The organism is Enterobacter sp. 01-M-02-SI-ECC (assembly GCF_047530595.1).
Lineage (GTDB): Bacteria > Pseudomonadota > Gammaproteobacteria > Enterobacterales > Enterobacteriaceae > Enterobacter > Enterobacter cloacae_M.
This window is the reverse complement of record NZ_JBLKCZ010000007.1, coordinates 112,631-170,301: the sequence shown is the minus strand read 5'-3', so window position 1 is coordinate 170,301 and position 57,671 is coordinate 112,631. Positions and strand designations below refer to the sequence as shown.

The following is a 57,671-nucleotide window of genomic DNA, read 5'->3' as shown; positions in this document are numbered from 1 at the left end:
GATGGTCAGCATCGGATGCATCGGTCTCTCTCACTGGATGTTAAAGAACAGGAAAATCGGCGCAGAGTATAGCAGTGGGATCGGATTATGTCTCCCGTTTATGATAATATGCCGGAATATTCTTCAGACGCTGAATTCAGACATTAAAAATTATGCTGCAAAACATTCGAATCGTGCTGGTCGAAACATCGCACACCGGCAACATGGGCTCCGTTGCCCGCGCTATGAAAACCATGGGCTTAACGAACCTGTGGCTGGTTAATCCGCTGGTGAAACCTGACTCGCAGGCTATCGCCCTGGCGGCCGGTGCCAGCGACGTGATCGGCAACGCCCAGATCGTCGATACCCTTGACGAAGCGCTGGCCGGCTGCAGCCTTGTTGTTGGCACCAGCGCACGTTCACGCACGCTGCCGTGGCCGATGCTGGATCCGCGCGAATGCGGCCTGAAAAGCGTCTCAGAAGCGGAGCAGGCACCGGTTGCGCTGGTGTTTGGCCGCGAGCGCGTTGGCCTGACCAACGACGAGCTGCAGAAATGCCACTATCACGTCGCCATCGCGGCGAACCCGGAATACAGCTCGCTGAACCTGGCGATGGCGGTACAGGTTATCGCCTATGAAGTGCGTATGGCGTGGCTGGCGACGCAGGAGAAACAGGTAGAGCCTAAAGAAGAGACGGCCTACCCGCTGGTGGACGACCTTGAGCGCTTCTACGGTCACCTGGAGCAGACGCTGCTCTCAACCGGCTTTATTCGTGAAGGCCACCCGGGCCAGGTGATGAACAAGCTGCGCCGTATGTTTACCCGCGCTCGCCCGGAAAGCCAGGAGCTGAACATCCTGCGCGGGATTCTGGCGTCGATTGAGCAGAAGAATAAAGAGTAGTGTCGATTTCCCCCCTCTCCTCGTGGGAGAGGGCTGGGGTGAGGGCATCAGGCCGCACCTGGGTTATGAAGGCACGGAACGTTAAATACCTGACTAAAACAGTCAAGTAAATAGTTGACCATTTTAGTCAGGAATGTCAGACTTGGCCCTGCTATGCAATACCCCCATTTTACAATAAAAAACCCCGGGCAGGGGCGAGTTTGAGGTTAAGTAAGACATGAGACTGACATCTAAAGGGCGTTATGCCGTGACCGCGATGCTGGACGTTGCGCTCAACTCCGAAGCGGGCCCGGTTCCGTTGGCTGATATTTCTGAACGACAAGGGATCTCCCTCTCTTACCTGGAACAGCTGTTCTCCAGACTGCGTAAAAATGGACTGGTTTCCAGCGTTCGTGGCCCAGGCGGCGGTTATCTGCTGGGTAAAGACGCGGGCAGTATTGCAGTTGGCGAAGTGATCAGCGCAGTTGACGAATCCGTTGACGCGACCCGTTGCCAGGGTAAAGGTGGCTGCCAGGGCGGCGATAAGTGCCTGACCCACGCGCTGTGGCGCGATCTGAGCGACCGTTTGACCGGCTTCCTCAACAACATCACCCTCGGTGAGCTGGTGAATAACCAGGAAGTTCTGGACGTATCGGGCCGTCAGCACGGCCATGATTCCCAACGCAGCACCCGCGCGCAGGACGCTATCGACGTCAAACTGCGCGCGTAATAAAACGATAAAGATTTCAGAATCAGGCCGGGGCGGTCACGCCCCGCGTACTCGGTCGTACATCCAGCCGGTTGCCTGATTCCTTGCATTGAAGCGATGTACGGAGTTTAAAGAGCAATGAAATTACCGATTTATCTCGATTACTCCGCAACCACGCCGGTGGACCCGCGTGTTGCCGAGAAAATGATGCAGTGTCTGACCCTGGACGGAAACTTTGGTAACCCAGCTTCCCGTTCACACCGTTTTGGCTGGCATGCTGAAGAGGCGGTTGATATCGCCCGTAATCAGATTGCCGACCTGGTGGGTGCCGACCCGCGTGAGATTGTTTTCACCTCCGGTGCGACCGAATCCGACAACCTGGCGATCAAAGGTGCAGCCAACTTTTATCAGAAAAAAGGCAAGCACATCATCACCAGCAAAACCGAACACAAAGCCGTGCTGGATACCTGCCGCCAGCTGGAGCGTGAAGGGTACGAAGTGACTTACCTGGCGCCACAGAGCAACGGGATCATCGACCTGAAAGAGCTCGAAGCGGCCATGCGTGATGACACCATTCTGGTTTCCATCATGCACGTTAACAACGAAATCGGCGTCGTTCAGGACATTGCAACCATCGGCGAAATGTGCCGCGCGCGCGGTATCATCTATCACGTTGACGCGACTCAGAGCGTGGGCAAACTGCCTATCGATCTGAGCCAGCTGAAAGTGGACCTGATGTCCTTCTCCGGCCACAAAATTTATGGCCCGAAAGGGATCGGCGCGCTGTACGTTCGTCGTAAACCGCGTATCCGCATCGAAGCACAGATGCACGGCGGCGGTCACGAGCGCGGCATGCGTTCCGGCACTCTGCCTGTTCACCAGATCGTGGGCATGGGCGAAGCGTACCGCATTGCAAAAGAAGAGATGGAAACCGAGATGGCGCGCCTGCGCACGCTGCGTAACCGTCTGTGGGACGGCGTGAAAGATATGGAAGAAGTGTATCTGAACGGCGATCTCGAGCAGGGCGCACCGAACATCCTCAACGTCAGCTTCAACTATGTTGAAGGCGAATCGCTGATCATGGCGCTGAAAGACCTGGCGGTTTCTTCCGGTTCTGCCTGTACCTCTGCAAGCCTTGAGCCATCCTACGTGCTGCGTGCGCTGGGTATGACTGACGAGCTGGCACACAGTTCTATCCGTTTCTCTTTAGGTCGTTTCACTACCGAAGAAGAGATTGACTACACCATCAAGCTGGTTCGCAACTCCATTGGCCGTCTGCGCGACCTTTCTCCACTGTGGGAAATGTTCAAGCAGGGCGTGGATCTGAACAGCATTGAATGGTCACATCACTAATCGGTACATAAGGAGAATTCAATCATGGCATACAGCGAAAAAGTCATCGATCATTACGAAAACCCACGCAACGTTGGCTCTTTTGACAACAGCGACGAATCTGTCGGTAGCGGCATGGTTGGCGCACCGGCGTGTGGCGACGTGATGAAGTTGCAGATTAAAGTCAACAATGAAGGTATCATTGAAGACGCGCGCTTCAAGACCTACGGCTGCGGTTCTGCAATTGCGTCCAGCTCCCTGGTTACCGAATGGGTTAAGGGCAAGTCTCTGGACGAAGCACAGGCAATTAAGAACACCGATATTGCTGAAGAACTCGAACTGCCACCGGTGAAAATTCACTGTTCAATTCTGGCAGAAGACGCGATCAAAGCCGCCATTGCGGATTACAAAAGCAAACGTGAAGCAAAATAATTGAGGTTTGAGTATGTCGATTACCCTTAGCGACAGCGCTGCCGCGCGAGTAAGCTCTTTTCTGGCGAACCGTGGTAAAGGCTTTGGCCTGCGACTGGGCGTACGTACCTCCGGCTGTTCTGGTATGGCTTACGTACTGGAGTTTGTTGACGAACCGGCGTCTGACGACACCGTGTTTGAAGACAAGGGCGTGAAGGTGGTGGTCGATGGCAAAAGCCTGCAATTCCTCAACGGCACTCAGCTGGACTTCGTTAAAGAAGGCCTGAACGAAGGGTTCAAGTTCACGAACCCGAACGTCAAAGACGAGTGTGGTTGCGGCGAAAGCTTCCACGTTTAACCGCGCGTCATCCGAAACCCCACCGTGGCGTACCCGCTGCGCGTGGGGTTTGTTCTAACAGGCTACCCCTGAGATTGTTATGGATTACTTCACTCTCTTCGGACTACCCGCTCAATACCCGATCGATCTCCAGGCGTTGACGATCCGTTTTCAGGATCTGCAGCGTCAGTACCATCCGGACAAATTCGCGAGCGGTACTCAGGCAGAGCAGCTGGCTGCGGTTTCCCACTCTGCCACCATCAACCAGGCCTGGCAGACGCTGCGCCACCCGCTGGCGCGCGCTGAATATCTGCTCTCGCTCCACGGTTTTGATCTGGCGAGCGAACAGCACACCGTGCGCGACACGGCGTTTCTGATGGAGCAGCTAGAGCTTCGCGAAGAGCTCGATGAGATTGAACAGGCCAAAGACGAAGCGCGTCTGGAAAGCTTTATCACGCGCGTGAAGGGCATGTTCGATACCCGCCATCAGCAGATGGTGGAGCAACTGAACAACGAGACCTGGGACGTGGCGGCAGACACTGTGCGCAAACTCCGTTTTCTCGATAAACTGCGAAGCAGTGCTGAACAACTCGAAGAAAAGCTGCTCGATTTTTAATTTCGGAAGCAATTATGGCCTTATTACAAATTAGTGAGCCTGGCTTAAGTGCCGCACCGCACCAGCGTCGTCTGGCGGTGGGTATCGATCTGGGCACCACCAATTCCCTCGTGGCGACCGTGCGCAGCGGCCAGGCGGAAACGCTGGCCGACGAGCAGGGGCGCCATCTGCTGCCTTCCGTGGTCCACTACCAGCAGCAGGGTCGCGCGGTAGGCTATGACGCCCGCGCTAACGCCGCGCGCGATCCGGCCAACACCATCAGCTCCGTCAAGCGCATGATGGGACGCTCGCTGGCCGATATTCAGACCCGCTACCCGCATCTGCCGTATCAGCTGCAGGCCAGTGAAAACGGCCTGCCGATGATTGCGACCGCGGCCGGTCTGCTGAACCCGATTCGCGTTTCCTCCGACATCCTCAAAGCGCTGGCTGAGCGCGCTACTGCGACGCTCGGCGGCGATCTGGACGGCGTAGTCATTACCGTTCCGGCCTATTTTGACGATGCACAGCGCCAGGGCACCAAAGACGCCGCGCGTCTGGCGGGCCTGCACGTGCTGCGTTTGCTGAACGAACCGACGGCGGCTGCGATTGCCTACGGCCTCGATTCCGGTCAGGAAGGGGTGATCGCGGTTTACGATCTCGGCGGCGGGACGTTTGATATCTCTATCCTGCGCCTGAGCCGCGGGGTGTTTGAAGTACTGGCTACCGGCGGGGATTCCGCACTGGGCGGCGATGACTTCGACCATCTGCTGGCGGATTACATTCGCGAGCAGGCGGGCATCAGCGATCGCAGCGATGCGCGCGTGCAGCGTGAACTGCTGGATGCGGCCATCGACGCTAAAATCGCCCTTAGCGATGCGCAGACGGTTACCGTAAATGTTGCGGGCTGGCAGGGTGAGATCGCCCGCGACCAGTTCAGCGATCTGATTGCCCCGCTGGTGAAACGCACCCTGCTGGCCTGCCGTCGCGCACTGAAAGATGCGGGCGTTGAGGCGAACGAGGTGCTGGAAGTGGTCATGGTGGGCGGTTCGACCCGCGTGCCGCTGGTGCGCGAGCGCGTGGGCGAATTCTTTGGCCGCACGCCGCTGACCTCCATCGATCCGGACAAAGTGGTTGCCGTGGGCGCCGCTATCCAGGCCGATATTCTGGTCGGCAACAAGCCGGACAGCGAAATGCTGCTGCTGGACGTCATCCCGCTGTCGCTCGGGTTAGAAACCATGGGCGGCCTGGTAGAGAAAGTGATCCCGCGTAACACCACTATTCCGGTGGCGCGCGCGCAGGAGTTCACCACCTTCAAAGACGGTCAGACCGCGATGTCCATCCACGTAATGCAGGGCGAGCGCGAGCTGGTGCAGGACTGCCGCTCTCTGGCGCGCTTTGCGCTGCGCGGCATCCCGGCGCTGCCTGCGGGTGGGGCGCACATTCGCGTCACCTTCCAGGTGGATGCCGACGGCCTGCTGAGCGTCACGGCGATGGAAAAATCCACCGGCATGGAATCGTCCATTCAGGTGAAGCCGTCCTACGGCCTGACCGATGGCGAAATCGCCTCCATGATTCAGGACTCAATGAGCTACGCCGAGCAGGATGTGAAGGCGCGTATGCTGGCTGAACAGAAAGTTGAAGCCGCCCGCGTGCTGGAGAGCCTGAACGGCGCGCTCGCTGCCGACGCCGCGCTGTTAAGCGCCGCTGAGCGCCAGGTGATTGACGACGCTGCCGCGCGCTTAAGCGCCGTGGCCGAAGGCAATGACGCTGACGCAATAGAAGAAGCCATTAAAAACGTTGATAAACAAACCCAGGACTTCGCTGCTCGCCGCATGGACAAATCTGTCCGCGTCGCGCTGAAAGGCCAGTCCGTGGACGAGGTTTAATATGCCAAAGATTGTTATTTTGCCTCATGCGGACCTCTGTCCGGATGGCGCTGTTCTGGAAGCGAAGACCGGTGAAACCATTCTCGATGTAGCCCTGCGTGCAGGTATCGAAGTGGAACACGCCTGTGAAAAATCCTGTGCCTGCACCACCTGCCACTGCATCGTGCGTGAAGGTTTTGACTCTCTTGCCGAGAGCACCGAAGACGAAGACGACATGCTGGATAAAGCATGGGGTCTGGAGCCAGACAGCCGCTTAAGCTGCCAGGCTGCGGTGACCGATGAAGATCTGGTCGTGGAATTCCCACGCTACACCATCAACCACGCACGCGAGCATTAATATGGGACTGAAGTGGACAGACAGCCGTGAAATCGGCGAAGCGCTCTACGACGCGAACCCGGATCTCGATCCGAAGACCGTACGATTCACCGATATGCATCAGTGGATCTGCGATTTAGAGGATTTCGACGACGATCCAAACGCATCCAATGAAAAAATTCTGGAGGCGATTCTGTTAGTCTGGTTAGATGAAGCAGAATAAATAACAAAACGGGCTGCCTTCAGGCGGCCCGTTTGCTAGTTGCTAATAAGGAAAAATAAAATGACCGAAGCGATGAAGATTACGCTCTCTACGCAGCCCGCCGACGCGCGCTGGGGCGAAAAAGCCAGCTACAGCATCAACAACGACGGTTTTACCCTGCACCTGACGGGCAACGATGATTTGGGCCTGATCCAGCGCGCCGCGCGTAAAATTGACGGTCTGGGCATTAAGCATGTCTCGCTGGAAGGCGAAGGGTGGGACACCGACCGCAGCTGGGCATTCTGGGCAGGTTACAAAGGGCCGAAAGGCAGCCGCAAAATTGAGTGGGCGAACCTCGACGAAGCCGGTCAAAAAGAGCTGGAAAGCCGCCTGCAAATCATCGACTGGGTGCGCGACACCATTAACGCTCCGGCGGAAGAGTTAGGCCCTGAGCAGCTGGCGCAGCGCGCGGTTGACCTGCTGTGCGGCGTGGCGGGCGACAAAATGTCCTACCGTATCACCAAGGGTGAAGACCTGCGCGAGCAGAACTACATGGGTATCCACACCGTGGGCCGCGGCTCCGAGCGTCCTCCGGTCCTGCTGGCGCTGGATTACAACCCAACCGGCGATAAAGCAGCGCCAGTCTTTGCCTGCCTGGTAGGTAAAGGCATCACCTTCGACACCGGCGGCTACAGCCTGAAGCAGAGCGCGTTCATGGACTCCATGAAGTCCGACATGGGCGGTGCGGCAACCATCACCGGCGCGCTGGCGTTTGCCATCACCCGCGGTCTGAAAAAGCGCGTGAAGCTGTATCTGTGCTGCGCGGACAACATGGTGAGCGGTAACGCCTTCAAGCTGGGCGACATCATTCGCTACCGCAACGGTAAAAACGTTGAGGTGATGAACACCGACGCCGAAGGCCGCCTGGTGCTGGCCGATGGCCTGATCGACGCGTCTGCCCAGAAGCCTGAGCTGATCATCGACATGGCGACCCTGACCGGCGCGGCGAAAACCGCCCTGGGCAACGATTACCATGCGCTGTTCAGCTTTGACGACAAGCTGGCTGCTCGCCTGCTGGCAAGCGCCGCTGCGGAAAACGAACCGTTCTGGCGTCTGCCGCTGGCCGAGTTCCACCGCAGCCAGCTGCCGTCCAACTTTGCCGAGCTGAACAACACCGCGAGCGCGGCGTACCCGGCGGGTGCAAGTACGGCGGCAGGGTTCCTGTCCCACTTCGTTGAGAATTATCACGAAGGCTGGCTTCACATTGACTGCTCCGCGACGTATCGTAAAGCGGCGGTAGAGCAGTGGTCCGCGGGCGCGACCGGTCTGGGCGTGCGTACCGTGGCGAACCTGCTGACGGCTGAGTAATCTTCATTGCCCTCACCCCAACCCTCTCCCACGGGGAGAGGGTAGGGTGGGGAAATGCATCATCTGGAATTGCTATGTCCGAAACCAAAAACGAATTAGAAACCCTGCTGGAGCAGGCGGCGACCGAGCCCGCCCACCGTCCGGCATTTTTCCGTACCCTGCTGGAATCCACCGTCTGGGTGCCGGGTACCGCCGCGGAAGGTGAGCAGGTCGTAGAAGACAGCGCGCTGGATCTGCTGCACTGGGAGAAAGATGACGGCACGTCGGTGATCCCGTTCTTCACCTCGCTGGAAGCGCTTCAGAAAGCGGTAGAAGATGAACAGGCGTTCGTGGTGATGCCGGTGCGTACTCTGTTTGAAATGACGCTCGGCCAGACGCTATTCCTCAACGCGAAGCTGCCGACCGGGAAAGAGTTTACGCCGCGTGAAATCAGCCACCTGATTGGCGAAGAGGGCAACCCGCTCAGCACGCAGGAAGTGCTGGAAGGGGGCGAAACGCTGCTGCTCTCTGAGGTGGCCGAGCCACCCGCGCAGATGATTGATTCCCTGACGACGCTGTTCAAAACGCTCAAGCCCGTCCGGCGCGCGTTTCTCTGCTCCATTAAAGAGCGTGCGGACGAGCAGCCGGTGCTGCTGATTGGTATTGAGGCGGACGGCGATATCGACGACATCATTCAGGCGGCGGGAAGCGTGGCGACCGACACGCTGCCGGGCGACGAGCCGATTGATATCTGCCAGGTGAAGAACGGTGAAAAGGGCATCAGCCACTTTATTACCGAGCACATCACCCCGTTCTACGAGCGTCGCTGGGGCGGCTTCCTGCGCGATCTCAAAACCAACCGCATCATCTGATTACGGCGGGGTGAATATCACCCCGTTGCTTCCAGCAGCAGTAAATCCATCAGCAGCACCAGATTCGACTCAAACGACGTCACCCCCGCGGCTTCGGCGGCGAAGTGTACCGCTTCGTCATAGAGGGCAAAATGCACGTCCGCCATCCCCGCCAGCGTATTGGCCGAGGCGCGGGTAAACGCGACAATAGTCATACCGACGTTTTTGGCAATCCGCGCTTTATCCAGCACCTGCTCCGTTTCGCCGCTGCGCGAGACGGCAATAAACACCTGATAGCGTGAGGCGTTGCTGAGGAAAATATTCCGGCTGTCTCCCGGCCCGGAGATAAACGCCGTTTTGCCCAGCACCTGCAGCTTCTTGGTCAGGTACTCCGCAAACAGATAGGAAAAACCGGCCCCGTAGAGAAAGAAGCTCTCTTTCTGGCGCAGCAGGTCGGCAAACTGCTGGCGCTTCTCCTGCGTGACCCACTGGAAGGTGTGCTGATAGTTGGCGATAAACTGATTAAACAGCACCGGGAGTTCTGGAAGGGAGGGCTCCTGGGCGGCAATATGCGGCGTGTCGGAGAGCAATTGCTTGCAGTGCCAGATAAACTCGCTAAAGCCGCTAAACCCCAGCTTCTGGCACAGCCGCATGATGGTGGCGGTGGAAACAAATGTCGCCTGCGCCAGCTCTCGCACCGTGATGTTGCCCACCAGCATCGGGTGCTCCGTGAGGTGGGCGAGGACGCGATACTCCGCGCGGGTCAGCGACGCACCGCGCGTTAACAGCGTGGCCAGGCGGTTATCCATTATTTCGCGGGTGCGACAGGAAGATCGTCCCGCGCACCCCATTCGCTCCAGGCGCCGTCGTAAAGCGTGACGTCGCGCGCGCCGAGCGTGGCGAGCGCCAGGATCACCACGCAGGCCGTTACGCCGGAGCCGCAGCTGGCAATAATCGGACGATGTAAATCAACGCCAGCACGGTCAAAAATAGCCCGCAGCTCGTCGGTGGTTTTCAGCTCGCCCTCAAACACCAGATCGCCCCACGGCACGTTCAGCGCCCCCAGAATATGTCCGCGCTTCAGCCCTGGACGCGGTTCATCCGCTTCGGCATTGAAGCGCGGAGCAGGACGGGCATCGACGATTTGCGCCGTTTTTTCATGGCTCACGACCAGCACGTCGGTCAGACGTTTTACCACGTGCGCGTCGAACGTGGCGTCGAATTCGCCTTCCGGCAGCGTCACGTCACCATGCTGGAGCGGCAGCTCGTCGCGCTTCCAGCCCGCCAGCCCGCCCGCCAGAATAGAGACTTTTTCCACACCGAAGTTTTTCAGCATCCACCACGCGCGCGGTGCGGAGAAGAGGTTACCTTCATCATAAACAACGAGGTGTTTGTCTTTGCTGACGCCCAGCTCGCGCATCGCCACAGAAAACGCTTCCGGGCGCGGCAGCATGTGCGGCAGGGGAGAGTTGCGATCGGAGAGGGCTTCGATATCAAAAAATACCGCGCCAGGCAGATGTCCGGCACGGTATTCCGCGACCATATCGCGAAGGTGTTCCTGCCCGGCCGGGGCCATACGCGCGTCAATAATCTGAACTTCCGGATCGTCACCGTGCTCAATCAGCCAGTCGGCGGCGACAAAATATGAGGTGGACATGGGTTGCCTCCATTCTTTTCCGTAAAAAAGGATTGTCGGTGTTTTTTCTGACACCGACAAGCAAACCACGTTCAACTCGCGAGCAAGCCCCTATTTTTTCACCGGTTCGCCGTCCTGCCAGGCTTTTTGCAGCGCTGGCCAGTAGTCGCGGTTGGCCTCGATCATCTCATCAAGAATCGCTTTCGCGTGTTCCATGGTCGGCACGGTGCGGTTGAGGGTAAACGCCTGCAGGGCTTTCTCATAGCTTCCTTCGATTGTCGCCTCAACCAGCAGCTGTTCAGAGGCGAGCTGCTGTTGCAAAAGGGTCCGATGGAACAGCGGCACCTGACCGACACGAATCGGTTCCGGGCCTTCGGAGGTGATATAAGCGGGCACTTCCACCACCGCATCGTAAGGCAGGTTGGTAATCGCCCCGCGGTTTTCCACCATCACCAGATGGCGGCTTCGCAGGTTAAAGGCCAGCGAGCAGGCGACATCGACGATAAACTCGCCGTGGACGCCCACGTGGAAGGCGTCCGGCAGGATCCCGGTGCGCTTGTATTCTTCGGCAGCGGCGAACAGCTTTTTCTCGCGCCCGTCCATGACTTCATTGGCGCGGGTATAGTCCGGGTTCTGATGCTCGACGATCTGGTTCGGCATCAGATAGTACTGCAGGTACGGGTTCGGCAGGTACTCCGGGAAGTTGTCCATGATCGGCTTAATGTTGCGCCAGGTTTTTACCCACGAAGGATCGGAATGCTGCGGATCGGTTTTGGCCGCATCTTCCGTCAGCAGGCCAAACTTCGCGACATGCTTACGCAGCTCGGGAAGCTTGTCTTCGCCGTCCACCAGCACGCGGGTAAACCAGCCGAAGTGGTTCAGGCCGAAGTAGTCCACCTCCAGCCTGCGGCGATCGACACCCAGAATCGCCCCCATATTGCGCATCGCGGCCACCGGCATATCGCAGATGTTCAGCACCCGTGCATTTGGCCGCAGGCGGCGCACGCCCTCTGCGACGATCGCCGCCGGATTGGAGTAGTTCACGATCCAGGCTTTTTCGTGCGCGTAGCGATCGACCAGATCGATAAGCTCCACCATTGGCAGGATCGTGCGCAGCCCGTACGCCAGGCCGCCGGGCCCGCACGTTTCCTGCCCGACCACGCCGTGGCGCAGCGGGATCTTCTCATCCTGCTCGCGCATCTTGTACTGGCCGACGCGCATCTGGGCGAAGACGAAATGCGCGCCGCTGAACGCCACTTCCGGGTCACTGGTAACGGTGAACTTGATGCTCTGACTGTGGTCGCGAATGACCTTTTCGACGACGGGCGCAATGGTGTTCTGGCGCGCCTCGTCGATGTCATAAAGGCGGATTTCGGCCAGCGGGAAATCCTGCAGGCGCACCATCAGGCTTTTCACAATGCCCGGCGTGTAGGTGCTACCTCCGCCGGCAATCGACAGAATGAATGGGGGTGTAAACATCTTTAGCTCCTTTCAGAGAAACGTCTCAACGGCTTCTCGCATTTTTTTGACGTGCAGCCCGTAGACCACCTGAACGTTGTTACCTTGTTTGATAATCCCTTTCGCGCCGGTCGCCTTGAGCCTCGGCTCGTCGATAATGGCGACGTCCTTCACCGTGACGCGTAAGCGGGTGTAGCAGTTGTCCACCACCTCAATGTTTTCCCTGCCGCCCAGACCCGTCACGATGGATTCGCCCAGCCCGTCGTTATTGCCCTTCGCCTGGTACTCCTGCTTGCTGTAGAGGCGCGTCTCCCGATCGTCATCCTCACGGCCCGGCGTTTTCATGTTGAAGCGCAGGATCAGGAAGCGGAACACCACGAAGTAGAGGGCAAACATGATCAGCCCGACCACGATGTACATCGGCCAGTTGGACTTCTCCGTGCCGAGCGGCAGGTTATAGAGGATAAAGTCGATAATCCCGTTGGCGCCGATGGCGTGAACGCCCAGCAGCGAGAACAGCATCATGCCGATGCCGGTCAGCACCGCGTGCACCACGAACAGCAGCGGGGCGACGAACAGGAAGGAGAACTCAATCGGCTCGGTTACGCCGACCAGCAGCGAGGTCAGCGCCGCCGGGATCAGAATGGCTTTCGCAATGGCTTTACGCTCCGGCTTTGCGGTCATATACATCGCCAGGGCTGCGGCAGGCAGGCCGAACATCTTGCTGATGCCGCGCGCGTCCCACACCACGGTGCTGCTGAGCTGCTTCACGTCCGGGCAGGCCATCTCGGCGAAATAGATATTGCGCGCGCCCTGATAGGTTGCGCCGCACACCTCCTGCGTGCCGCCCAGCTCGGTATAGAGGAACGGGGTATAAACCAGATGGTGCAGGCCGGTGGGGACCAGAATACGTTCCAGGAAACCGTAGATTGCCACGCCAAACGGCCCGGAGCCTTTGATGGCCAGCGCCAGGGTGCTAATGCCGTGCTGGGCAAACGGCCACAGTTCACTCATCACCACGCCGAGCAGCATGGAGACGGGAAGCATGACGATGGCGACAAAACAGTGGCCGGAGTAAATCGCCATCGCGCCGTTAAACTGTACGCCGGAGTATTTGTTGTACAGATATCCGGATAGCGCCCCGGTCAGGATCCCGGCAAAAACGCCCATCTCCAGCACCTGCACGCCCAGCACCATGGTCTGTCCGGCCGCTTTCATCTGGGCAACTGGCGCCAGCGCGCCCTGCAGCTGCAGCGTGACGTTCATGGCGTTGATGAACACGATAAAGGTGACCAGGCCAATCAGCGCGGCATAGCCTTTATCACGCGTCGCCAGACCAATCGGGATACCGACGGCAAACACCAGCGCCAGGTTAACCAGCACCGACACGGCAGATTTCGCGATAAGCTGACCAGTATGCTGAATCAGCGGATGGCCCAGAAACGGCAGGTATTCAGCGAGATTACCGTTACCCAGCACGTTACCAAAGGCGATAAACAGACCGACGATCGGTAAGATAAGTACCGGTCCGTACAATGATTTTCCGAAATTTTGTAGGGCGTTCACGGCTCGTTTCATGGCTTTCTCTCTTTTTGAACCGCGCACTCGGGGTGCGTCATGGTCATAAAACTAGCAGCCTTCAGGCGAGCTTAGCCAGCTATCTTCTTGTTTTAAAAACAAATGACTTGAAAGGTAACATGTGACGTTATGTGCTGTGATCGCGGTTCCATCACGGTGTAGCGACGTGATGCCATTCTGCGAGGCGCTTTCCAGATTTTAAAATTGACCTTTTTGAATTAATGAAACTTGCGGATAATACTTATCCGGACGACGACCAACAGGCTCCATGGGCCAGGGATAAAGGATGAAACCGTTTCGCTTAGCCGCGCTTTCTCTTGCGCTGCTTACCACGTTTACGCTTGTCGGCTGTGATAACAGCGACGATAAACCCCAGGCTGCGGCTCCCGCGGCATCCACCGCATCGACACCGAAAGCCGCGGAAAAGCCCAATGCTGACACGCTGGCTAAACTGGCTGCCCAGAGTCAGGGAAAAGCGCTGACGTTGCTGGATACCTCTGAAGTTCAGCTCGACGGTGCCGCCACGCTGGTGCTGACCTTTTCTGTTCCGCTAAATCCCGATCAGGATTTCGCCAAAACGGTGCATGTCGTGGATAAGAAAAGCGGCAAGGTTGACGGGGCGTGGGAACTTGCGCCTAACCTGAAAGAGCTTCGACTGCGCCATCTGGAACCTAACCGCAATCTGGTCGTCACCGTTGAACGTGACCTGCAGGCGCTGAACAAGGCGACGTTTGGCATTGATTATGAAAAAGCCCTGACCACCCGGGACATTGAACCCACCGTTGGTTTTGCCAGCCGCGGCTCGCTGCTGCCGGGTAAGGTGGTGGAAGGTCTGCCGGTGATGGCGCTCAACGTCAACAATGTCGATGTCAACTTTTACCGCGTGAAGCCGGAATCGCTGGCCTCCCTTGTCAGCCAGTGGGAGTACCGTAACTCGCTGACCAACTGGGAATCCGATAACCTGCTGAAGATGGCGGAGCTGGTTTACACCGGTCGATTCGATCTTAATCCGGCGCGCAATACGCGCGAAAAATTGCTGTTGCCCCTGAAGGATATTAAACCGCTCCAGCAGTCTGGCGTTTACATCGCGGTCATGAACCAGGCGGGGCACTACAACTACAGCAACGCCGCAACGCTCTTTACCTTAAGCGATATTGGTCTGTCCGCTCACCGTTACCATAACCGCCTGGATATTTTCACTCAGAGTCTGGAAAACGGTGCGGCGCAGTCCGGCGTGACCGTCACGCTGCTGAACGACAAAGGCCAGACTCTCGCTGAGGCGAAGAGCGATGCCGACGGTCATGCGAAGCTTGAAACGGACAAAGAAGCCGCGCTGATTCTGGCGAGCAAAGACGGCCAGACCACGCTGCTTGACCTCAAGCTTCCGGCGCTGGATCTGGCGGAGTTCGATATTGCCGGTAGCCCCGGCTACAGCAAGCAATTCTTCATGTTTGGCCCGCGCGATCTCTATCGTCCGGGTGAAACAGTGATCCTCAACGGCTTACTGCGCGACAGTGACGGTAAGCCGCTTCCCGATCAGCCCGTGAAGCTTGACGTGCTGCGCCCGGATGGACAGGTCGCGCGTACGATTGTCGTCAAGCCAGAGAATGGGCTCTATCGCTTTAACTATCCGCTGGACAGCGGGGCGCAGACCGGCATGTGGCATATCCGCGCCAACACGGGCGATAACCTGCAGCGCCTGTGGGACTTCCACGTCGAAGACTTCATGCCCGAGCGTATGGCGCTGAACCTGAGCGGACAAAAATCGCCGGTTTCACCGCAGGATAACGTGGACTTTAACGTGGTAGGCTATTACCTGTATGGCGCACCGGCCAACGGTAATTCCCTGCAGGGCCAGCTTTTCCTGCGTCCGCTGCGTGACGCGGTGGCTGCGCTGCCGGGCTTCCAGTTTGGCGATATCGCCGAGGAGAACCTGAGCCGCAGCCTGGATGAAGTTCAGCTTACGCTTGATGAGCAGGGGCGTGGACAGGTTTCTACCGAAAGCCAGTGGAAAGAGGTGCACTCTCCGCTGCAGCTGATCCTGCAGGCCAGCCTGCTGGAATCCGGCGGTCGTCCGGTGACGCGTCGCACCGAGCAGGCAATCTGGCCTGCGGCTGAGCTGCCGGGTATCCGCCCTCAGTTCGCCAGTAAAGCCGTTTACGACTACCGCACCGATACCACCGTCAACCAGCCGATTGTTGACGAGAACGGTAACGCCAGCTTCGACATTGTTTACGCCGATGCCAGCGGAGCGAAAAAGGCCGTTTCCGGGTTACAGGTTCGCCTGATTCGCGAGCGTCGGGACTACTTCTGGAACTGGTCAGAGAGCGAAGGCTGGCAGTCTCAGTTCGATCAGAAAGATCTGGTTGAAGGCGAGCAGGAGCTGACGCTCAAGGCCGACGAGACGGGTAAAGTCACCTTCCCGGTGGAGTGGGGCTCTTATCGTCTGGAGGTGAAAGCGCCTGATGAGATGGTCAGCAGCGTACGCTTCTGGGCGGGATACAGCTGGCAGGATAACAGCGACGGCACAGGGGCTGCACGCCCTGACCGCGTGACGCTGAAGCTGGATAAGCCAGCCTATCAGCCAGGCGATACCATTAACCTGCACATTGCAGCGCCGGCAGCAGGTAAGGGCTATGCGATGATTGAGTCCAGCGAAGGGCCGCTGTGGTGGAAAGAGATCGACGTACCGGCAAACGGGCTTGATCTCGCTATCCCGGTCGACAAAGCCTGGAAACGTCACGATCTTTACCTCAGCACGCTGGTGGTACGTCCGGGTGATAAATCCAAATCCGCCACGCCGAAACGCGCGGTCGGCCTGCTGCATCTGCCGATGGGCGACGAAAATCGCCGTCTGAACATTGCGCTCGATAACCCGCAGAAAATGCGTCCAAACCAGACGCTCTCAGTGAAGGTGAAAGCCAGCGTGAAAGAGGGGGCGGTGCCGCAGAAAGTGAATGTGCTTGTATCTGCGGTGGACAGCGGCGTGCTGAATATTACCGATTACGTTACGCCCGATCCGTGGCAGGCTTTCTTCGGCCAGAAGCGCTATGGCGCGGACATTTACGATATCTATGGCCAGGTCATCGAAGGGCAGGGCCGCCTGGCCGCGCTGCGCTTTGGTGGTGACGGTGATGAGCTTAAGCGCGGCGGTAAGCCGCCGGTGAACCACGTCACCATTATTGCCCAGCAGGCACAGCCGGTCACGCTGGATGCCAACGGAGAAGGCACGGTTGCGCTGCCGATAGGAGACTTCAACGGTGAGCTGCGTCTGATGGCGCAGGCCTGGACGGAGGACGATTTCGGCAGCAGTGAAAGCAAGGTTGTGGTGGCCGCGCCGGTCATTGCCGAGCTTAATACGCCGCGCTTCCTGGCAAGCGGGGATACCTCGCGGCTGACGCTGGATATCACTAACCTCACCGACCAGCCGCAAACGCTGAACGTCGCCCTGACCGCGACAGGAAAACTGTCGCTGGAAGGGGGGCAGCCGCAGCCGATTCAGCTGTCTCCTGGCGCACGCAACACCCTGTTTATTCCGGTGCGTGCGCTGGACGGTTATGGTGACGGTGAAGTGATCGCTCAGGTGACCGGCCTGCAGCTCCCGGGTGAGACCTTCGCCCCGCAGCAGAAGAGCTGGAAAATCGGCGTGCGTCCGGCATTCCCGGCGCAGACGGTGAATACCGGTGCCATGCTGAATACCGGCGAGTCCTGGACCGCACCGGCGCAGCATAGTAACGGTTTCTCTCCTGCTACCCTGCAGGGACAGCTGCTGCTGAGCGGCAAACCACCGCTTAACCTGGCGCGCTATATTCGCGAATTGCAGGCGTATCCGTATGGCTGCCTGGAACAGACCACCAGCGGTCTGTTCCCGTCGCTCTACACCAACGCGGCGCAGCTGACTGCACTTGGCATCAAAGGCGACACCGATGATAAGCGCCGTGCGGCGATTGATATTGGCATCTCCCGTCTGCTGCAGATGCAGCGTGAGGACGGTGGTTTTGCGCTATGGGATAAAAACGGCCCGGAAGAGTACTGGCTGACGGCCTACGTGACCGACTTCCTGGTGCGCGCGGGCGAGCAGGGTTACAGCGTACCTGCCGATGCGGTGAATAACGCCAATAACCGCCTGCTGCGCTACCTGCAGGATCCGGGAATGATGTCCATTCGCTACAGCGATGATACTCAGGCCAGCAAGTTCGCCGTGCAGGCCTATGCCGCGCTGGTGCTGGCACGTCAGCAAAAAGCGCCGCTGGGCGCGCTGCGTGAAATCTGGGATCGCCACGAGCAGGCGGCTTCCGGGTTGCCGCTGATGCAGCTGGGCATGGCGCTCAAGCTGATGGGCGATGCACCGCGCAGCCAGCAGGCGCTGGACCTGGCACTCAAAACGCCGCGTAACGACAGCAAAACCTGGATGGCCGATTACGGCAGCCAGCTTCGCGATAACGCTCTGATGCTCTCCCTGCTGGAGGAGTACAAGCTGCTGCCGGATGCGCAGAATACGCTGCTGAATGCTCTGTCTGAACAGGCCTTCAGCCAGCGCTGGCTGTCAACGCAGGAGAGCAATGCGCTGTTCCTGGCCGGACGTTCGCTGCAAACCTTGTCCGGTACATGGCAGGCGAAAACCTCTCTGTCTGAGACCGCATCTGGCGGCGATAAGTCACTGGTACAAAACGTGAGCGGCGACCAGCTTGGCGCGCTGCAGGTGACCAATACTGGCACGACTCCGCTGTGGGTGCGTCTGGACAGCACCGGCTATCCGGAATACGCGCCTCAGCCGAGCGCGAACGTGCTGCAGGTTGAACGTCATATCCTGGCAACCGACGGCAGCACTAAATCACTCTCTTCCCTGAAGAGCGGTGAGCTGGTGCTGGTGTGGCTGGAAGTTAAAGCCAGCCAGAACGTGCCGGATGCGCTGGTGGTGGATCTCCTCCCTGCGGGTCTGGAGCTGGAAAACCAGAACCTGGCAAGCAGCAGCGCCAGCCTGCAGGACAGCGGTAGCGAAGTACAGAACCTGCTCAGCCAGATGCAGCAGGCGGACATTCAGCATATGGAATTCCGCGACGACCGCTTTGTGGCCGCCGTGCCGGTAAATGAAGGTCAGCCAGTCACGCTGGTCTATCTGGCGCGCGCCGTGACGCCGGGAACCTATCAGGTGCCGGTCCCGATGGTGGAGTCTATGTACGTTCCGCAGTGGCGGGCAACGGGGGCGGCCAGCGGCCCGCTGATTGTTGTTCCGTAATATGCGAATGGCACGTCTTACACGCTCCCGCTGGCTATGGCTGGCGGGAGCGCTTCTCGTTTTATGGGGGCTGATTGTCGCCGCCGACCGCCTGTGGCCGTTGCCTCTGAAAGAGGTTAACCCCGCCCGGGTGGTGGTGGATGAGAAGGGCACGCCGCTCTGGCGTTTTGCCGATAGCGACGGTATCTGGCGCTACCCGGTTACCCTTGAAGAGGTCTCTCCCCGCTACCTTGAGGCGCTGATCCAGTATGAAGATCGCTGGTTCTGGGATCACCCTGGCGTAAACCCGCTTTCTGTCCTGCGCGCTGCCTGGCAGGATCTCAGTTCTGGCAAAGTCGTCTCTGGCGGAAGCACGCTCACAATGCAGGTGGCACGCCTGCTGGACCCACATCCGCGCACCTTTGGCGGCAAAGTTCGTCAGCTCTGGCGGGCGATGCAGCTGGAGTGGCATCTTTCCAAGCGAGACATTCTCACCCTCTATCTCAACCGCGCTCCGTTTGGCGGCACGCTGCAGGGCGTCGGAGCGGCAAGCTGGACCTATCTTGGCAAACCGCCGTCGCAGCTCAGCTATTCCGAAGCGGCGCTGCTGGCGGTACTGCCGCAGGCACCCAGCCGCTTGCGTCCGGACCGCTGGCCTGAACGGGCCGAGGCGGCGCGCAACAAAGTGCTAGACCGCATGGTCACGCAGGGCGTCTGGTCCGCGAAGCAGGTCAAAGAATCATGGGAGGAATCGGTATGGCTGGCGCCCCGGCAGATGCCGCAGCTGGCGCCGCTCTTTGCACGCATGATGCTAGGCAAAAGCCGCGACACTAAAATTGTCACCACGCTGGATGCCGGGCTACAGCGGCAGCTGGAAGAGCTGGCGATGAACTGGAAATCTCGCCTGCCGGCACGTAGCTCGCTGGCGATGATCGTCGTGGATCATACGGATATGAAAGTGCGCGGCTGGGTCGGCTCGGTGGATATTAACGATGACACGCGTTTCAGCCACGTGGATATGGTCAATGCGATCCGATCCCCGGGATCGGTGTTAAAGCCCTTTATTTACGGTATGGCGCTGGACGATGGCCTGATCCATCCCGCCTCGCTGCTCCAGGACGTTCCCAGAAAAACCGGTGATTATCGCCCCGGGAATTTTGACAGTGGGTTCCACGGACCGGTCAGCATGAGTGAAGCGCTGGTGCGCTCCCTCAACCTGCCCGCGGTACAGGTACTGGAAGCCTACGGGCCAAAACGTTTTGCCGGGATGCTGAGCAACGCGGGATTGCCGCTGATCCTGCCCGCGGGGGCGCAGCCGAATCTGTCCCTGATCCTCGGCGGGGCAGGCGCCCGGCTGGCGGATATCACAGCGGCCTACAGCGCCTTTGCCCGACACGGTAAGGCGGGAAGGCTGCGTTTACGGCCGGGCGATCCGCTCATTGACCGTCCGCTGCTTTCGCAAGGCTCGGCGTGGATTATTCGCCGTATTCTGGCGAACGAGGCGCAGCCGCTGCCGGATAATGCGCTACCGCAAATCGCGCCGCTGGCGTGGAAAACCGGCACCAGCTACGGCTACCGTGATGCCTGGGCGATTGGTCTGAATGCCCATTACGTAATAGGCATCTGGACAGGACGACCGGACGGCACGCCCGTAGCGGGGCAGTTTGGTTTCGCCAGCGCGGTTCCACTCTTAAATCAGGTAAATAACCTGCTTCAGTCACGCTCATCGGTAGACGAGGCCCGCCTGCCGCGCGACCCGCGTCCGGAGAACGTCGGGCGGGGCGTGATCTGCTGGCCGGGCGGCCAGTCGCTGCCGGAAGGGAGTGAAAACTGTCGGCGTCGCCTGTCGACCTGGCTGCTGGAAGGGAGTGAACCGCCCACGCTGCTATTGCCCGAACAGGAAGGGATACGCGGCATTCGTTTCCCGGTCTGGCTGGATAAAACGGGTAAACGCGTGGCGGCAGATTGCCCTGATGCAACTGAAAAAGTCCTTGATGTCTGGCCGCTGCCGCTGGAGCCTTGGCTGCCGGCGACCGAACGTCGCGCGGTACGGGTCCCTCCTTCATCAGCCACCTGTCCTCCGCTGTCGCAGGACGCACCTGCGCCACTCATCCTGACAGGCGTGCGCGAAGGGGCCGTCATCAAACGTCTTCCAGGGGAATCCCGCGTTTCGCTGCCGCTTCAGGCGACCGGTAATAGCGGTGAGCGTTGGTGGTTTTTGAACGGTGAACCGCTGAATGTGAAGGGAAGAGTTTACACATTACTGCTTGATAAATCGGGCGATTATCAGTTACTCGTTATGGATGAGACCGGGCAGGTCGCGACGGTGAATTTTACGCTGCAGTGATTTGAAAACAGCTTTCAGATGTGAGCTGTTGCTAAAACTCGTCTTATTTTAAAAAAATGTTACCTGAATCCATAGGCAATGGCGCTATTGCTCATTATAATCCGCGCCACACCATACTCAGGTATGCAAAACAACAGAACATTGACAGAGGTTATCATGGCTATTGAACGTACTTTTTCCATCATCAAACCAAACGCGGTGGCAAAAAACGTTATTGGCAGCATCTTCGCTCGCTTTGAATCAGCAGGGTTCAAAATTGTTGGCACTAAAATGCTGCACCTGACCGTTGAGCAGGCTCGCGGTTTCTACGCTGAGCACGAAGGTCGCCCATTCTTTGACGGCCTGGTTGAGTTCATGACCTCCGGTCCAATCGTGGTATCCGTGCTGGAAGGCGAAAACGCAGTACAGCGTCACCGTGACCTGCTGGGCGCAACCAACCCGGACAACGCGCTGGCAGGTACTCTGCGCGCTGACTACGCAGACAGCTTCACCGAGAACGGTACCCACGGTTCTGACTCTGTTGAATCTGCTGCACGCGAAATCGCTTTCTTCTTCGCAGAAGGCGAAGTGTGTCCACGCACCCGTTAATTTAACGGTTTCGTTTACACATTATTTTCGTAAATGCCGCGTCCAGACGTGGCATCCCTGCGCCAGACTTTGTACAATGCAACGCCCCGGACGAGCAGACTGCTTTCCGGGGCGTTTCTATTCAACCCTCCATGGGCCATAACGTGTAACAACGAGGCCGGAAAATATTATGTCTGAATTAGTGAATACCTCCGAAGTCGCCATTCCTGCGGTTCCCAATAAAAATGGAAAAATCAACCTGCTGGATCTGAACCGTCAGCAGATGCGCGAGTTCTTTAAAGAGATGGGCGAAAAGCCGTTTCGTGCCGATCAGGTCATGAAGTGGATGTACCATTACTGCAGCGACAATTTTGATGACATGACTGACATCAACAAGGTCCTGCGCAACAAGCTTAAGGAAGTGGCTGAAATCCGCGCACCGGAAGTGGTGGAAGAGCAGCGCTCGGCGGATGGCACCATCAAATGGGCGATTGCGGTAGGCGATCAGCGCGTTGAGACCGTCTACATCCCGGAAGAAGACCGCGCCACGCTGTGTGTCTCCTCTCAGGTTGGCTGTGCGCTGGAGTGCAAATTCTGCTCTACCGCGCAGCAAGGCTTTAACCGTAACCTGCGCGTGTCAGAAATTATCGGCCAGGTCTGGCGTGCCGCGAAAATCGTCGGTGCGGCAAAAGTAACCGGTACGCGTCCTATCACCAACGTGGTGATGATGGGGATGGGTGAGCCGTTGCTGAACCTGACCAACGTCGTTCCGGCGATGGAAATCATGCTGGATGACTTCGGTTTTGGTCTGTCCAAGCGTCGCGTCACGCTGTCTACCTCTGGCGTTGTGCCTGCGCTGGACAAGCTGGGCGACATGATTGACGTTGCCCTGGCGATCTCCCTGCATGCACCAAACGACGAAATTCGTGACGAAATTGTGCCGATCAACAAAAAGTACAATATCGAAACCTTCCTCGCTGCGGTGCGTCGCTATCTGGAGAAATCCAACGCCAACCAGGGCCGCGTTACCATCGAGTACGTGATGCTTGACCACGTCAACGACGGTACCGAACATGCGCATCAGCTGGCTGAACTGCTGAAAGATACGCCATGCAAAATCAACCTGATCCCATGGAACCCGTTCCCGGGCGCGCCGTATGGCCGAAGCTCAAACAGCCGTATCGACCGTTTCTCCAAGGTGCTGATGGAGTATGGTTTCACCACCATCGTGCGTAAAACCCGTGGTGATGACATTGATGCAGCATGCGGACAGCTAGCAGGTGACGTTATTGACCGTACCAAACGTACCCTGCGTAAACGCATGCAGGGCGAGACGATCGCGGTTAAAGCTGTTTGATTATTATGCACTCACGGCGCATTATCTGCGCCGTGAAGCATACTCTTACTGAATAATCAGTCAGATTCGTGATGACTGAACAATAATTACGGTGCGTTTCATCCGACTTTCGGGCAGTATGTAACGACGTAACAACAGTTTAGCCGTACGGGCAGGGCTGTACTGTCATCTCCGGGCTGACAGTCTTATACTCTCTGTTCAAGGTTAACTGACCAGAAGTTTCGCGGTGCGGGTGGCATTGTGACTCACCGGCACCTGAACCCTTATTTTTCACGTACCAGTAGTTGTAGCGAATGAATACTGAAGCCACTCACGACCAACATGAAGCACTCTCCACTGGCGTTCGTCTTCGCAACGCCCGTGAACAACTCGGACTCAGCCAGCAAGCCGTTGCGGAACGCTTGTGCCTGAAGGTTTCCACGGTTCGCGATATTGAAGAAGATAAGGCACCTGCCGATCTGGCTTCAACGTTCTTGCGCGGTTATATCCGCTCTTACGCAAAACTGGTGCATATCCCCGAAAACGAATTACTGCCAATGATGGAGAAGCAGGCACCGGTCCGTGCAGCAAAAGTTGCGCCGATGCAGACTTTCTCCCTGGGGAAACGTCGTAAAAAACGCGATGGCTGGCTGATGAGCTTTACCTGGCTGGTGCTGTTTGTGGTGATCGGTCTGACCGGCGCATGGTGGTGGCAAAACCACAAGGCCCAGCAGGAAGAGATCACCACCATGGCCGATCAATCCTCCGCCGAACTCAACCAGGCCGGAAGTGAGAATGCCCAGAACGTGCCGCTGAATACCGACGGCGCAGCTTCCTCAAGCGAGCCACAGACCGCAGCGCCAGACGCGTCGGCGACCGATGCTGTACAGGCTCCGGCAGCAACGGCTAACACCGCTGCACCGCAGGCTCAGGATCAAAACGCGGTTGTTGCCCCTTCTCAGGCTAATGTTGATACTGCGGCGAACGCGCCTGCGGCTGCTCAGCCTGCGGACAATAGCGCAGCGACTCTGCCAACCAGCCCGGCGGGTACGGCGACAGCAGCCGATCCCAACGCGCTGGTGATGAACTTCAGCGCCGACTGCTGGCTGGAAGTGACTGACGCGACAGGTAAAAAACTGTTCAGCGGCCTGCAGCGTAAAGATGGCACGTTAAACCTAACCGGCCAGGCTCCCTATAAACTTAAAATCGGCGCTCCGGCAGCGGTACAGATCCAGTATCAAGGAAAACCTGTCGACCTGAGCCGCTTTATCAGAACTAACCAGGTTGCACGTCTTACCGTTAATGCCGAACAATCAGCAGCACAGTAACAGACGGGCAACGCGGGAGATTTTTCATGCATAACCAGGCTCCGATTCAACGTAGAAAATCGAAACGGATTTACGTTGGGAATGTGCCAATCGGCGATGGGGCACCTATCGCCGTTCAGTCGATGACCAACACGCGCACTACCGATGTAGAAGCGACGGTCAATCAAATCAAAGCATTAGAACGTGTAGGCGCGGACATTGTTCGCGTCTCCGTCCCGACCATGGATGCCGCTGAGGCGTTCAAACTGATCAAACAGCAGGTCAGCGTTCCGCTGGTGGCTGATATTCACTTCGACTACCGCATCGCGCTGAAAGTGGCCGAATACGGCGTCGATTGCCTGCGCATTAACCCGGGCAACATCGGTAACGAAGAGCGTATCCGCATGGTCGTGGACTGCGCCCGCGATAAAAATATTCCTATCCGTATCGGCGTTAACGCCGGTTCCCTGGAAAAAGACCTGCAGGAAAAATACGGCGAGCCGACGCCACAGGCGCTGCTCGAATCCGCGATGCGTCATGTCGATCATCTCGATCGTCTTAACTTCGATCAGTTCAAAGTCAGCGTAAAAGCGTCCGACGTGTTCCTGGCGGTAGAGTCTTATCGTCTGCTGGCAAAACAGATCGACCAGCCTCTGCACCTCGGGATCACCGAAGCGGGCGGCCTGCGCAGCGGCTCTGTAAAATCTGCGATCGGTCTGGGGCTGCTGCTCTCCGAAGGGATCGGTGACACCCTGCGCGTCTCGCTGGCGGCCGATCCGGTCGAAGAGATCAAAGTCGGTTTCGATATCCTGAAGTCACTGCGCATTCGCGCGCGTGGGATCAACTTCATTGCCTGCCCAACCTGCTCACGTCAGGAGTTTGATGTGATCGGGACGGTGAATGCCCTGGAGCAGCGTCTGGAAGACATTATCACCCCGATGGACGTCTCCATCATCGGCTGCGTGGTAAACGGTCCGGGTGAAGCGCTGGTGTCAACCCTGGGCGTGACCGGCGGTAACAAGAAAAGTGGTCTCTATGAAGATGGCGTTCGTAAAGATCGTCTGGATAATAGCGACATGATCGACCAGCTTGAAGCCCGCATCCGCGCCAAAGCCGCCATGATGGACGAAACACAGCGTATCAGCGTTCAGCAGGTTGAAAAATAACGTGATGGGAAGCGTGCCGCTTCCCATGTATGATTGAACCCATTCTTTGGGTTTTTTTTGTATATAGAAAGAGAATAAACGTGGCAAAAAACATTCAAGCCATCCGCGGCATGAACGATTATCTGCCTGGCGAAACCGCCATCTGGCAGCGCATTGAAGGCACACTGAAGCAGGTGCTCGGCAGCTACGGTTACAGCGAAATCCGTTTGCCGATTGTAGAGCAGACCCCGTTATTCAAACGCGCGATCGGTGAAGTCACCGACGTGGTTGAAAAAGAGATGTACACCTTTGAGGACCGCAACGGCGACAGCCTGACCCTGCGTCCGGAAGGTACGGCGGGCTGCGTACGCGCCGGCATCGAACATGGTCTTCTGTACAATCAGGAGCAGCGCCTGTGGTATATCGGCCCGATGTTCCGCCACGAACGTCCTCAGAAAGGTCGTTATCGTCAGTTCAATCAGCTGGGTGTGGAAGTCTTTGGCCTGCAGGGTCCGGACATTGACGCCGAACTGATTATGCTGACCGCCCGCTGGTGGCGCGCGCTCGGTATCGCCGATCACGTTTCCCTTGAGCTGAACTCTATCGGTTCTCTGGAAGCTCGCGCTAACTACCGCGATGCGCTGGTAGCGTTCCTGGAACAGCATAAAGAGAAGCTGGACGAAGACTGCAAACGTCGCATGTACAGCAACCCGCTGCGCGTTCTGGATTCCAAAAACGCGGATGTTCAGGCACTGCTGAACGATGCGCCTGCTCTGGGTGACTACCTGGATGTAGAATCTCGCGAACACTTCGCGGGCCTGTGCAAGCTGCTTGAAGCGGCAGGCATCGCCTATACCGTGAATCAGCGCCTGGTGCGCGGTCTGGACTACTACAACCGCACCGTGTTTGAGTGGGTGACCACCAGCCTCGGTTCTCAGGGTACCGTATGTGCGGGCGGCCGTTATGACGGTCTGGTTGAGCAACTTGGCGGTCGCGCAGCCCCTGCTGTTGGCTTCGCAATGGGCCTTGAGCGACTTGTTTTGCTGGTTCAGGCAGTTAATCCGGAATTTAAAGCAGATTCCGTTGTCGATATATACCTGGTGGCTTCAGGCGCGGAAACGCAGTCTGCGGCGATGCAGCTTGCCGAACGCGTGCGCGATGCGCTGCCGGACGTTAAGCTGATGACCAACCATGGCGGCGGCAACTTCAAAAAACAGTTTGCTCGTGCCGATAAGTGGGGCGCAAGTATTGCACTGGTGCTGGGCGAGTCCGAAGTGGCTAACGGTGAAGTGGTGGTGAAAGACCTGCGCTCTGGTGAGCAGACAACGGTAACGCAGGACGGCGTTGCGGCGCACTTGCGCACTCTATTGGGCTAAGGAGAAGGACTGCGTGGAAATTTACGAGAACGAACACGATCAGGTCGACGCGATTAAGCGCTTCTTTGTTGAAAACGGCAAAGCGCTGGTTGTTGGGGTTATTTTAGGTATCGGTGCGCTGGTGGGCTGGCGTTACTGGAACAATCATCAGGCAGATTCCGCGCGTGGCGCGTCCCTGTCCTATGAAAATACCGTGAGCGCAATTCGTGCCGATCAGCCGCAAACGCTGGCTGCGGCAGAAAAATTTGCGGCTGACAACAAAAACACCTACGGTGCACTGGCTGCGCTGGAAGTGGCTCAGCAGTACGTTGATAAGAACGAACTGGATAAAGCCGCTGCACAGCTCTCGCAGAGCCTTGCTGCGGCCAGCGATGAGAACCTGAAAGCGGTGATCAATCTGCGCCTGGCACGTATTCAGGTTCAGCAGAAAAAAGCTGACGATGCGCTGAAAACGCTCGATACCATCAAAGGCGAAGGTTTTGCTGCCATCGTTGCCGATCTGCGCGGTGAAGCACTGCTGAGCAAAGGTGACAAAGCTGGCGCGCGTAAAGCGTGGCAAGCTGGCGTAGAGAGCAATGCTTCACCTGCGCTGAGCGAAATGATGCAGATGAAAATAAATAATTTGTCCGTCTGAGAGGGACCCGATGCAATTGCGTAAATTACTTCTGCCAGGACTGCTTTCTGTTACGTTATTGAGTGGTTGTTCACTGTTCAGTGGCGAAGAAGACGTTGTGAAAATGTCCCCACTGCCGACGGTTGAAAACCAGTTTACCCCATCCACCGCGTGGGATGTCTCCGTGGGCAATGGGATTGGTGATTTCTATTCCAACCTTCATCCTGCGTATGCAGACAGCGTTGTCTATGCCGCTGACCGCAAAGGTACCGTGAAAGCGGTGAACGCCGATGACGGGAAAGAAGTATGGTCCGTTAACCTGGCGGAAAAAGACGGCTGGTTCTCCCGTAAATCTGCACTGCTCTCTGGCGGCCTGACCGTTGCCGGTGGCCACGTCTACGTGGGTAGCGAAAAAGCGCAGGTTTATGCCCTGAACAGCAGCGACGGCTCCATTGCCTGGCAAACAACCGTGGCGGGTGAATCCCTGTCGCGTCCGGTAGTAAGCGACGGCCTGGTGCTGATTCATACCAGCAACGGCCAGCTGCAGGCGCTGAACGAAGCGGACGGTCTGGTGAAATGGACCGTTAACCTGGATATGCCTGCGCTCTCTCTGCGCGGCGAATCCGCGCCGGCTACCGCATTTGGTGCTGCCATTGTGGGCGGTGATAACGGTCGCGTGAGCGCCGTGCTGATGCAGCAGGGCCAGATGATCTGGCAGCAGCGTATCTCTCAGGCCACTGGCTCAACGGAAATTGACCGTCTGAGCGACGTAGACACGACGCCGGTTATCGTTAACGGTGTGGTTTACGCGCTGGCCTATAACGGCAACCTGACCGCGCTGGATCTGCGCAGCGGCCAGATCATGTGGAAACGTGAGCTGGGCTCGGTGAACGATTTCATCGTAGAGGGTAACCGTATTTATATGGTTGACCAGAACGACCGTCTGCTGGCCCTGAGCACCGAAGGCGGCGTAACGCTGTGGACGCAAAGCGACCTGCTGCACCGTCTCCTGACCGCACCGGCGCTGTACAACGGTAGCCTGGTTGTCGGCGACAGCGAAGGGTATATGCACTGGATCGATCCGGATAACGGCCGCTTTGTTGCGCAGCAAAAAGTCGACAGCTCTGGTTTCCTGACCGACCCGGTTGTGGCCGACGGCAAACTGCTGATTCAGGCAAAAGACGGCACGCTGTACGCGATCACGCGTTAATTACCCGGCGGTTGTAGTATACTAAACGGCTCCTGTTCACTCAGGAGCCGTTTTGACATTTTTAAAAACGCCGCGAAAGCGACGTTATTTTGAATTTTATGAGGCTTCAAACATGGTACCTGTGGTCGCGCTTGTCGGGCGCCCTAACGTTGGAAAATCCACTCTTTTTAACCGTTTAACACGCACCCGTGATGCGCTGGTTGCGGATTTCCCGGGGCTGACGCGTGACCGTAAGTACGGTCGTGCAGAGGTGGAAGGACGCGAGTTCATCTGTATTGATACCGGTGGTATTGACGGCACGGAAGACGGCGTGGAAACCCGCATGGCGGAACAGTCGCTGCTGGCGATTGAAGAAGCGGACGTGGTGCTGTTCATGGTGGATGCACGCGCTGGCCTGATGCCGGCGGACTCCGCTATAGCTAAACACCTGCGTTCACGCGAAAAACCAACCTTCCTGGTGGCGAACAAAACCGACGGCATTGATGCCGATCAGGCCGTCGCGGATTTCTGGTCTCTGGGCCTGGGTGAGATCTATCCTATCGCGGCATCGCATGGCCGTGGCGTCACCAGCCTGCTGGAAACCGTTCTGCTGCCGTGGGTTGACGAAGTGAACCCGCCGGAAGAGGTGGACGAAGACGCTGAATACTGGGCGCAGTTTGAAGACGGAGAAGAGGGCGAAGAAGAAGAGCCTGAAGACGACTTCAACCCGCAGGATCTGCCGATCAAGCTGGCTATCGTCGGTCGTCCAAACGTAGGTAAGTCTACACTTACTAACCGTATTCTGGGCGAAGAGCGCGTGGTTGTTTACGACATGCCGGGCACCACCCGCGACAGCATCTACATCCCGATGCAGCGCGATGAGCGTGAATATGTCCTCATCGACACCGCCGGGGTGCGTAAGCGCGGGAAAATCACCGATGTGGTGGAGAAATTCTCCGTTATCAAAACCCTGCAGGCGATCGAAGATGCTAACGTAGTGCTGCTCGTCATCGACGCACGCGAGGGTATCTCCGATCAGGACCTCTCTCTGCTCGGCTTTATCCTCAATAGTGGGCGCTCACTGGTTATCGTGGTCAACAAATGGGATGGCCTGAGCAACGAAGTGCGTGAGCAGGTGAAAGAGACCCTCGACTTCCGTCTGGGCTTTATCGACTTTGCACGCGTACACTTTATCTCTGCGCTGCACGGCAGCGGCGTGGGTAACCTGTTCGAATCCGTGCGTGAAGCTTACGACAGCTCCACCCGTCGTCAGAGCACCGCCATGCTGACCCGTATCATGAATATGGCTGCGGAAGACCATCAGCCGCCGCTGGTGCGCGGTCGTCGCGTGAAGCTGAAATACGCCCACGCCGGTGGTTATAACCCGCCAATCGTGGTGATCCACGGCAACCAGGTGAAAGACCTGCCGGACTCCTACAAGCGCTACCTGATGAACTACTTCCGTAAATCGCTGGACGTGATGGGCACGCCTATCCGTATCCAGTTTAAGGAAGGGGAAAACCCGTTCGCCAACAAGCGCAACACCCTGACGCCAAACCAGATGCGTAAGCGTAAGCGCCTGATCAAACACATTAAGAAAAGCAAATAAGCTATCAGGACGATTCACCCACCAGCACGAAATCCATAAAGCCCGCATATGCCGGGCTTTTTTGTTATCAGGGGCTATCATAACGACGCACCAGAGTGCATGATAATGTTGTACACAAGGTTGTACCCTGCATGGGTTATCGCTGTTTTGGGTACGTCTTGGGTAGTTTTTGGGGCAAATTACGTTGTACCCATGACTAAATAAACTGGTTTAACGGGTATTCGCACATGCCAAAACTTACAGATATGCAAATTCGCGCTTGGGTTAAGAGCGGGGAAAGATTCGAGGGACGTGCAGACGGTGACGGGCTGTATCTGAGGTTTCGTAAAGAGGATAAAACCCCTTTTTGGCGCTACCGCTATCAAATGGCTGGTAAGTCCAGAACTATGCTGATTGGCTCTTACTCTGACTTCCCTTTGTCTAAAGCAAGGGAAATAGCAAGGGAGCTTTCCGCACGCGTTGCGCTGGGTTATGACGTGGCCGCAGAGAAGCAGCAGCGAAAAGCCGATGCTATGGCAAAGATCGAGGCTGAGAAGAACGCCATTAACGTTTCGGCGCTTGCCGCTGAGTATTACACCCGCCAGATAGAACCAAATTACAAACACCCTGACCTTTTCCGCAGCAGCCTACAAAAAAACATCGTGGCGCTAATTGGCAAGATGAACGTCGAGGACGTGCGCCCGCGTCATATTGATAGCATTTTGCAGGACGTACTACAGCGCGGATCTCCCACAGTCGCTAATGATGTATTGAGAATGTTAAAGCGCCTGTTTGATTACGCTGTGGTGCGCGGAATGATTGAGGTGAACCCCGCTATATCCTTTGGCTCGAAGGATGCCGGGGGCAAGGAGCAGGGGCGAAAACGCGCCTTATCACGCGATGAATTAATCCAGTTCTTTAAAGCGCTACGCCGTGGGCGCGGGATAAGCAGGGAAAACGAGCTTACTTTTAAAATCATTCTTGCGCTGGGCGTCAGAAAGATGGAGCTATGCGCCGCAGAATGGGATGAGTTTGATTTGAAAAATGCCGTCTGGCACCTGCCGGGAACCCGTGCAAAGAATGGGGATGATATCGACATTCCCCTACCGCAGCCGGTAATCGAGTGGATCGAAGAAATCAGGCTCTTTGCCGGAGACAGCCGCTGGCTAATTCCAGCCAGACGAGCCAGAACGACATCGCATGTCAGCCGCGCCACCCTGAATATGGTTATGCCCGCCGTCCTGAAAGAAATGCCGGACGTTGAGCCATTCAGTATTCACGATCTGCGCCGCACGATGCGTACTCAAATGGCAGCGCTGGGGATTGACCCCGTGATAGCTGAGCGATGCCTGAACCACAAAATTAAAGGCGTGGAGGGTATCTATAACCGTCACCAGTATTTCGATGAGCGAAAAGCAGCGCTCACGTTGTGGTGTGATTTGCTGGTAGCGCTGGAACATGGCGAAGATTACAACGTCACTTCAATTAAAAAATGGATGAGTAAATGAAAAAAATTCCTCCAAACACTTATTTCCATATCGTCAGAGCCTCAGAGTTACTGGAAATTGAAACCAATGACTTATTGCTTATGGGGGCATCTGGAGCAATTCACTTAGGTGTGATCTTAGATGGTATACCTTGCGTTTTGGCCGGATTTATCAATAAGGAAGCCTGGGCACAAGATAAAGTAATACAAGATACTAATTGCCTCAAAAACTCACACTTTTATCTTATCGACCCAGTGCTCTATGACGGTCAAGAAAAAGAACTCCACGGAGTTAGGTATAACACTGGCTTAGCATCTGGGATTTGGCATCTTAACAGTGGCACAATAAATGGAGTATTACGTTATGGATCTTCAAAGATTGGCCCGTTACTTACCGCTTCGCATGATTGTGTTGATTACGACAATTCAGATACCGTTGAGTCAATCCTTTTAGGAGAAGCTCACAAATTTGATTTACCTAGCGATATTTTCAGCAACCCTGAAGAAATAAAGACAGAAATAATGCGTCAAGATGAAGAAGTGATCACTCTTGATAGTATTTACATTTCAAGGGGTTGGTTTCTGCGTGTTAGAGATTGTATAGATAATTGCACAGCTATAACCCCAAGATATCATTCCCCTCTAAAAAACACTGTTAATACAGTGAACGAAATACAAGAGCATGGGAATACTAAAAGATTTAGTCAGAATAGAGAGAACTGTCTGATGGCTCTTATATACACACGCAATACCTTTCCTGATGAATGTAAAAATATTAACGGTATAGACACAAATGATGCTTGGGCTAACGCAACAATAAATCATTGGCTATCTGTTGGTGCAGGTTATTCCGAGCCGTCTATCGACTATCTAAAAAAAATAATCTCAGATATGAATCGCAAGCCCATGGATCGCACTACAGCAGGAAAGCCCAAGTAGTCAGATACTAAAAATTAGCATCATGATATTAAATTTAGTGTAATTCACAGCAGGGTCTTTTTTGCCTTAAATGCCCGTAACACCAGCTATCATAGGAGTTACGGGACATATGACAGCCCATCAAGCAGCACAATCAGCACTTCCCACTACTGGATACATCCGTCGTTTCCGTATGCCGGAACTTCTTGGTGTTTCCATGCCAACCATTGACCGCTGGGTTAAGAACGGCACGCTGCCGCGCCCGGTGAAGCTCACCGATAACGTGACCGCCTTTGATGCGGTAGAGATTAATAACTGGCTGGCAGAACGTCGCGGGAAGGTGGCGTAATGAAAAAGAAAAACCGCCCCGTACAGCAGGCGGCTAACTCAGATATTCGCACGTCTGATATTACGCCGACCACCAGCCCGGTACAAGTACCTAAGCGAACCCCAAAGAAACACCGCGCCCGAGTCTATATGCTGCGCACTGGCGTAGAGGGATGGACAGAAAATGATATTCTGCGCTACTGCCGTCTTTCATCCGGGCGTAATTATGCGTCTGAACTGGAGCGCCAGCTTGATATTCAACTGGAGCGTATCGACGAGAAAAACCCGGATGGTATCGGCGCACACCTGCGCTACCGCTTTTCCTGCCGTGGCGATGTTCTCAAGGTGATCCAGCTTGTGAACCATAACGCCGCCATTAATGAACATCACGGGTTATCTCAGCAGGATATTACCGACATTCTGAACCTCTACCCGGACGCGTTTAACGCCGCATAACGGAGCCGAAAACATGACTATCGAAAAAAGCCGATTCCATTCGGAGGCCGCCCCACAATCCAACACTTGCCAGGGTGAACATAGCAATAATGACTTTGCCGCGATTGTTACCGTTATTTCCGGTCAAATTGGCGGGCGTGAGGCCAGTATTGTTAGCGCTAAGGCACTGCATAAAGCGCTCGGAGTAGGTAACGACTTTTCAACCTGGATCAAACTACGCATTGATGAATATGGCTTTAGCCTGAGTGCTGATTACGTGGTTTTTGATTCCTCAGATTTCAGGAATCAAAGTTCAAATTTTGAACAGGGTAGCCCCGAATGGGTGACAAAGCGTGGCGGCGACCGTCGCAGTAAAGATTATGGCCTTTCTCTGGGAATGGCTAAAGAACTGGCAATGGTTGAGCGAAACGAACAAGGTCGCGCCGTTCGCCGTTACTTTATTCAGTGTGAAGAAGCCCTACAGCGCAGCGTGCCAGAGATTGCCGCTCAGTATCGCCGCCAGCTCAAAGCCCGTATCGGTGCCGCCAACCTGTTTAAACCGATGTGCGTAGCGCTGGAAAGCGCCCGCGCAGAACAGGGTAAACAGACGCAGGCTCGCCACTACAGCAACGAGAGCAACATGATCGCCCGCATTGTTTTGGGTGGCATGACGGCGAAGCAGTGGGCGCAGGCGAATAGCATTACTGGCGAACCACGCGACAGCATGAACGCCGGGCAACTGGAACACCTCACCTACCTGGAGAGTACCAACATTACGCTGATTGATATGGGTATGGGATATGACCAGCGTAAAGCCGAGCTAATCCGCCTCTCTCAGCGCTGGTTAGCTAAACATCTGGGGGCTAATCATGCTTAATGCCGCCGTCCAGAATAAAGCCTTTCCCCTGGCTGGCCTGATGTGTACCTTGCGCGGGATCGCGCACACGCATGAGGGTAAAGCTGGCATAACAGTGCCAGCTAATGCCTGCTCCTCATTTTCTCGTCGTGGTGACGAGGAGAGTTTCGAGACCAGTACGCGCGTGCGCGAAGGTGAGTTTCTGGAGTCCATAAAAAAGGGCTTGCCGACTATCGCCAACCCGGTTTATGGTTATAGCGCACCAGCAAAATCTGGTGTCGGGATTGGCGTCCCGATAACCTGTATAGTGCCGACACGCACTAAGCGTGTTTTTTTGTCGGCAAAATTCCTGCGCACCCAAATTATGGTGGGCTGGATGAGGCTTCCGAAAGGAAGGCCGGTGTCTATACAGGCCGGTTACGCCAACCTTGTTCAGCTCACCACCAGTCTGAGATTGGCGTCTCTTGGTGGTGAATTCAAAATTCACTGTATAGAGGCTGCCATCATGGCTACTACCCCTACCCAAAATCCGCATTTCATCTGGTTAATCGCAGCCGTTCGCCGCGATATGCCGACAATTACCGCCAAAATCTATCACATTGCTGCTGAAACTGAGCGCGAAGCCCGCCGCACGTTGGCACGGGATCACGTCTGTTTCTTTGCAGGCCGTATCCGTCTGGAGGTGGCAGCATGAACATTAACGCTTTATACCGCCATCCGTCCGAGCTTGAAGCCGAAGCGATGTTATCCCGCGAGCAGGATTACCCGGATGATTTTACGCTGGCAGACCGAACAGCAGAACGTATGACCCGTGCCCGTAATGGGCTGGCTCACGTTATGACCGATTTAGCCACTCACCTAAACGATGAACAGGCCGCTATCGTGTATTGCTGGTTGAGTAAAGTCCTGACGATTGTCGATATAGCCAGAATTGATGCGGAGGCCAGCGCATGAGCAATTTCCGCGTTATTGCCACCTGCTTTGATGGCGCTGGTGCGCCGATTCCGGTCACATGGTACGGCGAGGCCGAGACACCCGATATTGCCGTTCAGTGTATGAGGGACGAAGCGCATGGCAACGGATGGAGTATGGGAGCAGTCACCGCTGTTCAGCAGCGTGAGAAACAACAGGAGTTAGCAGCATGAACATATTACACCGCGCAGAGGCCACACCGGACGGCGTGAACATCATGACACGCAATGATGCCGGGATATATGAGCATGTAGCCATTATCACCTATGAGAGCGCTGTAAGCCGTCTGGATGCGGGAGAGTACGACGATACGCCAGATATCGGCTACGCCATTCATTTTGCCGTTGCTGATGGCGGGGCGCGTGGCTGGTTCGACTTTACCACGCAGCATAACGTCACTATGTGGCGCTGGCTGATTGCGGCCTGTTTCGTTGCTGAAATGAAGCGCGAGAACGGCACAACCTCCGTTACTGAGTCTGACGGCACATCATCGCAGGTAGCGATTTACTCCAATGGCAAAGCGGCACTTCCGGTTTATCCGTTCGCGGAACGTCTTGCGATGGCGAACAACATCGAGGGCGCAATGATTGAGCGATACGGCGTCGAACAGGGTACGGAAAAAGCCATTGTGTTTTATCAGGCCATGCTGGATACGGAGCGCGGCGAGCTTACCCCGTTCGGACGTGAAACGCTGGCAGAGCTACACGATCACTTCATTGCTGATCTGGATGAAAACGGCTGGCCTGAAATGCCAGCGGCGCACTGAGGGAGCGACACAATGCGTAATATCGACCTTATCCGCGAAGTGACCACCGCCGCCGCTGGCAACTGGCCTTATGTGCTGGCTGGCCTGTCTATCGACGTGCCTGATTCATCACGCCGCCATGCCCCCTGCCCTGCATGTGGCGGTACGGATCGCTTCCGGTTCGATGATAACGGGCGCGGCAGCTTTATCTGCAACCAGTGCGGCGCGGGCGACGGGCTGGATTTAATCAAGCGGGTTAACAACTGCGACACCACGGAGGCGGCGCACCTTGCCGCTGATGTGCTGGGTATTGATTACCGGGCAGCGGAAACCGACCCGACAGCAGCCAGCCGGAGGCGGGAGCAAATGGAGTCTGAGCGCCAGCAGCGCGAGCAGGAGCGCCAGAAACAGGCCGCAGAAAGCGCAGGGCAGCGCCGGGCTACGTTTGCCAGCCTGTATGCAGAAAAGCGCCAGAGCGTCACACAGGGCGAATCTGAATATCTGATGGCTAAGGGGCTGGACGGGTTCACTTTCCCGCTATTGCCTGATGGTTCAGTCCTGCTTGAGCTGGTGGATGAGTCCGGCGCAGTGGCAGCCGCACAGACCATCACCCCACAGGGAGAAAAGCGCCTCCTGACAGGTTCAGCAAAGCGCGGGGCATACCATGCCGTAAACGCGGAAGAATCGCCGCAGAGCGTTTTAATTGCCGAGGGGCTGGCTACCGCCCTGTCCGTTCACCTGATGCGCCCTGACGCGCTCACAGTGGCGGCAATTGACGCCGGGAACCTGATCCACGTTGCCGGAGTAATGCGCCGGAAACACCCGCAGTCGCAAATTATTATCGCCGCAGATAACGACCACCCTACAGCAGCCTCCGAAACCGGAGCCACCAACATCGGGAAGGAGGCCGCAGAGAAAGCAGCTTTATCCGTGGCTGGCTGGGTATCGCTGCCACCGACTGACAGCAAAGCTGACTGGAACGACTACCACCAGCAACACGGGCTGGAAGTCGCTACGGCTGCGTTTAACGATTCGATGTACCAGCCGCAGGGGGAATGCGTGAAACCACAACTACAGGCCATTGAGGGCGGTAAAACTGGCCAGCCAGAGAAAGACCCGCTAAAACCCCGCATTGAGAGCCGCAAAGATGGCGTTTACTGGATCACGCCTAAAGTGGACAAGGAAAGCGGCGAGATTATCAACAATGAAAGCTGGCTGGCCTCACCGATGGACGTTATCGGCACCGGGTGGGACGACAAGGATCAGTATCTGATATTACGCTGGCTGGCCTTTGGCGCAGGCATACCGACAACAGCGGCTATCCCCCTGGCTGATATCGGGGAGCGCGAAGGCTGGCGCACCCTGAAAGCGGGCGGGGTTAACGTCACCACCAAAAGCAGCTTGCGGGCGATTCTGGCTGACTGGCTACAGCGTAGCGGCTCACGTGAATTGTGGCGTGTTGCTCACGCTACTGGCTGGCAGTGCGGGGCATACATCATGCCGGACGGGGAGATAATCGGCGCACCTGCGCAACCCGTTTTATTCAGTGGTCGCAGTTCTGCCGTTGCCGGGTACACCGTGGCGGGAACCTCAGAGAGCTGGCGTAAGAGTGTTGCGCGTCTGGCATACGGTAACTACTCGATGATGACAGGCATTGCCGCCGCACTGGCAGCACCGTTAATCGGGCTGGCTGGCGCTGACGGATTCGGCATTCACTTCTATGAACAGTCGAGCGCGGGTAAGACCACCACAGCGAACGTCGCCAGCAGCTTATACGGCAACCCGGACTTGCTACGCCTGACGTGGTACGGCACGGCGCTGGGGCTGGCGAACGAAGCCGCCGCACATAATGACGGGCTGATGCCACTGGATGAAGTCGGACAGGGGGCAGACCCGGTAAGCGTGTCACAGTCTGCCTATGCCCTGTTTAATGGCGTTGGGAAATTGCAGGGGGCGAAGGAAGGGGGAAACCGGGATTTAAAACGCTGGCGCACCGTGGCGATCAGTACCGGGGAAATGGACTTGGAAACCTTCATCGCCACCGCCGGACGCAAGACCAAAGCCGGGCAACTGGTGCGCCTGCTGAATATCCCGCTGAGTAAGGCGGTGCGCTTCCACGACCACCAGAACGGCAAACAGCACGCCGACGCGCTGAAAGACGCTTACCAGCACCATCACGGCGCTGCCGGGCGGGAGTGGATCGGGTGGCTGGCAGACCACCAGCAGCAGGCCATTGATACCGTTCGTGACTGTGAAACCCGCTGGCGCAGCCTTATTCCTGCTGACTATGGCGAGCAGGTACACCGCGTGGCCGCACGTTTTGCCATTCTGGAGGCGGCTTTATTGCTGGGTGAGGTTGTTACCGGATGGGACGATCAGACGTGCCGTGATGCGATACAGCACAGCTACAATGCCTGGCTGCGCGAGTTCGGCACGGGCAACAAAGAGCACCAGCAGATAATTGAGCAGACGGAGGCGTTTTTGAATGCTCATGGCCTGAGCCGCTACGCGCCGCTGGGTTATGACCCCCGTGATTTACCGATCCGTGATTTAGCTGGGTACAGGAAGAAGGGGAACCACGACAGCGACCCGATAATTTTTTACACCTTCCCGGCGACCTTCGAGCAGGAGATCGCACGGGGATTCAATGCCAAACAGTTTGCCGAGGTACTTAAACGCGTCGGGATGCTCACCCCGCCGACCAGCGGCAGAGGTTATCAGGGACGTGTGCGCGAGGATGGCAGGCAAATCCGCGTTTATGTGCTCAACTTCATGGCAGAGGATAGCAGCCAGCCAGAGGAGTGATCTTTTTTCACATGCGTAGTTTTAGTGTTGTCTCAGTTGTCTTTGTTGTCTCAGTTTGTAAATTTGATTGATTTATAAGGTTTTTATTTCATTTTCTGAGACAACAGCGAGACAACATTTAGCTGTTTTGAGACAACATAGTGAAAGTGTGATTTTTTGCCTGGCTGGCAGTGAGACAACATTTACCCTGCGTGAGACAACACAAAATCATCAATGTTGTCTCGGCAAAATCCAGACGTGGCGCGGCCTGTAGCGCCGTGAGACAACAAAGACAACAGAGACAACACTATTTTTGCTTACTATGAAAAAAATCAGCAGGTGTCCCACAATAAGACAGTGCCGGGTAATCTTCATTAGCAAAACTAATAATCGAGGTAACAATGACAGCACAGATATCAGCATACGGGCGGCTGGTGGCAGATCCCCAGACCAGAACGACGAACAGCGGAACCAGCATGGCAATGGGGCGTTTAGCGGTGGCACTCCCCTGCCATGCAGTAGAGGGCGGAGAGGTTACTTTCTGGCTGGGCGTGGTGGCATTCGGCAAACAGGCCGACGCACTGGCAGAACACGTTAAAGGCGATTTAGTCAGTGTTGCCGGAACAATGCAGGTCAATCAGTGGACGGGCAAGGATGGAGGAACGCAGCAGGGGTATCAGGTAGTAGCCGACAGCGTGATCAGTGCGAGGACAGCAAGGCCGGGCGGAAAGCGTGGCGCGTCAGCTAGCAAAAATGAAGTCAACAAAGGCCATACCACGCAACCCGCGCCGGGATGGGAAATATATAACACCCCTGATGATTTTGACCAGCGCCAGCCATTCGACGATGAAGCGCAATTCTGAGGGAGAGAAGCATGGTAAACGACAGGAAAGCCGAGGAACTGGAAGCAAAGGGGCTGTATCGCAGGGCAGCTACACGCTGGCAGGAAGTCATGATGATTTGTGCTGAGGACGATGGTAGGGAATGGGTAAAGCAGCGCCGTGATATGTGTCTGGATAACGTGAAGCGACCGCCCGTGAAGGTTGAGGACTTTGGCGACCTGCATAAAGCTGTCACCGAAACTCAGCACCGCATGGGGATAGCGCAACCGAACGGTAATGCCTTCCGGTTAAATGGCGGCAAGAAGCAACGACAGCCCACCAGCGGGGGCGATGGTTCGCAGTAACGTTCGCACCAGAACGGATGTAAATCCTGGACTGTCCTGGACGGATCTTAAACCCTCGTAGCGCTAAACCCGCGCCAGTTGCGGGCTGGAAGCCAGAATGTGATTTAGATTGTCCAAAATATTCTGGTTCGCGCCACTGGTTCGCAGTACGCAGTCAGGTACGCGGCAAAACTGCGTGATACGAAACCCATTCGCAGTTGCGTACCAGCGGGTAAGCCGCATTATCGCTGGGTTTCTACAGTCGAACGCAGTACGCAAAGTGAAAAATCCTCCAAATACGAAACCCGAATATTGCGCAGTAAATTGCGAATTGCGCAGTTCACAAAAAATCTGCGCAAAACGAAACGGATACCAATGCGCAAACCATCCTCAACCAGCGCAGTTACTGGCTTTATTGATGTGAAATTGCAAAACTGGTGCGCAATTTACAGTAAAATACGCATATTATTTCGTATTCATTTTTGCGCATTCGCAGTTTGATTCGCAGTAATTCGCAGGAGGCCAGCCAGTGAGAGGCAGAACGCGCAGCTATACCACCGACCTGCCCCGTATAGGGTTGCCATTCCTTGCGAACATGCGTAGCAGGCTGGCGGATGCTGAACCGGGTACGCAGCTTTATACCCAGACCGAAAGCGGAACGTTGTATACCTTCCGGCAAGCCGACAGCTACGCCATGACAATCAACGGCGTTACACGGGCAATCAGAACCACGACCACACAAGCCGGGTATGGTGTGCGGGAATGGTACGTCTGTCCCCACTGCATAAAGCGGGTAGCGAAGCTGTATATCGGCAAAAAAGATATTGGCTGCCGGGGATGCTGGAAACTCCACTATAAAAGCCAGAGCGCCGACAGACTGGACAGGATGCGAATGAAGATACGCCAGCAGCGATGCGCGATATGGGGCAACAATGACCTTACCAATAATCTGTTTAATGACATTCGCATGTTCCCGAAGCCAAAGGGGATGCGCTGGGCTACGTTTGACAGGAAGCGGGCAGAGTTGTTAGCAATGGAGGTGGCTTACTGGCAGGCATTCAGTCCGGTAGTAGATAGAATCACGGGCGTGATTGAGCGTAAGGCGGGGAAAGCGGCGCGAGCTATAGGGCTGGAGTTGTAGCGATATTCTGGTTTTCTGACATAATTATGTAAAATCAGCCAGTTACCCACCATAGCAGGAGCTGCCATAGTGACACCACGTGAAATAGCAGCGCTGACCGCCGCCAAGCTGGAGCATGAAGGCCACCAGCTTACCCCGGCAGAGGTTCGGGAAATGGAGCGCATTATTGATGCTGATACAGTCCGGCGTAAACGGTTCGGGGAGATGATGCGAGCGCCTGCCTACAAGTGGAAGAAGCCAGCGCCGCGCAGGTAGATACGGGATTATTCCGCATGTAACTTATGCGTATTAAGCAAATTACCTTTATTCACCTTTACAGAATTGTGAGTGCGTCAGTATCGTTATCCTTCCGATTCGCATTTATTCAGGATTTGCATGTACCAGCTAAAGATAACCATCCGAGACAGCAAACCACCAATATGGCGGCGTGTGCTGGTTCCAGAGCAAATCCCCTTTAGTGAACTTCACGCGGTGATCCAGTTGGCTTTTGGCTGGAATGACGAACATCTGTATATGTTCGAGAAAGGCCGTAAAGGTGATCTAGGTAGCGAGTATCGCGTATGGGGTGAGGGTGAAAGCATGGGTAATGCGGCAATCACGCCACTATGGGCGGCGATCCAGAATGAGGGTGACAAGCTGGTTTACACGTATGACTTTGGCGACTGGTGGGATTGTCTTATTGTGCTGGAGAAGCAAACCCATGATACCAGTATCCAGCCTGTTAGCTGTTTGCGTGGGAGGGGGACTACCCCGGCGGAAAATTCGGGGGGATTGCATGGTTACAATGAATTGCTCTTACAGGCCAGAGAATCTGATAATCCTGAACAAGCCGAGATCCGCAATTTCCTGATGCTGGATATTGAACGCCGGGTTTACGACCTGAACAACATTAACGACAGATTGCAGGCTCTTAACTGACCCGCATGTATTCGCCTGATATTGCGTTATCAGCGCCGCCACTATCTCGCACAACGGCACACTGTCCCGGTAAACCGTAGCGCACGACCGTAGCGCTGGTTTCACCGCCACGCTTTACCTGCCGCGATTCATACACTGTCACCCGCTCAAGCAACCCATTATCAACCATGCTTTCAAGAGTTCGCCGGGTGGATTCGAGCTGGTGGCGCTTATCGAACGACACCATGCCATGAAGCAGGTAGGCCACACCCGACACATCGAACGGCGGCGCACCAATCTCACCCGTCACCCATTCGAGGTTATCCGGTTCAAAGTAACTGAGTATCTCTTTTTTGCGGCTGGTCATTCTCATGGCTGGCTGATTCCTTATTGTGTGATGGCACTATCATACAATAAGAAAATGGCTATCACGGTAAGGATACGGTGAGGTTTCGATAGCACGGCAAGATTACGGCAAGGGATCGGAGAAGCTGCGAAATTTTCGTAGTTCAAAAAGTGAGCTAAAAAGCAGAGCACTTTGATTTTTGTTGTACACAAGGTTGTACCCATTTTTATTTGTCGAATTATAAAAACATTTAAAATCAATGTTATTTGTGCTGTATTTGTCTTTAACATTAAGAAAAGCAAATAAGTTTTGCTGCTCTCACGAAAGCCCGCGAATATCGCGGGCTTTTTTTTACCCAATCATACCGCCGGTTTTCTCTGTGTGAAGTCAATCACTATTCACTTTTAACCATGTTTAAATCTAAGAAAGTAGACAATCGTCGAATTTTCATCTTAAAGTCCAGGGGCCGGTACTAGACAAAACTAGCGCCTGGTTATCAAATGGTTAACTAACTTTTCGCCGCATGTAAAAAATCGGCCAGATACGTAACTGGCCGGCGTACCTGCTGGTGTTTACAAGCACGACGACATACCTTTCGGGAGAATTATGCAATCCACTGTTAATCAAAAAGAGAGCCGAACGTTCTTCGGCCACCCGTATCCGCTCGGTTCGTTGTTCTTCACCGAGATGTGGGAGCGTTTCTCGTTTTACGGCATTCGTCCGTTACTGATCCTGTTTATGGCCGCCACCGTCTATGACGGCGGGATGGGCCTGGCGCGTGAAAACGCCTCGGCGATTGTCGGTATCTTTGCCGGTACCATGTACCTGGCCGCGCTGCCGGGCGGCTGGCTGGCGGATAACTGGCTCGGTCAGCAGAGAGCCGTCTGGTACGGTTCGATTCTGATTGCGCTCGGTCACCTGTCGATTGCGCTCTCGGCGGTGATGGGGAACAACCTGTTCTTTATCGGCCTGATGTTCATCGTGCTCGGCTCCGGGCTGTTCAAGACCTGTATTTCAGTGATGGTCGGTACCCTGTATAAAAAAGGCGACGCGCGTCGCGACGGCGGTTTCTCGCTGTTCTATATGGGCATCAACATGGGCTCGTTCATCGCGCCGCTGATTTCCGGCTGGCTGATTAAAACCCACGGCTGGCACTGGGGCTTTGGCATTGGCGGTATCGGGATGCTGGTAGCGCTGATTATCTTCCGCGTGTTTGCCGTTCCGGCCATGAAACGCTATGACGGAGAAGTTGGCCTCGACTCTACCTGGAACAGCCCGGTGGTGAAGCGTAACGGCGTGGGCGTTTGGCTACTGGCGCTGGCGGCAGGCGTGGCAACGCTCGTGACGCTGATTGCGCAGGGCGTGATTGTGATTAACCCGGTCGCGGTAGCCAGCGTGCTGGTCTACGTGATTGCGGCATCCGTTGCCCTCTACTTTATTTATCTGTTTGTTTTTGCGGGCCTGAATCGTAAAGAGCGCGCCAGGCTGTTGGTCTGCTTTATTCTGCTGATCTCCGCGGCGTTCTTCTGGTCCGCGTTTGAGCAGAAGCCAACCTCATTCAACCTGTTTGCCAACGACTACACTAACCGCATGATTGGTGATTTTGAAATCCCGGCGGTGTGGTTCCAGTCAATCAACGCCCTGTTCATCATCCTGCTGGCACCGGTGTTTAGCTGGGCATGGCCGAAGCTCGCGAGCAAAAACATTCGTCCGAGCAGCATTACCAAGTTTGTTATTGGTATTCTTTGCGCGGCGGCGGGCTTTGGCCTGATGATGCTGGCGGCACAGAACGTGCTGAGCAGCGGTGGAGCGGGCGTATCGCCGTTCTGGCTGGTGGGCAGCATCCTGATGCTGACGCTCGGCGAGCTGTGCCTGAGTCCGATTGGCCTGGCGACCATGACGCTGCTGGCGCCGGAGAGAATGCGCGGACAGATGATGGGGTTGTGGTTCTGCGCCAGCGCGCTGGGTAACCTGGCGGCGGGCCTGATTGGCGGCCACGTGAAGGCCGATCAGCTGGATATGCTGCCGGATCTCTTTGCGCGCTGCTCCATCGCACTGTTGATCTGTGCCGCGGTACTGATCGTCCTAATTGTTCCGGTGCGCCGCATGCTGGAAAATGCGCAGACTAAACCGGCAGCTGAAGCCTGATAATGTTCAGCCTACCGGGGCAGTTATCCTGTCCCGGTAAAACCCAACAGGAGAGAATATGTCGATTACCTGCCCGGAATGCCAGTCACCGCTGGAGCCCCAGAACGGCGTGGCGCACTGCGACAGCTGTAATAAAGATATTGCGCTTGTAGCCCGTTGCCCGGAGTGCCATCAGCCACTCCAGGTATTAAAAGCCTGCGGCGCGGTGGACTATTTCTGCCAGAACGGCCACGGCCTTATCTCTAAAAAACGCGTGGAGTTTGTTCGGGCCGAAGGTTAATCGCAGACGCAGCCTTCGCCTTTCTTCCAAAGCTCAATCAGCGACTCTGGCGCTTCCTGCTCCGGCACCAGCACGACGATATCGGCGTAGTGCGCCTGATTTTGCCCGGTCCAGATAATCTGGATGCGGAAATAGCGCTGGTCGCCGCTGCCGGGTGAAGAGGCTTGCCCCGGCGGCTGACCGCGCGGAAAAGCCTGCTCCAGGATGCTCACCAGGCGCTGGCGCTGGGCTTCATTGAGCGAGGAGAGCGCGATGGTACGCTGTCCGCTCAGCCTGGGGATAAAAGCGACGCCGCCTTCCCGGGCCAGTTCAACCACGGCGTCATCCGTCAGTTCCGGAACCTGCATTTACAACACTCCCACCTGTTCCCAGGCTTGTTTAATGGCCGCACCAGCGTCGCCGCCGGAGCGTTTCTCTCCGTGCGCGATCGTCAGTTTTGCGAAGGCCTCAAAATCCGCATCCTGCGCCAGATTGCGATCGCAAACCGTGTCGTACCAGGCATAACCCGCTTTTTCCCAGGCGTAGCCGCCGATCGCCGTCGCGGCCAGATAAAATGCCCGGTTGGGGATGCCGGAGTTCAGATGCACGCCGCCGTTATCCTCGCGCGTTTTAATGAAATCTTTCATGTGCGCAGGCTGCGGATCTTTGCCGAGCAGGGGATCGTCATAGGCGGTGCCGGGTTCAGACATTGAGCGCAGCCCTTTGCCGTTAATCCCTTTCGCCAGCAGCCCTTCACCAATGAGCCAGTCTGCTTTATCGGCGGTTTGCTTCAGATGGTACTGTTTGACCAGCGAGCCAAACACGTCCGACAGAGACTCGTTCAGCGCGCCCGACTGCTCAAAATAGATAAGCCCGGCTTCGGTCTCGGTCACACCGTGGCTCAGCTCGTGCGCCACCACGTCGATGGCGATGGTAAAGCGGTTAAATATATCCCCGTCGCCGTCGCCAAATACCATCTGCTGACCGTTCCAGAAGGCGTTCTGATATTCCCGACCGTAATGCACAGTGCCGGTCAAAATAAGCCCTTTATTATCGAGCGAATCGCGCTGATATTCTTTCCAGAAGAAGTCATGGGTAATACCTAAATAATTATAGGCTTCATCCACCGCCACATCGCCGTTCGACGGCTGGCCTTCGTAACGCACCTGCGTACCCGGCAGCTCCTGGGTTTGCTTCGCGTCGTAAATATCGCGCTCCAGCTGCCCGGCTTTATTCACGTGCGGAGCAGCGGGTTTGCCCGGCATGTGGGCCATCAGCGTCTGGACATGGGTTAAGGTCTGACGGGCGCAGCGCTGCTGCGGCTCGGAACCGCTTTCGATAATACGACGAAGAATATAAGGGGGAATAACGCTATGAAGATGGGGCATGCTGCTCTCCTTATTAAAAAAGGGAATAGCAGCAGTATAGTAAGTAACCGGCGAAGAATTATCCGGTTTTACGCTGACGCGTTTTTTTCACCGGTTTAATTGATTTCACTTCACTTTCTACCCAGCCGTCGGAAAGACGCGTCGTCAGCACATCGCCGGTATTTACCTGTTTAGTTTGCTTCAGCACTTTGCCGTCCGTCGCCGTCGTCACGCTATAGCCGCGCGCCAGCGTGGAGAGGGGGCTAACCGCTTCAAGGTGGGTCACCGCATTGCCAAAGCGTTCGCGGGTGGTGCTCAGTCGCGCGCGGAGAGTTTCCGCCAGACGGTACTCCAGCTGCTGAATCCGCGTTTGCGCGCGATAAATTTTCGGCCGCGGGTTCTGCTGGTTAAGACGCTGCGTCACGCGCTGCTGGCGCGACACCGCGCGCTTGATCTGCGTGTCCACCGCCACGTTCATGCGCTGACGCAGACGATCCAGCACGGTCTGCTGGCGCGCCAGACGCAGCTGCGGATGCTGCTGCTGAAGACGATGATGAAGCTGGGTAAAGCGGCGGGTACGGTTGGCAAGAAAGTAGTCCATCGCCATCTCAAGACGCTGCTGTACGTTCTGAATCTGACGCAGCAGCTCCAGCTGGTTGCGGCTGACCACTTCCGCCGCCGCGGACGGGGTAGGCGCACGCAGATCCGCGACGAAATCCGCAATTGTTACGTCCGTTTCGTGGCCGACGGCGCTCACCACGGGGATAATACTTGCAAAGATTGCCCGCGCCACGCGCTCGTCGTTAAAGCTCCACAGATCTTCCAGCGAGCCGCCGCCGCGTCCGACGATTAAGACGTCACACTCCTGACGGGCGTTCGCCAGCTCAATGGCGCGAACTATCTGGCCCGGCGCATCGTCACCCTGAACGGCGGTCGGGTAGATGATGACGGGTAGGGAAGGGTCGCGACGCTTCAGCACGTGCAAAATATCGTGCAGTGCCGCACCGGTTTTCGAGGTGATGACCCCAACGCAGTGGGCGGGGGAGGGCAGCGGTTTTTTGAACTGCTGGTCGAACAGCCCTTCGGCAGAGAGCCTGGCTTTTAGCTGTTCATACTTCTGCTGCAGCAGGCCTTCGCCCGCGGGCTGCATGCTCTCGACGATAATCTGATAATCGCCGCGCGGCTCATACAGGGTGATATTGGCGCGAACCAGAACCTGCTGGCCGTGCTGAGGACGAAACGTCACGCGACGGTTGCTGTTGCGGAACATCGCGCAGCGCACCTGGGCGGTGTCGTCTTTTAGGGTAAAGTACCAGTGACCGGAGGACGGCTGCGTGAAGTTAGAGATCTCACCGCTGATCCAGACCTGCCCCATTTCCTGCTCAAGCAGCAAACGCACCGTCTGATTCAGGCGGCTGACGGTATAAATTGAGGGGGATTGAGAGGATAACATGTGAGCGGGATCAAATTCTAAATCAGCAAGTTATTCAGTCGATAGTAACCTGCTGAGAGGCAATCGCAAGCTTTTTTATAAAAAAGTGTAGATGCAATCGGTTACGCTCTGTATAATGCCACGGCAATATTTAACCACCCAGGTCAGAGATATTGCCCATGCTACGTATCGCTAAAGAAGCACTGACGTTTGACGACGTCCTCCTCGTTCCCGCTCACTCCACTGTTCTGCCGAATACTGCCGATCTCAGCACGCAGTTGACTAAAACCATTCGCCTGAACATTCCTATGCTCTCTGCGGCAATGGACACCGTGACTGAAGCGCGCCTGGCTATTGCCCTGGCACAGGAAGGTGGCATTGGCTTTATTCACAAAAACATGTCTATCGAACGTCAGGCCGAAGAAGTTCGCCGCGTGAAGAAACATGAATCCGGCATCGTGTCTGACCCACAGACCGTTCTGCCAACCACCACGCTGCACGAAGTGAAAGCCCTGACCGAACGTAACGGTTTCGCCGGTTACCCGGTTGTGACCGAAGAGAACGAACTGGTCGGTATCATCACCGGTCGTGACGTGCGTTTCGTGACTGACCTGAACCAGCCTGTTAGTGTGTACATGACGCCAAAAGAGCGTCTGGTCACCGTTCGCGAAGGTGAAACCCGCGACGTGGTGCTGGCAAAAATGCACGAAAAACGCGTTGAAAAAGCGCTGGTTGTTGACAGCAGCTTCCACCTGCGCGGCATGATCACCGTTAAAGATTTCCAGAAAGCAGAACGTAAGCCTAACGCCTGTAAAGACGAGCATGGCCGTCTGCGCGTCGGCGCTGCGGTTGGCGCAGGTGCCGGTAACGAAGAGCGCGTTGACGCGCTGGTCGCTGCGGGCGTTGACGTCCTGCTGATTGACTCCTCTCACGGCCACTCCGAAGGCGTTCTGCAACGTATTCGCGATACCCGCGCCAAATACCCTGATCTGCAGATCATTGGCGGTAACGTGGCCACCGGCGCAGGCGCTCGCGCCCTGGCTGACGCTGGCTGCAGCGCGGTGAAAGTCGGTATCGGCCCTGGCTCCATCTGTACTACCCGTATCGTCACCGGCGTGGGCGTTCCGCAGATCACCGCGGTGTCTGACGCGGTTGAAGCGCTGGAAGGCACCGGTATTCCGGTTATCGCTGACGGCGGTATCCGCTTCTCTGGCGACATCGCCAAAGCGATCGCCGCGGGCGCAGCTGCCGTAATGGTAGGCTCCATGCTGGCCGGTACCGAAGAATCCCCGGGTGAAATCGAACTCTACCAGGGCCGTTCTTACAAATCTTACCGCGGTATGGGTTCCCTGGGCGCGATGTCCAAAGGCTCCTCTGACCGTTACTTCCAGACCGATAACGCCGCTGACAAACTGGTACCGGAAGGTATCGAAGGTCGCGTAGCGTATAAAGGCCGTCTGAAAGAGATCATTCACCAGCAGATGGGCGGCCTGCGCTCCTGTATGGGTCTGACCGGCTGTGGTACCATTGACCTGCTGCGTACTAAAGCGGAATTCGTACGCATCAGCGGTGCGGGTATCCAGGAGAGCCACGTTCACGACGTGACGATCACCAAAGAGTCCCCGAACTACCGTCTGGGCTCCTGATAAGTTTCCGCGCCCGGCTTCAGCCGGGCGCTCTGTTTTTGTTTCACTTGCCTCGGAATTAGCGTCAATGACGGAAAACATTCATAAACATCGCATTCTCATCCTGGACTTCGGTTCTCAGTACACTCAGCTGGTGGCGCGTCGCGTACGTGAACTGGGCGTTTACTGTGAGCTGTGGGCGTGGGATGTCACGGAAGCACAGATTCGCGAATTCAATCCAAGCGGCATCATCCTGTCCGGCGGCCCGGAAAGCACCACCGAAGAGAACAGCCCGCGCGCGCCGCAGTACGTGTTCGAAGCTGGCGTGCCTGTATTCGGCGTTTGCTACGGTATGCAGACCATGGCAATGCAGCTGGGCGGCCACGTAGAAGGCTCCAACGAGCGCGAGTTTGGCTACGCACAGGTAGAAGTCGTCACCGACAGCGCGCTGGTGCGCGGTATCGAAGACTCCCTGACCGCAGACGGCAAACCGCTGCTGGACGTGTGGATGAGCCACGGCGACAAAGTTACCGCCATCCCGTCTGACTTCGTGACCGTTGCCAGCACCGAAAGCTGTCCGTTCGCCATCATGGCGAACGAAGAAAAACGCTTCTACGGCGTGCAGTTCCACCCGGAAGTGACCCACACCCGTCAGGGTATGCGCATGCTGGAGCGCTTCGTGCGTGACATCTGCCAGTGTGAAGCCCTGTGGACCCCGGCAAAAATCATCGACGACGCCGTTGAGCGTATCCGCCAGCAGGTTGGCGATGACAAGGTAATTCTCGGCCTCTCAGGCGGCGTGGACTCCTCCGTGACCGCGATGCTGCTGCACCGCGCCATCGGCAAAAACCTGACCTGCGTGTTCGTGGACAACGGTCTGCTGCGTCTGAACGAAGCCCAGCAGGTTATGGACATGTTTGGCGACCACTTCGGTCTGAACATCGTTCACGTGGAAGGCGAGCAGCGCTTCCTGGACGCGCTGAAAGGCGAGAACGATCCGGAAGCCAAACGTAAAATCATCGGCCGCGTGTTCGTGGAAGTGTTCGACGAAGAGGCGCTGAAGCTGGAAGACGTGAAGTGGCTGGCGCAGGGCACCATCTACCCTGACGTGATCGAATCCGCGGCCTCTGCAACCGGTAAAGCACACGTCATCAAATCTCACCACAACGTGGGCGGCCTGCCGAAAGAGATGAAGATGGGCCTGGTTGAACCGCTGCGCGAGCTGTTCAAAGACGAAGTGCGTAAGATCGGTCTGGAACTGGGTCTGCCGTACGATATGCTCTACCGTCACCCGTTCCCGGGTCCGGGTCTGGGCGTGCGCGTGCTGGGCGAAGTGAAGAAAGAGTACTGCGACCTGCTGCGTCGCGCGGACGCGATCTTCATCGAAGAGCTGCACAAAGCTGACCTGTACAACAAGGTAAGCCAGGCGTTCACAGTGTTCCTGCCGGTTCGCTCCGTTGGTGTGATGGGCGATGGCCGCAAGTACGACTGGGTGGTTTCCCTGCGTGCGGTGGAAACCATCGACTTCATGACCGCGCACTGGGCGCACCTGCCGTATGACTTCTTAGGCCGCGTGTCTAACCGTATCATCAACGAAGTGAACGGTATTTCCCGCGTGGTGTATGACATCAGCGGTAAGCCACCGGCTACGATTGAGTGGGAATAATTCCCCGCTGAATTAACACCAAAACCCTCTGCCTGTGCAGGGGGTTTTTTATTGCCTTACTTACCCTCCCCCAACCGATACGCCAGCGCCACCACCAGCGACTGCACCAGGCACAGCGTCGCCGACTGCGAGCGAAACGCATCCACCTGAGCCTCCTTCACCACAAAGCAGAGATCGCTGAACGTCGCCAGCGGGCTAATCTGGCTGTCCGTAATCACGATCTGCCGTGCGCCGACGCTGGCGGCGGTTTCGCTGACCATCACCGTCTCTTCCGCGTACGGCGAGAAGCTGATCGACACCACGATGTCGCGCGCCTTAATGCGGCTGATCTGCTCGCGCAGCATGCCGCCCATGCCGTCGAGCAGGATAGGGCGGCACTCGAGGTGGCTCAGGGCGTAGGTGAGGTAGGCCGCGACGCTAAAGGAGCGGCGCAGTCCGGCGATGTAGATGGTGTCGGCGTCGGCCAATAGCTGCACCGCGCGCTCCAGCATTTCCGGTTCGGCGCGGGCGGCCAGCTGCTGCAGCGCCTGCGCGTTCGAGCGGGCGAACTCCTGCAGGATATCGAGCGGCGTTTCCGGCACGGCCTCGCTCTCCATCTCGCGGAACAGCCGGGCGCGGTCGCTGTAGCTGGCGGTCTCCTCCACCAGGTTCATGCGAAACAGCTGTTTCATTTCGTTGAAGCCGGTGAAGTCAAAGGCGTTGGCAAAGCGGATCAGCGTCGAGGGCGGCACGTCGGCGCGCTCGGCAATGACGGCAACCGTATCAAAGGCCACGCTGTTGGTGTTATCCAGCACGTAGCGGGAGACCTGCTGCAGCCTCTTGCTCAGGCTATCGTAGCGATCGCGGATTTGCTGCTGCAGTTCGTTCAGGCTGGTTGCTGTCGTCATCTTATCCCCCAAATACAGTCTTATGATTCTAAACGCAAAACCGCGTCTTTTAAATGTCGGCCATCCATCTGGCAGCAAAAATGAAACAGAAACTTCAGTCATTTCCTCGCCCGAAATCCTTAATAGCGCACGCTGCACCAGTGTTGTTGGCTGTTAACATAAAAATCCATCCTTGATCACAATAATCATCATTTATTTTATTTCAACTTAAAATGGAATATTTGTTTCATATATAGTGTTCAGTACACAGTGTTCAGGTAACAGTCACGTATCAACAGCGAGAGGTTAAGGATGGAGACGGTAGCGAATTTTATTCACGGCGAATGTGTCACCGGTTCAGGCCAGCGCGTTCAGGCGATCTTCAACCCGGCCACCGGCGAGCAGATCCGCCAGGTGGTGATGAGTACGGCGCAGGAAACGGAGCAGGCGATTGCCGCCGCGCAGCAGGCGTTTCCGGCGTGGGCGCGCCATGCTCCGCTTAAGCGCGCGCGCGTGATGTTCCGCTTCAAGGCGCTGCTGGAGGAGAACATGGAGCGCCTGGCCCGCATCATCAGCGAAGAGCACGGCAAGGTCTTCTCCGACGCGGTGGGCGAACTGACGCGCGGCCTGGAAGTGGTGGAGTTTGCCTGCGGTATCCCGCATCTGCAAAAGGGTGAACACTCTGCGAACGTCGGCACGGGCGTCGACAGCCACTCGCTGATGCAGCCGCTCGGCGTCTGCGCCGGGATCACGCCGTTTAACTTCCCGGCGATGGTACCGATGTGGATGTTCCCGATTGCGCTGGCGACCGGCAACACCTTCGTGCTGAAGCCGTCGGAAAAAGATCCTTCTCTGGCGCTCGCGCTGGCGCAGCTGCTGAAAGAGGCCGGCCTGCCGGACGGCGTGTTCAACGTGGTGCAGGGCGATAAGGAGTCCGTTGACGTGCTCCTGACCGACCCGCGCGTGCAGGCGGTGAGCTTTGTCGGCTCCACGCCGATTGCGGAATACATTTATCAGACCGCATCTGCCCACGGTAAGCGCTGCCAGGCGCTGGGCGGTGCGAAAAACCACTGCATTTTAATGCCGGATGCCGACATGGAGATGGCGACCAACGCCATCATGGGCGCGGCCTACGGCGCGGCGGGCGAGCGCTGCATGGCGCTCTCGGTAGTGCTGGCGGTGGGAGATAAAACCGCCGATGACCTCTGCGCCCGGCTCGAAAAACAGATTGCCGCGCTGCGCGTCGGGCCGGGCCTGGACCAGTCGCCGGAAAACGAAATGGGGCCGCTCATCTCCTCCGCGCACCGCAGCAAGGTGCTGGGCTACATCGACAGCGGGGAAGCGCAGGGGGCGAAGCTTCGCGTGGACGGTCGCGGCTTCAGCGTGAAGGGCCAAGAGCAGGGCTACTTCGTCGGGCCGACGCTGTTCGATAACGTCACCCCGGAGATGACCATCTATAAAGAAGAGATTTTTGGCCCGGTGCTTTCTGTGGTGCGCGTAGCAGATTACGCCAGCGCGGTGGATCTGATTAACCGCCATGAATATGGTAATGGTTCAGCGATCTTCACCCGCGACGGCGGCTGCGCGCGCCGCTTCTGCGAAGAGGTGCAGGCGGGCATGGTGGGCGTCAACGTGCCGATCCCGGTGCCGATGGCATTCCACAGCTTCGGCGGCTGGAAGCGTTCCATCTTTGGCGCGCTCAACGTTCACGGCAGCGACGGCGTGCGCTTCTACACCCGAATGAAAACCATCACCGCGCGCTGGCCGGAAATGCAGCAGGAGACAGGCGCTGCGTTCTCTATGCCAACGCTGGGCTGACAGGAGGTTTTATGCAAACCGAACGTATGACCATGGCCCAGGCGCTGGTCCGGTTCCTTAATCAACAGTACGTCAGCGTGGACGGCAACGAAACGCCCTTCGTAGAGGGCGTCGCCACCATCTTTGGTCACGGCAACGTGCTGGGTATCGGCCAGGCGCTGGAGCAGGACCCCGGTCATCTGCACATCATGCAGGGCTGCAACGAGCAGGGCATTGCCCATATGGCGACGGGATTCGCCAAACAGCACCGCCGTAAGCGCATCTTTGCCGTCACCTCCTCCGTCGGGCCGGGTGCCGCCAATATGGTCACGGCGGCGGCAACCGCCACGGCGAACCGCATCCCGCTGCTGCTGCTCCCGGGCGATATCTACGCCAGCCGCCAGCCGGACCCGGTACTGCAGCAGATCGAGCAGTATCACGATCTCAGCATCAGCACCAACGACTGCTTCCGCCCGGTCTCCCGCTACTGGGACCGCATCAACCGTCCCGAGCAGCTGATGAGCGCAATGCTTAGCGCGATGCGAACGCTTACTGACCCGGCAGATACCGGTGCGGTGACGATTTGCCTGCCGCAGGACGTGCAGGGGGAAGCGTGGGATTACCCGCTAAGCTTCTTTGCGCGTCGCGTGCACCACATCGAGCGTCGTCCGCCCGATCCGCAGCGTCTGGCGCAGGCGCGGGCGCTGATCGCCCGCAAGCGTCGCCCTCTGGTGGTGTGCGGCGGCGGGGTGCGTTATTCCGGCGCGCATGAGGCGTTTCGCGACTTTGTCGAGACGCTGCAGCTGCCGTTTGCCGAAACCCAGGCCGGGAAGGGGGCGCTGGTAAGTGACCACCCACTTAACCTCGGTGGCGTAGGGGTGACGGGCGGAATGGCGGCCAACCAGCTCGCGCCACAAGCTGATCTGGTGATTGGCATCGGCACGCGCCTGACCGACTTTACCACCGGCTCCAAGGCGCTCTTTTCCCATCCGGATGTCGAATATCTGCTGCTGAACGTGGCCGAGTTTGACGCCCTGAAGCTGGACTCCACGGCGCTGATTGCCGACGCTCAAACCGGGCTCGAGGCATTGACCCACGCGCTCGTTGATTACCGCAGCGGCTGGGGAGAGGCAATCGCTGAGGCGAAATCCGCCTGGCGCGACGAGTGCCGTCGCCTGTGGGATCGCCAGTGGCGTCCTGACGACGCGCCCGAAGTGGCGGGACACCTGGACGCGCAGCTGGCGGAGTACGGCGAGACGCTCAACACCCGCCTGACCCAGACGCGGGTGCTGGGGCTGATCAACCAGCATATTGAAGATAACGCCATCGTGGTGGGCGCGGCCGGTTCGCTGCCGGGGGATTTACAGCGCCTCTGGCAGGTCAAAACGCCGGACAGCTATCACCTGGAGTACGGCTACTCCTGCATGGGCTATGAGATTGCGGCAGCCCTCGGCGCGAAGCTTGCCCGACCCGGGCAGCCGGTATACGCCATGGTGGGGGATGGCTCCTACATGATGCTGCACTCCGAGCTCCAAACCGCCGTTCAGGAGGGCATTAAGGTCACCGTTCTGCTGTTTGATAACGCCAGCTTCGGCTGCATTAACAACCTGCAGATGGGGCACGGCATGGGCAGCTTTGGCACGGAAAACCGCCACCGCAACCCGGAAACCGGGCGGCTTGACGGGCCGCTGGTGAAGGTCGATTTTGCGCAAAACGCGGAAAGCTACGGCTGCCGCGCGTGGCGGGTGAACGATGAGCAAAGCCTGCTGGCGGCGCTGGAAGCGTCACGCGCCCATCCGGGCCCGACGCTGCTGGACATCAAGGTGCTGCCGAAGACCATGACCCACGACTACGCCTCCTGGTGGCGAACCGGTGATGCGCAGGTGGCGGAATCGTCTGCCGTGCGTGAAGCCGCCGAGCAAACGCAGGCGCAGGTGAAAAAAGCCCGTCAGTATTGAGTTTTCCCGAAGTAACGAAATTTTCATTTCATTTTCCACTCACCCTAACCCTCTCCCCAATGGGGAGAGGGTTAGGGTCGGTGCTGTCTTTTCACCCTCGCCCCTTTGGGGAGAGGGCCGGGGTGAGGGGCTAGCAGCACCTTCTTCCATGTTGTGAGATTGATAACAAAATTTATCTCATTCATCTCAAAAGTGTTAACCCGCACTCAAAAACATAATTTTCACTATTTATAAAAATGAAATAAATGTTTTATTTATAGGGTCGTTAGTTCACAGCATTCACCAACACCGGGAGCCGTTATGTTTAACATTGCTTTACTGGGCGCTGGCCGAATTGGCCAGGTACATGCAGCTAACATCGCCAGCCACGGCGCGACCACGCTCTGGTCCGTGGTTGACCCGAATCAGGAATTTGCCACCCGTCTCGCCGCGCAGTATCAGGCCCGTCAGCAGAGCCTGAACGAGGCGATGACCGACCCTAACGTTCACGCCGTGCTGATCGCCTCCGCCACCGACACCCACGCGGATCTGATTGAAATGGCCGCCCGCCACGGCAAGGCCATCTTCTGCGAAAAGCCGGTACACCTTGACCTCGCCCGCGTGCGCGACTGCCTGAAGGTGGTCAAAGAGTACGACGTGCCGCTGTTCATTGGCTTTAACCGCCGCTTTGACCCGCAGTTTCGCCGCGTGAAAACCGACGCGCAGGCCGGGCGCATCGGCAAACCGGAATCGCTGCTCATCATCTCCCGCGATCCGTCTCCGCCGCCTGCGGAGTACGTGCGCGTCTCTGGCGGCATGTTCCGCGATATGACCATTCACGACTTTGACATGGCCCGCTTCATCATGGGCGAAGAGCCGGTGTCGGTGTATGCCCAGGGCAGCAACCTGGTGGATCCGGCGATTGGCGAGGCGGGGGATATCGATACCGCGTTTATCGTTCTGAAATATGCCTCCGGCGCGATGGCGACCATCGTCAACAGCCGCCGTTCATCTTACGGCTACGACCAGCGCCTGGAGCTACACGGCTCCGAAGGGCTGCTGTGCGCGGGCAACATTCTGGAAAACCAGGTGCAGCACTACGGCAAACAGGGCTGCACCAGCGCGCTGCCTGAACACTTCTTCCTGCAGCGCTACAAATCCGCTTACGCCGCGGAATGGGAACACTTTGTTGCGGTCCTGCGCGGCGAAGCGGTGCCTGACTGCAGCGGCGATGATGGTGAACGTGCGCTGTACCTTGCGGATAAAGCGCTGGAATCACTGCGTAGCCAGCGCGAGATCGTCCTCTAAACACAACAACCCTACACAGAGAGACATAATAATGAAAAAACTGATCGTAGCCGCCCTCATCGCCATGACATCCGGGGCCGCACTCGCCGAAAACGAGCAAATCGTTTTCAGTACGCCAAACCTGGCCATGCCGTTTGAAGTTCACATGCAGCGCACGGCGGTGAAAGCCGCAAAAGAGATGGGCGTGAAGCTTCAGGTGCTGGACGGACAGGGCAGCTCGCCGAAGCAGGTAGCTGACCTGGAAAACGCCATCACCCGCGGGGCGCAGGGCTTTATCGTCTCCCCGAACGACGTCAACGCGGTCTCCAGCGCGGTGGATGAAATTCAGGATGCGAAGCTGCCGGTGGTCACCCTTGACCGATCCGTCGACAGCCAGAAAAAAGTGCCGCACTTCGGCGCCAACAATTACAAGGGCGGCCAGGCGATTGGCGACTTCGTCAAAACCAAATTCCCTAACGGCGCGGACATCATTCTCCTCACCGGCCAGCCGGGCTCCTCTTCCAATATTGAGCGCACCAAAGGGATCCGCGACAGCCTGAAGGCGGGCGGGGATAAATACAAGATCGTCGCCGATCAGACCGGCAACTGGATGCGTTCTGAAGGGATGCGCATTGTTGAAAGCGTTCTGCCTTCGCTTCCGAAACGTCCGCAGGTGATCCTCTCCGCCAACGACGATATGGCGCTGGGCGCGATTGAAGCCCTGCAGAGCCAGGGCGTGAAGCCGGGCGAAATCCTCGTGACCGGGTTTGATGCGGTGCCGGAAGCGCTGGCCCGCGTGCGCGACGGCTGGCTGGCGGTAACGGCGGATCAGCGTCCGGGCTTTGCGGTGCAGACGGCGATGAGCCAGCTGGTGGCCAACGTGCGCGAGAAGAAAGCCATTACCGGGGCCGACTACCCGCCGACGCTGATCACCAAAGAGAACCTGCAGCAGGCTGAGCGTATCGGTGAGGCCGGTAACTGATTTATCCGCAGCCGCCGCTGGCGCGGCGGCTC

Annotated in this window: 54 protein-coding genes (1 of these 54 cut by a window edge); 44 read left to right on the top strand and 10 right to left on the bottom strand. The window is 56.8% G+C overall.

From position 1 onward, the window contains the following. Nucleotides 1–21, bottom strand: partial view of an inositol-1-monophosphatase gene (gene suhB / locus ACMWLG_RS12190; RefSeq protein ID WP_023308828.1) — the beginning only. Its footprint begins 783 nt before the window's first position; the window shows 21 of its 804 coding nt (coding positions 1–21); it begins with the start codon at nt 19–21; the stop codon falls past the left edge of the window. 131 nt (nt 22–152) lie between these two features. On the opposite strand from suhB, the gene trmJ reads away from it, so the two are divergent. From trmJ to sseB, 11 genes are all read left to right on the top strand, one after another. Beyond that, nucleotides 153–878 carry a tRNA (cytosine(32)/uridine(32)-2'-O)-methyltransferase TrmJ gene (trmJ, locus tag ACMWLG_RS12185; RefSeq protein ID WP_033146224.1) on the top strand — a complete coding sequence of 242 codons (726 nt, stop codon included), beginning with the start codon at nt 153–155 and terminating at the stop codon, nt 876–878. A gap of 217 nt (nt 879–1,095) precedes the next feature. After that, a complete protein-coding gene (iscR, locus tag ACMWLG_RS12180) occupies nt 1,096–1,587 on the top strand; it encodes a Fe-S cluster assembly transcriptional regulator IscR (RefSeq protein WP_045399615.1) in 492 nt (163 codons plus the stop codon). A gap of 117 nt (nt 1,588–1,704) precedes the next feature. Next, a complete protein-coding gene (gene iscS / locus ACMWLG_RS12175; protein ID WP_008502157.1) occupies nt 1,705–2,919 on the top strand; it encodes a cysteine desulfurase in 1,215 nt (404 codons plus the stop codon). 24 nt (nt 2,920–2,943) lie between these two features. Then, on the top strand, nt 2,944–3,330 hold the full coding sequence (gene iscU / locus ACMWLG_RS12170) for a Fe-S cluster assembly scaffold IscU (RefSeq protein ID WP_003860661.1): 387 nt from the start codon (nt 2,944–2,946) through the stop codon (nt 3,328–3,330). A gap of 13 nt (nt 3,331–3,343) precedes the next feature. Continuing rightward, nucleotides 3,344–3,667, top strand: coding sequence for an iron-sulfur cluster assembly protein IscA (gene iscA, locus ACMWLG_RS12165; RefSeq protein ID WP_003860659.1), 324 nt, complete (start codon nt 3,344–3,346; stop codon nt 3,665–3,667). 79 nt (nt 3,668–3,746) lie between these two features. Continuing rightward, nucleotides 3,747–4,262, top strand: a complete 516-nt coding sequence (hscB, locus tag ACMWLG_RS12160) for a co-chaperone HscB (protein ID WP_024908642.1) — start codon at nt 3,747–3,749, stop codon at nt 4,260–4,262. A gap of 14 nt (nt 4,263–4,276) precedes the next feature. Next, nucleotides 4,277–6,127 (top strand): Fe-S protein assembly chaperone HscA, encoded by a 1,851-nt coding sequence (gene hscA / locus ACMWLG_RS12155; RefSeq protein WP_045620569.1) that lies wholly within the window; start codon nt 4,277–4,279, stop codon nt 6,125–6,127. 1 nt (nt 6,128) lies between these two features. Further along, nucleotides 6,129–6,464, top strand: a complete 336-nt coding sequence (fdx, locus tag ACMWLG_RS12150) for an ISC system 2Fe-2S type ferredoxin (RefSeq protein ID WP_003860652.1) — start codon at nt 6,129–6,131, stop codon at nt 6,462–6,464. A 1-nt stretch (nt 6,465) separates the two neighbouring features. Next, nucleotides 6,466–6,666, top strand: coding sequence for a Fe-S cluster assembly protein IscX (iscX, locus tag ACMWLG_RS12145; protein ID WP_003860650.1), 201 nt, complete (start codon nt 6,466–6,468; stop codon nt 6,664–6,666). 60 nt (nt 6,667–6,726) lie between these two features. After that, on the top strand, nt 6,727–8,013 hold the full coding sequence (gene pepB, locus ACMWLG_RS12140) for an aminopeptidase PepB (RefSeq protein ID WP_045399621.1): 1,287 nt from the start codon (nt 6,727–6,729) through the stop codon (nt 8,011–8,013). Between the two features lie 74 nt (nt 8,014–8,087). Beyond that, the gene (gene sseB, locus ACMWLG_RS12135) at nt 8,088–8,864 is read left to right on the top strand and encodes an enhanced serine sensitivity protein SseB (RefSeq protein WP_045399624.1); all 777 of its coding nucleotides are present in this window, start codon (nt 8,088–8,090) and stop codon (nt 8,862–8,864) included. A gap of 17 nt (nt 8,865–8,881) precedes the next feature. Here sseB and ACMWLG_RS12130 read toward each other — a convergent pair whose 3' ends face one another. From ACMWLG_RS12130 to ACMWLG_RS12115, 4 genes are all read right to left on the bottom strand, one after another. Beyond that, nucleotides 8,882–9,652: a MurR/RpiR family transcriptional regulator gene (locus ACMWLG_RS12130; RefSeq protein ID WP_414762988.1), complete on the bottom strand. Its 771-nt coding sequence runs from the start codon at nt 9,650–9,652 to the stop codon at nt 8,882–8,884. Further along, nucleotides 9,652–10,500 carry a 3-mercaptopyruvate sulfurtransferase gene (gene sseA, locus ACMWLG_RS12125; RefSeq protein ID WP_045399631.1) on the bottom strand — a complete coding sequence of 283 codons (849 nt, stop codon included), beginning with the start codon at nt 10,498–10,500 and terminating at the stop codon, nt 9,652–9,654. Before sseA ends, ACMWLG_RS12130 begins: the two co-directional genes overlap by 1 nt. A gap of 90 nt (nt 10,501–10,590) precedes the next feature. Beyond that, complete coding sequence (locus ACMWLG_RS12120; protein ID WP_045399634.1) at nt 10,591–11,958, bottom strand: 6-phospho-alpha-glucosidase; 1,368 nt, start codon at nt 11,956–11,958, stop codon at nt 10,591–10,593. Between the two features lie 12 nt (nt 11,959–11,970). After that, the gene (locus ACMWLG_RS12115) at nt 11,971–13,515 is read right to left on the bottom strand and encodes a PTS transporter subunit EIIC (protein WP_045399637.1); all 1,545 of its coding nucleotides are present in this window, start codon (nt 13,513–13,515) and stop codon (nt 11,971–11,973) included. Between the two features lie 286 nt (nt 13,516–13,801). Between ACMWLG_RS12115 and ACMWLG_RS12110 the strand changes: the two genes are divergently transcribed. The 25 genes from ACMWLG_RS12110 (at nt 13,802) to ACMWLG_RS11990 (ending at nt 41,948) form a co-directional block, all read left to right on the top strand. Continuing rightward, on the top strand, nt 13,802–18,754 hold the full coding sequence (locus ACMWLG_RS12110; protein WP_045620571.1) for an alpha-2-macroglobulin family protein: 4,953 nt from the start codon (nt 13,802–13,804) through the stop codon (nt 18,752–18,754). A gap of 1 nt (nt 18,755) precedes the next feature. After that, nucleotides 18,756–21,080 carry a peptidoglycan glycosyltransferase PbpC gene (gene pbpC / locus ACMWLG_RS12105; protein WP_045620572.1) on the top strand — a complete coding sequence of 775 codons (2,325 nt, stop codon included), beginning with the start codon at nt 18,756–18,758 and terminating at the stop codon, nt 21,078–21,080. Nucleotides 21,081–21,236: 156 nt separating this feature from the next. Then, on the top strand, nt 21,237–21,668 hold the full coding sequence (gene ndk / locus ACMWLG_RS12100) for a nucleoside-diphosphate kinase (RefSeq protein WP_003860625.1): 432 nt from the start codon (nt 21,237–21,239) through the stop codon (nt 21,666–21,668). Nucleotides 21,669–21,837: 169 nt separating this feature from the next. Further along, a complete protein-coding gene (locus tag ACMWLG_RS12095; RefSeq protein ID WP_014171168.1) occupies nt 21,838–23,004 on the top strand; it encodes a bifunctional tRNA (adenosine(37)-C2)-methyltransferase TrmG/ribosomal RNA large subunit methyltransferase RlmN in 1,167 nt (388 codons plus the stop codon). A gap of 293 nt (nt 23,005–23,297) precedes the next feature. Next, nucleotides 23,298–24,311 carry a cytoskeleton protein RodZ gene (rodZ, locus tag ACMWLG_RS12090; protein WP_023308815.1) on the top strand — a complete coding sequence of 338 codons (1,014 nt, stop codon included), beginning with the start codon at nt 23,298–23,300 and terminating at the stop codon, nt 24,309–24,311. Between the two features lie 26 nt (nt 24,312–24,337). Next, complete coding sequence (gene ispG, locus ACMWLG_RS12085; protein WP_023308814.1) at nt 24,338–25,456, top strand: flavodoxin-dependent (E)-4-hydroxy-3-methylbut-2-enyl-diphosphate synthase; 1,119 nt, start codon at nt 24,338–24,340, stop codon at nt 25,454–25,456. Nucleotides 25,457–25,536: 80 nt separating this feature from the next. After that, entirely contained in the window at nt 25,537–26,811 is a 1,275-nt protein-coding gene (gene hisS / locus ACMWLG_RS12080) for a histidine--tRNA ligase (RefSeq protein ID WP_045399646.1), read from the top strand. A gap of 13 nt (nt 26,812–26,824) precedes the next feature. Continuing rightward, complete coding sequence (locus ACMWLG_RS12075; RefSeq protein WP_023308812.1) at nt 26,825–27,445, top strand: YfgM family protein; 621 nt, start codon at nt 26,825–26,827, stop codon at nt 27,443–27,445. 10 nt (nt 27,446–27,455) lie between these two features. Next, complete coding sequence (gene bamB / locus ACMWLG_RS12070) at nt 27,456–28,634, top strand: outer membrane protein assembly factor BamB (RefSeq protein ID WP_045620574.1); 1,179 nt, start codon at nt 27,456–27,458, stop codon at nt 28,632–28,634. A gap of 112 nt (nt 28,635–28,746) precedes the next feature. After that, the gene (der, locus tag ACMWLG_RS12065; protein WP_045399786.1) at nt 28,747–30,222 is read left to right on the top strand and encodes a ribosome biogenesis GTPase Der; all 1,476 of its coding nucleotides are present in this window, start codon (nt 28,747–28,749) and stop codon (nt 30,220–30,222) included. A gap of 227 nt (nt 30,223–30,449) precedes the next feature. Then, nucleotides 30,450–31,709 (top strand): tyrosine-type recombinase/integrase, encoded by a 1,260-nt coding sequence (locus ACMWLG_RS12060; protein ID WP_032653022.1) that lies wholly within the window; start codon nt 30,450–30,452, stop codon nt 31,707–31,709. Next, a complete protein-coding gene (locus ACMWLG_RS12055; RefSeq protein ID WP_032653020.1) occupies nt 31,706–32,626 on the top strand; it encodes a hypothetical protein in 921 nt (306 codons plus the stop codon). Before ACMWLG_RS12060 ends, ACMWLG_RS12055 begins: the two co-directional genes overlap by 4 nt. A gap of 109 nt (nt 32,627–32,735) precedes the next feature. Beyond that, a complete protein-coding gene (locus tag ACMWLG_RS12050; RefSeq protein ID WP_045620576.1) occupies nt 32,736–32,954 on the top strand; it encodes a helix-turn-helix transcriptional regulator in 219 nt (72 codons plus the stop codon). After that, complete coding sequence (locus ACMWLG_RS12045) at nt 32,954–33,388, top strand: hypothetical protein (protein WP_045620578.1); 435 nt, start codon at nt 32,954–32,956, stop codon at nt 33,386–33,388. The genes ACMWLG_RS12050 and ACMWLG_RS12045 overlap by 1 nt, the downstream gene beginning before the upstream one ends. A gap of 13 nt (nt 33,389–33,401) precedes the next feature. After that, nucleotides 33,402–34,244, top strand: a complete 843-nt coding sequence (locus tag ACMWLG_RS12040; protein WP_045620579.1) for an antA/AntB antirepressor family protein — start codon at nt 33,402–33,404, stop codon at nt 34,242–34,244. Beyond that, nucleotides 34,237–34,917 (top strand): host cell division inhibitor Icd-like protein, encoded by a 681-nt coding sequence (locus ACMWLG_RS12035; protein ID WP_233424033.1) that lies wholly within the window; start codon nt 34,237–34,239, stop codon nt 34,915–34,917. Before ACMWLG_RS12040 ends, ACMWLG_RS12035 begins: the two co-directional genes overlap by 8 nt. Beyond that, nucleotides 34,914–35,177, top strand: a complete 264-nt coding sequence (locus ACMWLG_RS12030; RefSeq protein WP_045620581.1) for a hypothetical protein — start codon at nt 34,914–34,916, stop codon at nt 35,175–35,177. The genes ACMWLG_RS12035 and ACMWLG_RS12030 overlap by 4 nt, the downstream gene beginning before the upstream one ends. Continuing rightward, entirely contained in the window at nt 35,174–35,368 is a 195-nt protein-coding gene (locus ACMWLG_RS12025; RefSeq protein ID WP_045620583.1) for a hypothetical protein, read from the top strand. Before ACMWLG_RS12030 ends, ACMWLG_RS12025 begins: the two co-directional genes overlap by 4 nt. Further along, nucleotides 35,365–35,961: a hypothetical protein gene (locus tag ACMWLG_RS12020; protein ID WP_045620585.1), complete on the top strand. Its 597-nt coding sequence runs from the start codon at nt 35,365–35,367 to the stop codon at nt 35,959–35,961. The genes ACMWLG_RS12025 and ACMWLG_RS12020 overlap by 4 nt, the downstream gene beginning before the upstream one ends. 12 nt (nt 35,962–35,973) lie before the next feature. Beyond that, nucleotides 35,974–38,745 carry a TOPRIM and DUF927 domain-containing protein gene (locus ACMWLG_RS12015; RefSeq protein WP_045620586.1) on the top strand — a complete coding sequence of 924 codons (2,772 nt, stop codon included), beginning with the start codon at nt 35,974–35,976 and terminating at the stop codon, nt 38,743–38,745. Between the two features lie 380 nt (nt 38,746–39,125). Further along, nucleotides 39,126–39,587, top strand: coding sequence for a single-stranded DNA-binding protein (locus ACMWLG_RS12010; RefSeq protein WP_045620588.1), 462 nt, complete (start codon nt 39,126–39,128; stop codon nt 39,585–39,587). Nucleotides 39,588–39,598: 11 nt separating this feature from the next. Beyond that, nucleotides 39,599–39,910: a PerC family transcriptional regulator gene (locus ACMWLG_RS12005; protein ID WP_045620590.1), complete on the top strand. Its 312-nt coding sequence runs from the start codon at nt 39,599–39,601 to the stop codon at nt 39,908–39,910. 508 nt (nt 39,911–40,418) lie between these two features. Continuing rightward, the gene (locus tag ACMWLG_RS12000) at nt 40,419–41,030 is read left to right on the top strand and encodes a hypothetical protein (RefSeq protein WP_045620591.1); all 612 of its coding nucleotides are present in this window, start codon (nt 40,419–40,421) and stop codon (nt 41,028–41,030) included. Nucleotides 41,031–41,099: 69 nt separating this feature from the next. Next, complete coding sequence (locus ACMWLG_RS11995) at nt 41,100–41,285, top strand: hypothetical protein (RefSeq protein WP_045620593.1); 186 nt, start codon at nt 41,100–41,102, stop codon at nt 41,283–41,285. A 120-nt stretch (nt 41,286–41,405) separates the two neighbouring features. Continuing rightward, nucleotides 41,406–41,948, top strand: coding sequence for a plasmid pRiA4b ORF-3 family protein (locus ACMWLG_RS11990; RefSeq protein WP_033144723.1), 543 nt, complete (start codon nt 41,406–41,408; stop codon nt 41,946–41,948). On the opposite strand, the gene ACMWLG_RS11985 is transcribed toward ACMWLG_RS11990, so the two are convergent. Continuing rightward, nucleotides 41,941–42,300 carry a hypothetical protein gene (locus ACMWLG_RS11985; protein ID WP_045620594.1) on the bottom strand — a complete coding sequence of 120 codons (360 nt, stop codon included), beginning with the start codon at nt 42,298–42,300 and terminating at the stop codon, nt 41,941–41,943. The genes ACMWLG_RS11990 and ACMWLG_RS11985 overlap by 8 nt on opposite strands. Nucleotides 42,301–42,879: 579 nt before the next feature. On the opposite strand from ACMWLG_RS11985, the gene ACMWLG_RS11980 reads away from it, so the two are divergent. Beyond that, nucleotides 42,880–44,421 (top strand): peptide MFS transporter, encoded by a 1,542-nt coding sequence (locus ACMWLG_RS11980; RefSeq protein WP_045399650.1) that lies wholly within the window; start codon nt 42,880–42,882, stop codon nt 44,419–44,421. Between the two features lie 58 nt (nt 44,422–44,479). Next, a complete protein-coding gene (locus ACMWLG_RS11975; protein ID WP_045399652.1) occupies nt 44,480–44,701 on the top strand; it encodes a zinc ribbon domain-containing protein in 222 nt (73 codons plus the stop codon). Here the strand turns inward: ACMWLG_RS11975 and ACMWLG_RS11970 are convergent. Genes ACMWLG_RS11970 through xseA form a run of 3 tightly spaced genes read right to left on the bottom strand, consistent with a single transcriptional unit; the run spans nt 44,698 to nt 47,500 of the window. Next, entirely contained in the window at nt 44,698–45,048 is a 351-nt protein-coding gene (locus ACMWLG_RS11970; RefSeq protein ID WP_045399654.1) for a protealysin inhibitor emfourin, read from the bottom strand. The genes ACMWLG_RS11975 and ACMWLG_RS11970 overlap by 4 nt on opposite strands. After that, nucleotides 45,049–46,068 (bottom strand): M4 family metallopeptidase, encoded by a 1,020-nt coding sequence (locus tag ACMWLG_RS11965; RefSeq protein WP_045399657.1) that lies wholly within the window; start codon nt 46,066–46,068, stop codon nt 45,049–45,051. A 58-nt stretch (nt 46,069–46,126) separates the two neighbouring features. After that, on the bottom strand, nt 46,127–47,500 hold the full coding sequence (xseA, locus tag ACMWLG_RS11960; protein ID WP_045399659.1) for an exodeoxyribonuclease VII large subunit: 1,374 nt from the start codon (nt 47,498–47,500) through the stop codon (nt 46,127–46,129). Between the two features lie 158 nt (nt 47,501–47,658). Here xseA and guaB point away from each other — a divergent pair, with 158 nt between their 5' ends. Further along, on the top strand, nt 47,659–49,125 hold the full coding sequence (gene guaB / locus ACMWLG_RS11955) for an IMP dehydrogenase (RefSeq protein ID WP_023333022.1): 1,467 nt from the start codon (nt 47,659–47,661) through the stop codon (nt 49,123–49,125). Between the two features lie 67 nt (nt 49,126–49,192). Continuing rightward, on the top strand, nt 49,193–50,770 hold the full coding sequence (gene guaA, locus ACMWLG_RS11950) for a glutamine-hydrolyzing GMP synthase (RefSeq protein ID WP_006811514.1): 1,578 nt from the start codon (nt 49,193–49,195) through the stop codon (nt 50,768–50,770). Nucleotides 50,771–50,826: 56 nt separating this feature from the next. On the opposite strand, the gene ACMWLG_RS11945 is transcribed toward guaA, so the two are convergent. Continuing rightward, complete coding sequence (locus tag ACMWLG_RS11945) at nt 50,827–51,657, bottom strand: MurR/RpiR family transcriptional regulator (RefSeq protein ID WP_008502123.1); 831 nt, start codon at nt 51,655–51,657, stop codon at nt 50,827–50,829. A 291-nt stretch (nt 51,658–51,948) separates the two neighbouring features. On the opposite strand from ACMWLG_RS11945, the gene ACMWLG_RS11940 reads away from it, so the two are divergent. The 4 genes from ACMWLG_RS11940 to ACMWLG_RS11925 all read left to right on the top strand — a co-directional run bounded on the left by ACMWLG_RS11940 (nt 51,949) and on the right by ACMWLG_RS11925 (nt 57,639). Beyond that, complete coding sequence (locus ACMWLG_RS11940; protein WP_134867280.1) at nt 51,949–53,454, top strand: CoA-acylating methylmalonate-semialdehyde dehydrogenase; 1,506 nt, start codon at nt 51,949–51,951, stop codon at nt 53,452–53,454. 11 nt (nt 53,455–53,465) lie between these two features. Beyond that, entirely contained in the window at nt 53,466–55,391 is a 1,926-nt protein-coding gene (gene iolD, locus ACMWLG_RS11935; RefSeq protein WP_045399662.1) for a 3D-(3,5/4)-trihydroxycyclohexane-1,2-dione acylhydrolase (decyclizing), read from the top strand. 300 nt (nt 55,392–55,691) lie between these two features. Next, nucleotides 55,692–56,678 carry an inositol 2-dehydrogenase gene (gene iolG / locus ACMWLG_RS11930; RefSeq protein ID WP_038417345.1) on the top strand — a complete coding sequence of 329 codons (987 nt, stop codon included), beginning with the start codon at nt 55,692–55,694 and terminating at the stop codon, nt 56,676–56,678. Nucleotides 56,679–56,709: 31 nt separating this feature from the next. Further along, nucleotides 56,710–57,639 (top strand): sugar ABC transporter substrate-binding protein, encoded by a 930-nt coding sequence (locus tag ACMWLG_RS11925; RefSeq protein ID WP_023308788.1) that lies wholly within the window; start codon nt 56,710–56,712, stop codon nt 57,637–57,639. Nucleotides 57,640–57,671: the final 32 nt, after the last annotated feature.

Coding starts and splice junctions, on each gene's coding strand:
- trmJ (WP_033146224.1), top strand. CDS start 153: ATGCTGCAAAACATTCGAATCGTGCTGGTCGAAACATCGCACACCGGC.
- iscR (WP_045399615.1), top strand. CDS start 1,096: ATGAGACTGACATCTAAAGGGCGTTATGCCGTGACCGCGATGCTGGAC.
- iscS (WP_008502157.1), top strand. CDS start 1,705: ATGAAATTACCGATTTATCTCGATTACTCCGCAACCACGCCGGTGGAC.
- iscU (WP_003860661.1), top strand. CDS start 2,944: ATGGCATACAGCGAAAAAGTCATCGATCATTACGAAAACCCACGCAAC.
- iscA (WP_003860659.1), top strand. CDS start 3,344: ATGTCGATTACCCTTAGCGACAGCGCTGCCGCGCGAGTAAGCTCTTTT.
- hscB (WP_024908642.1), top strand. CDS start 3,747: ATGGATTACTTCACTCTCTTCGGACTACCCGCTCAATACCCGATCGAT.
- hscA (WP_045620569.1), top strand. CDS start 4,277: ATGGCCTTATTACAAATTAGTGAGCCTGGCTTAAGTGCCGCACCGCAC.
- fdx (WP_003860652.1), top strand. CDS start 6,129: ATGCCAAAGATTGTTATTTTGCCTCATGCGGACCTCTGTCCGGATGGC.
- iscX (WP_003860650.1), top strand. CDS start 6,466: ATGGGACTGAAGTGGACAGACAGCCGTGAAATCGGCGAAGCGCTCTAC.
- pepB (WP_045399621.1), top strand. CDS start 6,727: ATGACCGAAGCGATGAAGATTACGCTCTCTACGCAGCCCGCCGACGCG.
- sseB (WP_045399624.1), top strand. CDS start 8,088: ATGTCCGAAACCAAAAACGAATTAGAAACCCTGCTGGAGCAGGCGGCG.
- ACMWLG_RS12130 (WP_414762988.1), bottom strand. CDS start 9,652: ATGGATAACCGCCTGGCCACGCTGTTAACGCGCGGTGCGTCGCTGACC.
- sseA (WP_045399631.1), bottom strand. CDS start 10,500: ATGTCCACCTCATATTTTGTCGCCGCCGACTGGCTGATTGAGCACGGT.
- ACMWLG_RS12120 (WP_045399634.1), bottom strand. CDS start 11,958: ATGTTTACACCCCCATTCATTCTGTCGATTGCCGGCGGAGGTAGCACC.
- ACMWLG_RS12115 (WP_045399637.1), bottom strand. CDS start 13,515: ATGAAACGAGCCGTGAACGCCCTACAAAATTTCGGAAAATCATTGTAC.
- ACMWLG_RS12110 (WP_045620571.1), top strand. CDS start 13,802: ATGAAACCGTTTCGCTTAGCCGCGCTTTCTCTTGCGCTGCTTACCACG.
- pbpC (WP_045620572.1), top strand. CDS start 18,756: ATGCGAATGGCACGTCTTACACGCTCCCGCTGGCTATGGCTGGCGGGA.
- ndk (WP_003860625.1), top strand. CDS start 21,237: ATGGCTATTGAACGTACTTTTTCCATCATCAAACCAAACGCGGTGGCA.
- ACMWLG_RS12095 (WP_014171168.1), top strand. CDS start 21,838: ATGTCTGAATTAGTGAATACCTCCGAAGTCGCCATTCCTGCGGTTCCC.
- rodZ (WP_023308815.1), top strand. CDS start 23,298: ATGAATACTGAAGCCACTCACGACCAACATGAAGCACTCTCCACTGGC.
- ispG (WP_023308814.1), top strand. CDS start 24,338: ATGCATAACCAGGCTCCGATTCAACGTAGAAAATCGAAACGGATTTAC.
- bamB (WP_045620574.1), top strand. CDS start 27,456: ATGCAATTGCGTAAATTACTTCTGCCAGGACTGCTTTCTGTTACGTTA.
- der (WP_045399786.1), top strand. CDS start 28,747: ATGGTACCTGTGGTCGCGCTTGTCGGGCGCCCTAACGTTGGAAAATCC.
- ACMWLG_RS12060 (WP_032653022.1), top strand. CDS start 30,450: ATGCCAAAACTTACAGATATGCAAATTCGCGCTTGGGTTAAGAGCGGG.
- ACMWLG_RS12055 (WP_032653020.1), top strand. CDS start 31,706: ATGAAAAAAATTCCTCCAAACACTTATTTCCATATCGTCAGAGCCTCA.
- ACMWLG_RS12050 (WP_045620576.1), top strand. CDS start 32,736: ATGACAGCCCATCAAGCAGCACAATCAGCACTTCCCACTACTGGATAC.
- ACMWLG_RS12045 (WP_045620578.1), top strand. CDS start 32,954: ATGAAAAAGAAAAACCGCCCCGTACAGCAGGCGGCTAACTCAGATATT.
- ACMWLG_RS12040 (WP_045620579.1), top strand. CDS start 33,402: ATGACTATCGAAAAAAGCCGATTCCATTCGGAGGCCGCCCCACAATCC.
- ACMWLG_RS12035 (WP_233424033.1), top strand. CDS start 34,237: ATGCTTAATGCCGCCGTCCAGAATAAAGCCTTTCCCCTGGCTGGCCTG.
- ACMWLG_RS12030 (WP_045620581.1), top strand. CDS start 34,914: ATGAACATTAACGCTTTATACCGCCATCCGTCCGAGCTTGAAGCCGAA.
- ACMWLG_RS12025 (WP_045620583.1), top strand. CDS start 35,174: ATGAGCAATTTCCGCGTTATTGCCACCTGCTTTGATGGCGCTGGTGCG.
- ACMWLG_RS12020 (WP_045620585.1), top strand. CDS start 35,365: ATGAACATATTACACCGCGCAGAGGCCACACCGGACGGCGTGAACATC.
- ACMWLG_RS12015 (WP_045620586.1), top strand. CDS start 35,974: ATGCGTAATATCGACCTTATCCGCGAAGTGACCACCGCCGCCGCTGGC.
- ACMWLG_RS12010 (WP_045620588.1), top strand. CDS start 39,126: ATGACAGCACAGATATCAGCATACGGGCGGCTGGTGGCAGATCCCCAG.
- ACMWLG_RS12005 (WP_045620590.1), top strand. CDS start 39,599: ATGGTAAACGACAGGAAAGCCGAGGAACTGGAAGCAAAGGGGCTGTAT.
- ACMWLG_RS11990 (WP_033144723.1), top strand. CDS start 41,406: ATGTACCAGCTAAAGATAACCATCCGAGACAGCAAACCACCAATATGG.
- ACMWLG_RS11985 (WP_045620594.1), bottom strand. CDS start 42,300: ATGAGAATGACCAGCCGCAAAAAAGAGATACTCAGTTACTTTGAACCG.
- ACMWLG_RS11980 (WP_045399650.1), top strand. CDS start 42,880: ATGCAATCCACTGTTAATCAAAAAGAGAGCCGAACGTTCTTCGGCCAC.
- ACMWLG_RS11975 (WP_045399652.1), top strand. CDS start 44,480: ATGTCGATTACCTGCCCGGAATGCCAGTCACCGCTGGAGCCCCAGAAC.
- ACMWLG_RS11970 (WP_045399654.1), bottom strand. CDS start 45,048: ATGCAGGTTCCGGAACTGACGGATGACGCCGTGGTTGAACTGGCCCGG.
- ACMWLG_RS11965 (WP_045399657.1), bottom strand. CDS start 46,068: ATGCCCCATCTTCATAGCGTTATTCCCCCTTATATTCTTCGTCGTATT.
- xseA (WP_045399659.1), bottom strand. CDS start 47,500: ATGTTATCCTCTCAATCCCCCTCAATTTATACCGTCAGCCGCCTGAAT.
- guaB (WP_023333022.1), top strand. CDS start 47,659: ATGCTACGTATCGCTAAAGAAGCACTGACGTTTGACGACGTCCTCCTC.
- guaA (WP_006811514.1), top strand. CDS start 49,193: ATGACGGAAAACATTCATAAACATCGCATTCTCATCCTGGACTTCGGT.
- ACMWLG_RS11945 (WP_008502123.1), bottom strand. CDS start 51,657: ATGACGACAGCAACCAGCCTGAACGAACTGCAGCAGCAAATCCGCGAT.
- ACMWLG_RS11940 (WP_134867280.1), top strand. CDS start 51,949: ATGGAGACGGTAGCGAATTTTATTCACGGCGAATGTGTCACCGGTTCA.
- iolD (WP_045399662.1), top strand. CDS start 53,466: ATGCAAACCGAACGTATGACCATGGCCCAGGCGCTGGTCCGGTTCCTT.
- iolG (WP_038417345.1), top strand. CDS start 55,692: ATGTTTAACATTGCTTTACTGGGCGCTGGCCGAATTGGCCAGGTACAT.
- ACMWLG_RS11925 (WP_023308788.1), top strand. CDS start 56,710: ATGAAAAAACTGATCGTAGCCGCCCTCATCGCCATGACATCCGGGGCC.